We start from the raw sequence: 57317 nt of genomic DNA, 5'->3' as shown, positions 1-57317 counted from the left end.
AAAACGGGCTGGTTTATGCCCTGCTGGTCATGGCGGGCGGCATGGGGCTGACCGGGCAGTGCCTGCATGCACGCTCCTACCCCGGTGCGCTGGGGGGCTTTCTGGTGCTGGGCATGGGGCTGGCCCTGCTGCAGGTGGCCATTAACCCGTATGTCAGCTTTCTCGGCCCCGAAAACCGCAGTGCGCAGCGTATTGCCATTATGGGCATCTGCAACAAGCTGGGAGGCATTGTGGCCCCCGTTGCGCTGGCCACACTGGCCATGCGTCACATGACCGACATATCCGCGACCCTGCCGACCCTGACCGACCCGGTTCAACGCCTGTCTGTACAACAGGATTTTCTGAACAGTGTTTACTGGCCCTATATGGGCATGGCGTTTTTTCTGGCCCTGACAGCCCTGTGGGTTTTGCGGTCATCCCTGCCAGAAATTCGTACAGATATTTGCAAAAACAGGTCTTCAAAAACAAGTTTTATAAAAATACTTCTCTCCTCCCTTAATGCCAGAACCCTGCTGGGTGCTGGAGCAATGTTTTTTTATGTGGGGGTAGAAGTACTCTCCGGTGATGCTGTGGGAACCTACGCACAGGGTTTTGGCATATCCCTTGACCAGACAAAGTTTTTTACGTCCCTTACTCTTTTTTTCATGCTCTGCGGGTATGTGGCGGGGCTTGTCCTGTCCCCCCGCCTGATCACACAGGAACGCTATCTCCCCCTCTCCTGCCTGTATGGGGGGCTGCTCAGCATGGGAGCGTGGGTTACGCACGGCTACATGTCCGTTGCCTGTGTTACCCTTCTGGGTTTTGCAAATTCCATGATATTTCCATCCCTGTTTCCACTGGCGCTGAAAGGCTCTGGCCAACATACGGCGCAGGTTTCGGCTTTTCTGGTCATGGCATATTGCGGAGGCGGGGTTGTGCCGCAGCTTTTTGTTCTTTTAAAACCTGTCATGGGTTTTCAGGCCGCATTCACATGCCTTACCCTTTTATCCTACGCTCTCATCACCCTGTACGCGCGCCACTTCATGAGCAGGGATTTACGCAAAACTCCGCTTATGATGAAGGAAATCTGAAGCATGACCGAACTCAAAGGGCACCTTGTTCTGCCCGAACGCATTGTTCCAGGCCATGTGACCTTTACGGAGCAGATACAGGCCGTAACGCCAGATAACGCCACCATTCCCGACCGTTACATTCTACCCGGCTTTATTGATAGCCATGTGCATGGCGGCAATGGGGCGGATACCATGGATGGCGTACAGGCCATTCACACACTTGCCCGCTTCCATGCCCGCCATGGCACCACCACCATACTACCCACCACCATTACCAGCCCCTGGGCAGACGTGCTTGGCGCACTTGCCGCCATTGCCGAAGTGCGCGGCACCACCATACCAGACGGCCCAAACATACATGGTGCCCATCTGGAAGGCCCGTTTGTCAGCCCGCACAAGCTGGGAGCGCAACCTCCCTACGCCTTGACGCCAACCCCGGAGCGCGTGGCGGAAGTTCTGGCGTTTGACTGCGTACGCGTTGTAACCCTTGCCCCTGAACTCCCCCATGCGCAGGAAGCCATGCAGCTTTTTGCGCAGGCTGGTGTGCGGGTCAGCCTTGGGCACACCCTTGCCGGGTATGAAGAAACCGAGCAGGCCATATGCCGCATCTGCTCCGCAGGGGGCGTAACAGGCGCCACCCACCTGTTTAACGCCATGGCTGGCATAGAAAGCCGCAAGCCCGGCCCGGCCACGGCCCTGATGTGCAGCGATGCCTACGCCGAACTGATTTTTGATACACACCACGTCCACCCCGCCACCTTCCGGCTGGCCCAGCGCGTTATGCCCGAACGCCTGCTGTTTGTAACAGACGCCATGCGAGCCGCCGGGCTACCCGATGGTCCAAGCCTTTTGGGGGGGCAGCAGGTTATGGTGGAGCACGGCGCGGTCCGCCTGCCCGGCGGTAATCTGGCCGGGAGTGTGCTGACACTGGATACCGCGTTGCGCAACGCGGTGCAGGCGGGCCTGCCGTTGCATCAGGCCGCCGTGCTGCTCACACGCAACCCGGCCCGGTATCTGGGCCTGCATGACCGGGGCACCCTGCACGCAGGCAAACGCGCCGATTTTGTTGTTATGGATAACGCACTCACCGTGCAGGAAGTCTGGGTGGCTGGCCAGCGTATTGCCTGAGCAGGCGGCACACCCATCTAGCCCACAACAGGGCCACCACCCCGCGCCGTTTTGTTACGACTCGGGAAGGTGCAAAATCAGGTCCACACCTTTGCGGCTGCCCAGCACGGCGGCTTTTTCCTTAACCGTCAGGCGGCGTTCCGCATCCGGCAGGGTAGGTGCTTCCGCCAGCTTGACCAGACCGACAAGCTGATCGGCGTTAATGGGGTCCCCCGCACGGCGCTCGGCTGGCAGCATGGCAATATGTGCCTGACACAATGCGGGATCAGCCCGCAGGGCGCGCAGGGCATCGTCGGGTAGGGTTGGGGTTTGATCCTGCGCCTCTTCTTGCTCAAGCTTTTGCAGGACGTCGGGGGTCCGTGTTTCTTCGGGTACCAGCAAAAGCCCTGCCCGCCTGAAACCAAGCCCCACATTCCGGCTGCTGGTAAAGGCAACCAGAGGAATGGAAAACACCAGCCCAAGCAGAACCGGCGTCATCCAGAAAAACAGGGAGGGAGAAACAACCCATGCTCCAGCCCCCAGCACCAGCCCGAACAGGGTAAAGCGCGCGTACTGGCGCACCACCTCCATGAAGGGAATACCGCCATCATCTCGCCGCTGGGTGTTCCAGCCGGAATCATGCCCGCTCAGGATCGAGATAACACCCGATGTCTGGATAAGCATGGCAATGGGTGCGATCAGGCCGCCGATCAGCGTTTCCACCAGCACGGACACAGCCGCACGGACCGGACCACCACTGCCGCGCCGTGCCTCGGGGTCCAGCAGCAGGGCAATATAGGCCAGCAGCTTGGGGGCAAGCAGCACAACCATTGTGCCAATAAACACGTATTTGGCCTGCACCGGGTCCACATGTGGCCAATGCGGGTACAGGAGCTTGGTATCCCCAAAATATTCGGGACGCTGAAAATGCGCCTGAAGCGAAATTAAAATCCCGGTCAGCAGGAACACCAGCCACAGGGGCGAGGTCACATACGCGCCAATGCCCACAACCATGTGCATGCGGCTGACCCAGTGCAGCCCCTTGGTGGGCAGCACCTTGACGTGTTGCAGGTTGCCCTGACACCAGCGCCGGTCACGGATGGCGACATCGGTCAGCGAGGGCGGGCTTTCCTCATACGATCCATCCAGTGCGGGGATCATGTGAATGGCCCAGCCACCACGGCGCATCAGAGCCGCTTCCACAAAGTCGTGGCTGAGAATATGCCCGCCAAAAGGCGGCTTGCCGGGCACATGGGGCAACCCCGCCTGACTGGCAAAGGCGCGGGTACGAATAATGGCGTTGTGCCCCCAGTAATTGCCTTCCGAGCCATGCCACCAGGCAATGCCATACGCAATAATGGGGCCATACACACGCCCCGCAAACTGCTGCAACCGGGCAAACAGGGTGGTGCCCCCCACAATAACAGGGAGTGTCTGGATCAGCCCCACACCGGGGTTGCGCTCCATGGCATCCGCCATACGCACCAACGTTTGGCCGGACATGACGGAATCCGCATCCAGCGTAACCATGTGGTCGTATGCGGCCCCAAAGCGGCGCACCCATTCCCCCACATTGCCCGCCTTGCGCTCTACATTGTTGTGCCTGCGGCGGTAAAAAATACGCTCATGCCCGCCAACCTGCTCCCGCAGGGCGAGAAAAGCCGCTTCTTCCTTGACCCATACATCCGGGTTGGTCGTGTCGGAGAGGATAAACAGGTCAAAACTGCCAAGCTGCCCCGTTTCCTCCAGACTGCTGTAAATGGCCCGCAGCCCGGCCATAACACGGTGGGGGGGTTCGTTATAGGTGGGAAGCAGCAGGGCGGTTCTGCGGGTCAGCCGGGGCAGGGGGCCTGTGCGGCTAATGCCAAGCCCAAGGCCGCCATGTGTCACCAGCGAGCAGAACCCGGCCACCGAAGAGGTAAACGCAAGGGCAATCCACATAAACAAGGCAATGAACAGCACCAGCATGATAACGCCGAGGGCGGACACACCCGCCTCGTCCATAACCATATGCGTGCGCCATGCCCCATACGCCGTGAGCGCAAGCGCGGACCCGATAACCGAAAGACGGCGCAGCACAATGCTGGAAGGCGATGTGGCAGGCGTGCGCCCGCGCCCTTCCATACTGGCGGGTTTTTGCAGGTTCTGGACCGGCATATCCAGCCGTGCTTCGGGGGGCAGGGCTTCAAAAGGTCGTTCAGAGGCACCCGTATTCATATCCGGCATAATCAGGGCGTCCACCGGTACAGCCACTGTTCGGAAATGGGGCCTGAATCCGTTTCCAGCACCGCATTCAGGTCAGCGACCTTGGCATCTCCGGGAATAAACTCAAACGTGGTGCGGATTCCGTTGATAGCCGGATTAGGCTCGACAACCACATTCTGGATTGTGCCCGCCGATGTTTTGGGCGTGACATGGAAATGCGTGTCCTTTGGCAGATGCTCAAAGGGAGTGCCCATAAAGTCTATGGCAAAGAAACGGGCATCATTATTATCCACCACCGAACCCACGCGGGTCGCGCCTATGCGGGCCAGCGGTGTGGGGAAGGGCGCATCCCACCCCCAGTACATGCGGTAGGTAAAGTGGTATTCCTGCCCCGCGCGCAAGGGCTCCTTGGGCCGCCAGAAGGAGACGATGTTATCGTTCACTTCGTTGGGTGTGGGGATTTCCACCAGATCAACCCAGCCAGCACCCCAATCCCCGATCGGTTCGATCCATAGGGAAGGACGTTTTTCGTAATGCAGGGCAAGGTCTTCGTAATCATGGAAGGCGCGCCGACGCTGCATCAGCCCGAACCCACGGGGGGAGACATCCGAGAACGTGGAAAACTGGAGGTCCAGCGGGTTGCGCAACGGGCGATAAAGCTGCTGGTCCGCCCCGGTCCACATTTGCAGGGCTTCGCTGTCATGCGCTGCGGGGCGCCAGTCATCAACATGGTTATGGTCGTTGACGTCAAAATAGAACATGCCGGTCAGAGGCGCGATACCGGACTGCTCGATCTTGGCGCGCGGGAACAGGGTTGTCTGCACGTCAAACACAGTGCTGTCGCCCGGGCGGATGGTAAAGCGGAAGGCCCCCGTTACCGTCGGGCTGTCCAGCAGGGCATGCACAACAATGGACTGTACGCCCGGCTGCGGTTTTTCCAGCCAGAACGCGCGGAACAGTGCGAACTCTTCCCCTTTTGGGTCCCCCGTACCATTGGCGAATCCACGGGCGGAAAGCCCATAATCCTGCCCCTTGGCCACAGCCCGGAAGTAGGACGCCCCCAGAAATACGCAGAACTCCTCCATAACACCGGGGGTGTTAATGGCGGTACGCAGGCGGACACCGGCAAAACCCAGATCATCCGTAACCCGTAAAGCGGGGTCGGAATAAGTGAACAGGTCGGGGGAATAGGGCACAGTCCCCGCCTGTCCGTCCCGGACCTCGTAAATTTCTATGCGGGGGCGATAGAGAAAACCACGGGGGAAAAACTCTACATCGAACGCCAGATTATCCCCCGCCCACAAGGCACGGTCGGGCCGGTAGGCAATGCTCCGATACTGGTCAAACGTCAGGTTATCCAACGCCTTGGGCAGGTTTTGCCCCGGCGGATGATATTCCGCATTGGACAGCCTGCGGGCAATCTGGATTACGGTGCTATCATCAAACTTGCCTGTGGCGCCACTCAGCCCCTCCGCCCGCGCCTTACGGGCGACTCCGCCAACAAGCGACGCCAAAGTCACGCCTGCCCCGGCCCGAATGACCCCTCGTCGCTGTACGTTTGATGACACTGTAATCTCCCGCTATGATCAATAAGTCTCTGGCGCGATTGTACCTACGCCGTACATTTTGTCACTCAGATAAGGTTTTTTGGAGGCATTCAGCCACAGGTGCGAGCAGGGCTTCCATCTGGCTGATACCAGATTGGGCGGCCTGCGTCGCGTCGCGTTCGATCTGGCGATAAAGCGCCAGAACGGTTTTGCCTGTTTCGGTCAGGAATGCGCCACCACCCCCGCCAGGCCGGGTCATGACCAGCGGCTCCACAAAAAGCTGGTTCAGGTTATCCACCAAAAGCCACGTACGCCGGTAAGACATGCCCATGGCACGCCCTGCCGCAGAAATGGAGCCGGTTTCGGCCAACTGTTCCAGCAGGCGGACCTTGCCATGCCCCAGAGCGGCGCGTCCATCGGCATCAACCCGTAATGTCAGTCTCAGTCGCCCTGTCATGATCTCTGCTTTTCAGTCATAAGTGGCTCCGTGCAACACCACGCATAAAGAGCGGAACCTTGGTATGAACACTTCGCGCGCAGATACCATCTGGCGTTTGATGACGCCAGATGATCTTGCCCACGTTACAGCACTGGCCGCCAGTGTGCACCCTGACTACCCCGAAGAGACAGATATTTTTGCCGAACGCCTGCGCCTTGCGCCCACAGGCTGCCTGAGCCTGATACTGGATGGGACGTTTGGGGGATACCTGATCAGCCACCCATGGCGGGGATTGCTTTCCCCCCCGCTGAACACCCTGCTCGGCACCCTGCCAACTCCGGCGGACCGCTGGTATGTTCATGATGTGGCCGTAGCCCCGGCCGGGCGCGGCAGGGGCTACGCACAAATGGCCATTGCCCGGGCCGAAGACGCCGCGCGCAAGGCGGGCCTGAGCACACTGACCCTGACATCCACCCGCCATGCCCTTCAGTTCTGGGCGCGGCAGGGGTTTGTGCCAGATGTGACCAGCGCGGAAGAACAGGCCATTCTGGCATCATACGACCCACAGGCCTGCCTGCTCTCCCGCCGTATCGGGTAGTTAGTCTTCGCCCTCGGCATCATGCTCGGGGGCGACCATCATGGCTTCAGCCACAACGCCTGCGTGTTCACGCACCTTGCGCTCAATATCCGCCGCCATTTCCGGGTGATCGCGCAGGAACTGCTTGGCGTTCTCGCGCCCCTGACCAATACGCTGGCTGTCGTAGGAGAACCATGCGCCGGATTTTTCCACCACGCCGGCCTTTACACCAAGGTCGATGAGTTCCCCCACCTTGCTGATGCCTTCACCGTACATGATGTCAAACTCGACCTGACGGAAGGGCGGGGCCATCTTGTTCTTGACGACCTTGACGCGCGTCTGGTTGCCCGTGACCTCGTCCTTGTCCTTGATCGAGCCGATGCGGCGGATATCCAGACGGACAGAGGAATAGAACTTGAGCGCATTCCCGCCCGTTGTGGTTTCGGGGTTGCCGAACATCACACCGATTTTAAGGCGGATCTGGTTCAAAAAGATCATCAGCGTATTGGAACGTGCGACTGTGCCGGTCAGCTTGCGCAGGGCCTGGCTCATCAGGCGGGCATGCAGGCCCACATGGCTGTCCCCCATATCGCCTTCAAGTTCGGCACGGGGCACAAGGGCGGCCACACTGTCCACCACCAGTACGTCAATCGCCCCTGACCGCACCAGAGTATCGGCAATTTCGAGCGCCTGTTCACCCGCATCAGGCTGGCTGATCAGCAGATTATCAATATCCACGCCCAGTTTTTTGGCGTAGCCGGGGTCCAGCGCATGTTCGGCATCAATAAATGCGCAGGTGCCGCCCCGCTTTTGCGCCTCTGCAATGGCGTGCAGGGCCAGTGTGGTTTTACCCGAGCTTTCCGGCCCGTAGATTTCCACCACACGGCCACGGGGCAGACCGCCAATGCCCAGAGCAATATCCAGCCCGAGCGAGCCGGTGGAGATGACATCCGACTGTTCCTTGGGCCGCTGGCCCAGCCGCATGACGGACCCTTTGCCAAAAGCCCGCTCAATCTGCCCAAGAGCGCCTTCCAGCGCCTTTGCCTTATCCATTCTCTACCATTCCCTCAGCTTATGAGCCGAATACCCAGACCGGACCTCTGCGTGGCCCCGAACCTGAAACCTGTTGGTTCGGGTTTAAAACCCCTGCCACAAACATTTTTGCTCCGCAACGCATCACCACGAAGGCCCGGAGCCCGGCACAAACCCCGTTAAGAATTTGGACCTGTTTTGTTCTAATATAGAACAAAAGAAAAACATGGCAAGGGCGACGTACTGTTCCAGCACGCCACCCCCTGATTTTACAACGCCAGACCTAGTGGGCGACAGGGGTGCTCCCCACCGCAAGACCCGCCCCTCTGGGGTCCGTCCAGCCAAAGCACCGGCCAGCCCCACCAGAAAGCCCACCGGGGCAGGACACAAAGTTGGCCCGCCCGTTGCCATTGGTCACCTGCGGGCGCACGCCCGCAACCGCTGCCTGCAAGGCAATGGCCGCTGTATCAGCCGCCACATTCTGCCCCGAGGCCGCAGCCGCCGCGCGGAAATTCGTCCCCTGATGCACAATGCCCGCCGCCAGCAGGGGGAGCGGCCTTTGTGCGGGAGAGGCCCCCAGCATAATACCGGTCGAACCTGCAATACGCCCCGTGCCGAACAGATTGTTCATGCTCAGCGCGCAGGCCACGGTCTGCCCCTGCCGGTCGGTCACGACAAAAGATGTGGAAGCAGGCAGCGCAGGCAGCGCCCCGCCGGAAGAGAGACTGCCAGAATTCAGCAGCGCCTGCGCATCGGCCACCATGGTCGCACTGCCCTTGCCGCTCTGGCGCGCCCGCCATGCGGCTACAACACGCTCCCCGCCACGGCCACCGGCCATATAGGCCGCCGCCATGCCAACCCCGCCATCGGCCGGAGGAGGCAGGAAGCTGATATCAAGCCCACGGGCATGCACCGTAAGCGGGGGTTCCGCCACGGGAACATCCCCGCGCAGATCAGCAGAGGACAGGCCACCACCCGCAGCCTGTGCGCCTTCAATAAATGTCTGGGCCAGAGCGCCTGTGTACAGGTCGCCCACTCCGGCAATACGCATCCGTTCGAGCGCACCCGCCAGACGGCTCTGCACCAGTATGTCATCCGCTGCCAGAACATGCCCGCTGTCATTGCCAAAAATGGCGCGCGCCTTGTCGTCCGCCAAAAGGGAGGACTGGACCGCGGCCAGATCCGCCGCCAGCAGCCCCCCGACTGGCACCCCGTGAGAGGCCAGATTCCGCGCAGGCACAATAAGGTCTGCAAAATCCACGCTGCCATAACGCATCTGCATCAGGAACAGCCCACGTGCGAGCAGGGGCACGGATGCGGGCCGGTCTGCCTGTGCACTGGTCTGGGTGGCGCCATGAGGCACAAAAACAAACGCCTGCCCCGCAGGCTCACCCGGACGCCATGCAAGGCAGGCCCCGCCCCCACCAAGGGAGGCGCGTGATGGCAGGGAGACCGAAAGCGCAAGCCCCAGTGCCGCAGCCGCGTCCGCCGCGTTGCCACCCTTGGCCAGAATGTCCCGCGCGACCAGAGCCGCGCGTGGTTCATCCGCCGCCACAGCCCCCACAAACCCGCTGACAACAGGCTGGTTCACATGGTTATCCGCCCCCCCACAGGCCGCCAGTGTGCTGGTCAGGGCAAGAGCAAGCGCTGCCGCGCGGGCGCGACCGGACAAGCCGGTGCGGGACAGGACAGAACGGTGTTTGTTGAATCGGGCAGCCACGCCTAGCGCTCTCCACTTCTGGGCCCGTCCGGCGGGCAGACGTTTGGTAATTTAGTCTCATAGCTGGATTACCCTGCTTTGGGGCTATCAGCAACACAACTTGCGTGGCACCTTTCCTGTAGAACACTCTGTGTATTCCCGTGCCCCAGGTGGGCATGCACCGTAGCGTCCGGTTTTACGGATAAGGACACCATGCAAAAACTGACCTCATCTTTCTATCGTCTGGCAGCCTCAGGCGCTCTGGCAACCCTGCTTGCACTGGGCGGCCAGACAGCCGCACATGCGGCAGCCGATGGCAGCTTTACCCCCGCCCAGCGGGCCGAGATTGTCTCGATCGTACGCAACGCGCTCAAAACCGACCCCTCAATCCTGACCGACGCCGTAGCAGCCATGCAGAGCAAAGCGTCGGAGCAGAAGACGACTTCCGCGCTGGACGTCGTCCGCCACAACAGGGCGCAGTTTGGCAACAGCACGAGCGACATCGTTCTGGGCAACCCCCACGGCAGGCTGAGCATTGTCGAGTTTTATGACCCGCGCTGCCCCTACTGCCGCAAGGTACTGCCAGACCTGGACGCACTGATTGCCGCTGAACCGGACCTGAAACTGGTAGAAAAGGTCATTCCCGTACTGGGGCCGAACAGTGTGCTGGATTCCCAGGCCATTATGGCAGCAGGTTTGCAGAACGCTTACAAACCGTTCCAGCAGGCCCTTATGGCCGACACCTCCGCTCCGGGCATGGAGCGTATCCGCCATGCCGCAGCACTGGCGGGGCTGGATGCGGACCGGCTGGTCAGGGACATGAAAAGCCCCGCCGTGGCCACGGCTCTGGCGCAGAACGTCGCTCTTGCGCGCTCGATTGATCTGGAGGGCACGCCAACCTTTATTATTGGCGAACAGCAGATTATTCCTGGAGCCGTCTCTGTGGACGACCTGAAGGCTGCGGTTGAAAAGCTGAAGCAGGCGCATTAACCGCCATAGGCACGCCATCCGGGCACACCCGTGCCCCGGATGATGCTTCTACCTTTTTATGATGCGGCCTCTTTATCAAACTTTCATATTAATTTTATAATTTCCTTGCTTTTTGAAGCCTGACCGACATGGCAGACTTTTCGGCTTCCCCCGTAACGCCTCACGGCAGCAGCCTGCGGAGCGACATAAAACTGTCACTTTACCCTTCGCAAAAACTGGCATTACGGTAAAAAACCCTTTTATTTTAACCAAAAATAGACAAATGACCCTGCAGCAAACATTCGACCAGCACAGCATGGGTTCCCTCGCGCAAGACGGGTTCAGACTCTGTCCGACTGAATCTGGAAGTGCCGTCATGGATATTTTCAGAAACTATCCTGACACCCACCATATTTGCATTATCAACGCCAGAAATATTCCCGTTGGCGTTGTGGAAAGGCAAAGATTCCTTTCCCTCATGTCCAGCCCGTTTTCATATGCCCTGTACCATAAACGCCCGGTTACACTGCTCATGGACGATCGTCCGCTCATGGTGGAGGCCAGAACACCTATTCTGGATTTTACAAAAAAGATTCTGAACAACAAAATATCTGATATTAACAAGTCTTTTATAATCACACATAACCAGTGCTATGTTGGCACGGCCACTCCGTTTGATCTTATGCGGGTGTCCTACCTCCACAGCAACCGCATTTCAGATACGCTCCAGACCAGAACCGTAACGCTGCATGAAACACTGCTTAAAATCCAGACAGCAACCCATTCGATCAGTGCGGAATCCCGCAGCCTGAGGGATGAGTCCGAAAACCTTTCGGAGCGCAACAGAACGCAAAACCGGCATTTGCGGGAATCTGACAAACGCATAAAATCGACTATGGAAAAAACCAAAAGTCAGAATATAAAAATGGAAGAATCCAGAAATTATATTCAGCATGCGTCTACAAACATACGGGAATCCTGTGTAAAAATTAACGACACCATAGAAAAATTCGAAAAAATATCGGAAGCGTCAGAAGATATTGGGAAAATTCTCAATATCATGAAAAATATTTCGTCCCAGATCAATATTCTGGGGATTAACGCAACCATAGAAGCCTCCAAGGTAGGCAGCTCCGGTACCGGGTTTGCTGTCGTTGCACAGGAAATACGGAATCTTTCACGCATGACTTCGGAATCCCTGCTCCGCACAAAAACGCTGATCTCCTATTTGCAGGATGCCATAAACACCTGCTCGGACTCCATGCGCGATAACTCCCAGACATTATCGGGAATTATTCACCATGTTGATAAAATAAAGTGCTCTTTTCAGGAGTTTGAAGAAACCGCATTAGCGCAGAAAGAAGAGATTCTCCAACTGCATCAGATCATGCAGGAGCTCAATGTTTCCACCGCCCAGAATAACGAAACCGTCCATAATACCAATGCAATCTGCGACAATCTGTTCTTCAATGTTTCAGAACTGGCGCAAATAACAAACAACATGCACAGCCTGCCAACACATTATAGCCTGCAATAAAAAACCCTCCATTGCCATGGAGGGTTTTTAAACAGCCTATACCAGACCAGAAACAGGCTGGTTCCGTATCAGGCCACGTTCTCGATTTTTTGCGCAACGGGCTGGGGAATAATACCTTCCTCGCGCAAAAGATGCGCAAGGGCGCGCACCATATCGTCCATCATCTCATCCGTATGGAATGGTCCGGGCGTCAGGCGCAGGCGCTCGGTACCTTCGGGCACGGTCGGGTAGTTGATCGGCGTTGCATAATGGCCAAACTCCACCAGAAGGCGGCGGCATATCCGCTTGCAGCGCTCGGCATCCCCAATGGGAATGGGCACAATATGGCTTGGAGTCATGGTAAAGGGCACACCGGCAGCCCGCAGGCGCTGGCGCATGGTGTGCACACGCTCGAACAGGGCTTCACGCCGCCAGTTTTCCGCCCGCACCTTGCGCACGCTGGTCAGCGCTGCCCCCACCACGGAGGGTGGCAGGGATGTGGTGAAAATAAACCCCGATGCCGTTGAGCGCAGAAAATCCACAATCCCGGCCGAAGCGGTAATGTACCCTCCATGCACGCCAAAGCCCTTGGCCAGCGTGCCCTCAATAATGTCCACCTGATCGGCCACACCATCACGCTGTGAGACGCCGCCCCCTTCCTGCCCGTACAGCCCTACGGCATGCACTTCGTCCAGATAGGTCAGGGCATTGTATTTTCTGGCCAGAGCACAGATCGCGCCAATGTCGGACATGTCTCCATCCATGGAGTACACGCTCTCAAACGCAATCAGCTTGGGGGCGTCGGCCGGGGCCGCAGCCAGCTTGGCTTCGAGGTCCTGCAGGTCGTTATGTTCAAAAATAACGGTCTGGGAGCCGCGCGCACCCTTGATGCCCGCAATCATGGAGGCATGGTTCAGCCGGTCGGAAAAACAGATCCAGCCGGGCATCGATGTCAGGATTGTCTGAAGGCTGGCCTGATTGGACACATAGCCCGAAATAAAGAGCAGCCCGGCTTCCTTACCATGCAGGGCGGCCAGTTCGGCTTCCAGCTGGTTATGCAGCGGGCTGGTGCCTGCAATGTTACGCGTGCCCCCCGCTCCTGCGCCATGCTCGCGGATGGCGGCAATGGCGGCATCCTGCACTTCTGGCACAACGCCCATGCCCAGATAGTCGTTTGTGGACCAGACGATAACCTCACGCCCTTCGGGCATGTTGGCCACGTATTCCTCATACAGGGGAAAGCGTTCTGCCTGACGCGCCAGTGGCGTAAAGGTTCGGTAACGCCCCTGCTGCTTGATCCGCCCCAGCGCTTCCTCACAGTGTTCGTAAAATGGATGCCGGGCGTTCTTGATCGCTCCCACGCTTGCTTTCTCCTCGCTTCTCGTCAGAAACGGTCGGGGCATGGGCTTACCCATCGGCCGTCTGGCCTTGTGTCTTCATACTGTTATGTTTCGGCACGGTCGTCTATCGCACATACACCCGTATGGTGGGCTTCGTCACCGACGAATCCGGCATAGCGGACATTTCCACCTGTGCTTCGGGCACGCCTGCGTCAACCAGTTCCTGCATAATGGCATGTCCATCATGCTGGACGAGGTTCTGCAGGGCAGTCTGCTCCGCCTCCTGCCCTGCCTGTGGTGGCACCAGACAGCTTACAACAAAGAGCACTTCCTTTTTACGCGCAAGTGCCCTGTGCGCAATCTGGTCCACCGGAGCCTTCCATTCCACCTGTGGCGTGCCTGCCACCAGTTCGATCAGGGGCGGCACGGGTGGAGGACCGGGAGGGGGAGGGGGAATATACGGTTTGGGCTCAACACTGGCGGAAGGGTCAAACGTTCTCTGGTCCAGCGGCTTGCACCCGACCATGCCCGCCAGCAGGCAGACCGAGAGCGCCGCCCCAACAGCGCGCCCCCCTTTTGCGGCATGAAAAACAGACAGCATGACCGGACCACTCTCCACTTGAAACAAGGTAGCGCGCCAGACGCACATATTTTGCAAGGTATCCGCCTCTTCTTTCGCGCTCCCACGCGCCCGGCGCAAGCCCTTACGCCTGTAACCCGGCTGCAAAAACACCTGTTCGGCCCCGAAACTGCCTCTTGCAGATACCATTTGCTCTCTGGTTAACTGCCCAGCAGCACCGGGCTGGTTGCACGGAGCACTTCTTGCACTGCACTCCCTTGGGCAGAACACAGGGCTGATGGTCGGCACATCTTCCACAAACCACACCGCCTCGCACGCCTCCCACACGCAGGACGCCCTTGTGCTGCGCATGGACAAGGCAGCCCGCGCCCTTCTGGCCGCCACCAGCACGGAAGAAGATACCCGGACCGAACTCCAGACCATGTGTCTGCCCATAACAGCGCTGTGGTGCCGCATCCTCCGTTTTGACCCCTCAATGCCCACATGGCCCGACAGGGACCGATGCGTGGTGCCTTCTTCGGCCATGCTGCCCCTGCTGGCTGCCATGCTGCGCCTGACAGGCTCCGGCGCGCAGGAGATGGGTACAACGCTGGAATACGGCCAGCACCCGGCCGTGGAAATTGCCACAGGCCCGGCAGGACAGGGCATGGCCGCGGCGGCAGGCATGGCTCTGGCCGAACAACATCTGGCCAAACGTTATGGCCGCTCCCTGGTAAACCACCGCACATGGGTACTGGCGCGCGACAGTGATCTGGTTACAGGTGTCGCGCTGGAAGCCGCGCAACTGGCCAGCCGCTTTGGCCTGAACCGGATGGCTGTACTTGTCTGCCCTTCCCCCCTGACCGACCCGGCTGACTTTTCGGACTCACTGGCCCGCTTCGGGGCATCGGGGTGGAGTGTGCGCAAAGTGCGCGCCCATGACCTTGGCGGCATTATGGCGGCACTTCAGGCCACGCTGCGGGCCAGAAAACCCACCCTTGTCGCCTGCATGCCCGAATGCTGCCCCACCCTGCCCGACCTGCCCGCAGAGGAGGAACTGACCGGCCCATGGAGCCCCACCGCCCGGCGTGGCGGCTCCATCCGCCGCTCCTGGCTGCGCAGGCTGGCCCAGCACCGCGCCCGCGCGGATTTTGAGCGTGACCAGTCCGGCAAGGCCCGTCAGACCATGCGCGAAGACTGGGGGCGGCTCTGGCGGCAGACCCTGCGTGAAGCCCCAGACAGTTCCTCCCAGCAGGCGGCTTTTGCCGGGCTGCGCGCACTGGCGATGCTGCGGCAGGATGTGGCCATTCTGGCCGCGACGTCGAGCACCAGAAGCTCGCGCCGCGCCAACCTGCCCATTCCCTTCAGCAATACCGCGCAGCCTTGCGGCATACAGGAACATGGCATGGCGGGTATGCTCAACGGCATGGCCCGCCACGGGGGTATTCTGCCCTGCGGCATAGCCGGGATGATGACCATCGACCGCATGCGCTCGGCCTTGCGCATGACGGCCCTCATGCGCAGCAAGGTGCTTTACCTGCTGACCGATGACGGGCTGGCCCTGAGCGATAACGGCGGCGGCTGGCAACCTGTGGAACAGCTGGCCAGCCTGCGCGCCATGCCGCATCTGGCCGTTTTCCGCCCCGCCTGCGCGGAGGAAACCTTTGCCTGCTGGCAGGCCGCCCTGAACTGGCCGCAGGGCCCGGCCCTGCTGATCCTGTGCCCGCACCCCCCACCGGCACACGCGGGTCGGCGGGCCGGGCATTATGGCGGCCCCTCCCATGGCGGCTACCTTATAAGCTGTGGTGCGGGGGAGCGGGACGTCACACTCATGGCATCGGGCCCCGAGGTTGCCATTGCCACGCAGGCAGGGCAGCATCTGGCCGAGCGGGGGCTGAACGTGGCTGTTGTTTCCATCCCCTGCTGGGAGGTTTTTGCACAGCAGCCAGCCGCCTACCGCACGGCCGTGCTGGGGCAGGAGGGTTTGCGCGTGGGAATAGAAGCCGCAAGCAGCTTTGGCTGGGAACGCTGGCTGGGCGCAGATGGAATTTTCGTTGGCATGGATGATTTTGGCGTATCCGCCCCTGCCAACGCGGTGTATGAACGCTTTGGCATTACAGCTGGAGCGATCTGCGAGAAAGTGCTTGCGCGTTTTCTTGCATCTGGAGCGCAAAAGGACTCGTCCCCTACCGCCCCACCCCCGTCCCGGCTGGAAACCCTGGACATGTCACTAACGATAACAAGATCATAAAAAGTACGGAGACACATCCCATGGCAGTCAAAATCGCCATCAATGGCTTTGGTCGTATCGGTCGCCTTGTGCTGCGCGGCATTATTGAAAGCGGACGCACCGACGTCGTGCCCGTAGCCATTAACGATCTGGGCAGCGTGGAAGATAACGCCCACCTCCTGAGCTATGACAGCGTGCACGGCCGCCTGCCTGCGGACGTTCGGGTGGAAAACGGCAAGCTGGTCATTTCCGCCAATGGCCGCACATGGGACCCGATTACCGTTTCCGCCGAGCGTGACCCCTCCAAGGTGCCGTTTGCAGGTGTGGACGTGGCCATGGAATGTACCGGGCTGTTCACCACCAAGGAAAAAGCAGGCCTGCTGCTGGCTGCTGGCGCACGCAAGGTTATTGTCTCCGCCCCGGCAACGGATGTGGATGCAACCATCGTCTTCGGCGTGAATGAAGATGTGCTGACATCGGATATGACCGTCATCTCCAATGCCTCGTGCACCACCAACTGCCTGGCCCCCATTGCCAAGGTGATGGAAGACGCCTTTGGCATCGAACGCGGCTACATGGTGACCATCCACTCCTACACCGGCGACCAGCGCACGGTGGACACGCTGCACAGTGACCTGCGCCGCGCCCGTGCCGCAGGCATGAACATGATCCCCACCTCCACGGGGGCAGCCCGCGCCGTGGGTCTGGTTCTGCCGCAGCTCAAGGGCAAGCTCGATGGCACGGCCATCCGTGTGCCTACGGCCAATGTCTCTGTTGTCTCGCTCGACTTCGTGCCCAAAAAGGCTCCCGGCAGCGTGGAAGAGGTCAACAACGCCATCAAGGCTGTTGTGGACTCCGGTAAAATGAAGAACGCACTGGCCTATAACGAAGCCCCGCTGGTCAGCTCCGACTTCAACCACGCCATTGCCTCCTCCACCTTTGATGCCACGCAGACCGCTCTGGTCGATGGCGGCAAGCTGGTGCGCGTGTGCTCCTGGTATGACAACGAGTGGGGCTTCTCCAACCGTATGTCCGATACGGCAGCCCTGTTTGGATCGCTCTGATGGCTACCAATCTCCCCTTTGCCACACTGGATACGCTGGACCCCAAGGGCAAGCGCATCCTGCTCCGCGTGGATCTGAACGTCCCCATGAAGGACGGACAGGTTACCGATCAGACCCGCATTGAGCGGGTTGTTCCCACCATTCGGGAACTGGCGGAAAAAGGCGGACGGGTTATTCTGCTCAGCCATTTTGACCGGCCCAAAGGCCAGGTTGTGCCCGCCATGTCGCTCAAACCCATTGCCACGGCGCTGGCCACCGCACTGGGCCGCCCGGTCAGTTTTGCCCATGACTGCATTGGGCCTGAAACAGAAGCCGCAACCCGCGCCATGAATGACGGGGACGTTCTGCTGCTGGAAAACACCCGCTTCCAGCCCGGTGAAGAACGTAATGACGCGGAACTTTCCGCAGCACTCGCCAATCTGGGCGATGTGTATGTGAACGATGCGTTCTCCGCCGCACACCGCGCCCATGCCTCCACGGCAGGGGTTGCCACCCATCTGCCATCCTTTGGTGGCCGACTGATGGAAGCGGAACTGCAGGCCCTGTACGCAGCACTGGAAAACCCCGAACGCCCCGTAGGGGCCATTGTGGGGGGAGCCAAGATTTCCACCAAGCTCCAGCTGCTCGAAAACCTGCTGGACAAGGTGGACATGCTGGCTATTGGCGGCGCCATGGCCAACACGTTTCTGGCGGCTCAGGGCCTGAGCGTTGGCAAATCGCTCAAGGAAGAGGACATGCTGGACACGGCCCGCCTGATTATGGCGCAGGCCAAGGCCAAGAACTGCGACCTGATCCTGCCGGTTGACATGGTCATCTCCGAAGACTTCATGGCAGGCGCTCCCACCAGCACCGTGCCATCCAACGCCATTCCCGATGGCTGGATGGCGCTTGATGTGGGGCCGGAAACGGTCAAGCTGCTCAACAGCAAGCTCGCAGGGCTTAAAACACTGGTCTGGAACGGCCCGCTAGGTGTGTTTGAACTGCCTCCGTTTGATGAGGGCACAAACGCCGTAGCGCAGGAAGCAGGCCGACTGACCAAGGCTGGCCAGCTGAAAACCGTTGCCGGTGGGGGGGATACCGTATCCGCCCTGCGCCATGCGGGTGTGCTGCATGACATGACCTATGTCTCGACCGCTGGTGGCGCTTTTCTGGAATGGCTTGAAGGCAAGATTCTGCCGGGCCTGACCGCGATCAGCACCACGCTGGAAAAAACCCTGCCGATCTAACACGCAGGGTCTGCCAGTTCCTCTCCGGGCCACCCTGCTGACAGGAACCGCAGGGTGCTTCCCTGCCCCGGCAGGGAAGGCCCGCAGGTGGCATAGGCGGGCAGGTCATACCAAGACCATATCAGGCGCTTGTGGCTTACTTTGTAACCCGCAAGCGCCTGACTTCCTTTTAAAACTCCCATACACACCCTAATGCGGCAAAGCGTCGCCAGCATTGCTGTGCGTCTGGCCAAACAGCGGCATGTTTTTAGCCAGAAAAACCGAACCTTCGGCTGTAAAATGATCCGCGTCGAATAAAACCGGCACGTTCTCACTGACCGTTGTCAGGCACACAGTGCCGGGGCAGAGAATGTTGTAAACAGATACATATTCAATGCCTGTTCCCTTCAGGCGGGCAGCAAGCATCTGGTCCCGCTTTTTCCGGTCCTGCAGAATGTGGTTGAAAACCAGATCCATATTGTTTTTTACCATTGCCCGCACAAGCAGCAACGGCAGAAGTTGGTCGTATTCCGGGCTTGGGCCAAGCACAATAACGCGGTCTGTATAATTCCTGAGCATCTGAGCAGTTTTAACAATGTTGTTAAAGTCCTGCTCCAGCCAGTTTGCTGAAAGAATAATGCCATCCAGATGATGCGATGGCACAAAATCTTCAAAAATATAGTGCAGGAGCGCACCACACTGGCCGCCATTTTCGCCCAGAACAGGCTCACAGCTTGGCGCTGTTGCCTGCAGGAAGTGGATGTTGGGGTAACTCTGCTGCAACCCGTACCAGCGGTCTGCCGCGTGGCTATCCCCCAGAACCAGATAGTTCGGCTGACCGGCCTGTACATCCAGACAATGCGCGGCCTTATATGCCTCAATATCTTCGGTCTTCCGGTCAATAAAACATGTGCCAGTCCGCATTGTGGTCGGCTTGTATGCCATATAGGACATGACCTTCTGCTCAGCAGGGCTGTAATGCCATGCTGTTGCATTCAGCCTGCTGCCTGCAAAAGCCAGGAGCACCGTGAACACCATAACACCCCCCATGGCACCTATTGTGCTTTTGGCGGATAAGCGGAATGGCCTTGTGCGGAACGGCTGCTCAATAAACCGCCATGACAGAACAGAGACCCCAAAAGCAGCCCCCAGCAGTAACGGCACTGTCCACAAACCGGGTCTGTCATACATGGAAAAAAAGACCCATATCGGCCAGTGCCACAGGTATAAAGAGTAGGAAACAAGGCCAATAAACCGCAATGGCCTGTAGGAAAGGGCGGCGGCAACAACCGTGCGCTGCTGGCTACCAGAATACAGGACTAAAGCCGCCCCCAGACACGGCCCCAAAGCCCCCGGTCCGGGAAAGAGCGACTTGTTGTTAAGTGCGAACAGACTGGCCAGAATGAAAACAAGGCCAACAGCAGCAGAACTTTCCAGCACAGGCTTTGTCACCCGGCTTTTGGCCAGAACGGCTGGCTGCGTGGCAAGCATGACAACAGACCCCAGCAGGAACTCCCACGCCCTGTATTGCGGCAGGTAGAATGTTGCGGGCTTGTCGTGAAAAATCTCGACCAAACAGGCAGAAAAACTTAACGCAAGAAGAGAGAAAATTATGAATTTTAAAGGTATTTTTAGAACTTTTTTTGAAAAATAGATCAAAAAAGGGATAACTATATAAAACTGTTCCTCCACAGAGAGTGACCACGTATGCAAAAGGGGGTTAACCTGCAACGAGGAATCAAAATAACTGCTCTGGCTATAGAAGAAAATGTTCGATGCAAAGAGTATGGACCACAGGATTCCACGGCTTGTATCATAAACCTCCGGTGGCGTTTGCGTGAGTATGGACACACCAAAGCAGACCACCAGAACCGAAAACAGTGCAGGCAATATTCTGCGAATTCTACGGTTATAGAAATCAAGAATATCAAACTGGTCCTGTTCCACCGCATCGTTGATGTGCCGGGTAATCAAAAAACCGGAAATGACAAAAAAAACATCAACCCCGGCAAACCCGCCGTTAAAGGGATGCTTAAGTCCATAATGGAAGAAAATAACAGGAAGAATTGCAAGCGCGCGCAGGCCGTCAATATCACTTCTGTAACGCATCATACTGCGTTCATATACCCCATCCATACGTAAAGAAGGGGATGTGGCGTCTGTTTTCTGCATCCCACCTCTCCTTACAATGAAAATGAAAACCCGGTTTTATGGGATGCCAGCATGCCCCTGAGTACCATTCCCCTAATCCGAGCCATCCGGCAGGGTAAGCGGGACAGAACGGGGGCGGCCATATGTTTGCATGAGCAGCACACCCGCCATAACCACCGCCCCACCCGCCAGTGTTGTCAGGGCGGGCACTTCATGCGTCATGACATAAGCCAGAATCAACGTTGTTGGAGCCAGCAGAAACAAAAAGCCCGAAGAGCGCGCAACACCGACCGCCCCCACAACATGCGCCCATGCCGCATACCCAAGAACCGCGGGAAAAACACCCAGCAGAATGACCAGAAACCACGGCCAGCCCCCTTGCCCCTGCAAGGCCGTAATACCTGCGGGCAACCATGGGGCCAGCACAACGGCACCAATCAGCAATATCCATGCCGTGGATGCCAGTGCGCCATAGCGCGCCACAAGCGGCCTTTGCAGCAGAAGGTACAGGGCCGAGCAAAACGCGCCCGCCAGCACATCGGTTGCCCCCGAGCCAAAGGTAAAACCGCCCGGCAGACCACTGCCAATCAGCACAATTCCGCTAAAACTTATAACGGAACCCACCCACCCCCATAGCGGAAGGGATTCCCCCAGAAACACCACAGCCACAAAGGCAGACATAAACGGCGCAAAATTAACCAGAAGGCTTGTTGCCCCGGCAGAAACATTCTGCTCGCCCGTGTTGAACAGAATATTATACAGGGCAATACCCACAGCCCCGCACAGCAAAAAACGCGGGACATCACGCAGTTGAGGGCACACTGGCCGCCGCACACACAACCACCCGGCCACAATAACGGCGGCTACAGCGTACCGTAATGCGGCAAGGGGGATGGGAGGCACGTAAACAAGCGCCATCCGCACAAGCGGGTATGCGCTTGCCCAGGACAAAATAGCCGCACACACCGCCAGAAACGGCACCTTGCGCGTTGCGTATCCTCCATGTGTCATGCACGGCTCTTTATTTTAAATGATGCAGGGCTACTACTCCCTGCGCAAAACCTGATCGGTCAGGAACGCGGCAATCCGCCCTGCAACAAAATCCTGTTTAAGGGCGGCTTCATCATACTCGGTGTTCAGCCATTCCATGAACGGGATGCGCCCCTCCGCCTGTGCCTGATAACGCAGGAAAAACGCATCCAGAATCCCCGTGCGAGAACCCCGAAAATGCCCGAACCGCCACGAAAGCTCGCGCAGGGCCTGTGCCGTACTCCCGCCTTCAAACATCACCACCAGAGCGGAAGCCAGCCCGGCCCGGTCTGCGCCGGACTTGCAGTGCATCAGCATGGGGAACTGCAATGTGCTGTACATCTGTGCAAAGCGCAGAATACGGTCCTTGTGCGGAGCGCCCCTGCTCTCAAACGCCATATCCAGATGGGTCAGGCCGATCTGTGCCGCCGCACTGCGGGAAAGGGCATCCGAGCCACACTGCCTGTGCCCGCGCAGGTTGACCAGCGTGCGCAGGCCCAGCCTGCTGACAGCCCGCCGCAAACGGGCAGGGGTAGGGTGGTTACAGCGGTACACCTTGCCCGGAATAACCGCATGAAAATTGGTCCAGACCAGACGGAGGATAGCATGATCAACAAACAGGCTATCCGTCCATGCTCTGGCACGGCCGGTCTGGGAAGAAAGATGGCCGTTAAACACAAAACCCCCTCATGTCTCATGCAGCAGCATGCTGGCTTTCCATGTTCCACCTCCGGCCCCACACGTCAATAATCCCCCACCACCCCTCGCATGCGCCCTGAACAGAAAAACCCCGGCAAGGGGTGACTCCTGCCGGGGCTTCACTCATTCCTGCCAGACTAGGCCGGGCAGGCCGAACCTGTAGGATCAGATCTTGCGTTCGATCTGCAATTCCTTGATCCGGCCAATGGCCTTGGCCGGGTTCAGCCCCTTGGGGCAGGTCTGGGTGCAGTTCATGATCGTACGGCAGGCATAGAGCTTGAACGTATCATCCAGTGAATCAAGGCGCTCACCAGTATGCTCGTCGCGGCTGTCTGCAATCCAGCGATATGCGGCAAGCAGCACGGCCGGGCCGAGATACTTGTCCCCATTCCACCAGTAGGACGGGCAGGACGTGGTGCAGCAGAAGCACAGAATGCATTCCCACATGCCATCCAGCTTGGCGCGCTCCTCAATGCTCTGGCGGCGTTCACCGTCAGGCGGAGGGGCGCTGTCTGCCTGCATCCAGGGCTGGATGGAGCGCAACTGCGCATAAGCCCCATCCAGATTGGACACCAGATCCTTGACGATGGGCATATGGGGCAGCGGGTAAATCCGCACATCGCCCTCAATGCTTTTGATCGGCTTAAGGCATGCCAGTGTGTTTTCGCCATCAATATTCATGGCGCAGGACCCGCAGATCCCTTCGCGGCAGGAGCGCCGGAATGTCAGCGTGGGGTCCACTTCATTCTTGATGTGGATAATGGCGTCAAGCACCATGGGTCCAAAGGTATCCAGATCAAGCTCGTAAGAGTCTATGACCGGGTTTTTACCATCATCAGGGGACCAGCGGTACACCTTGAAGGTTTTGACATTTTTTGCGCCAGCCGGAGCGGGAAAGGTTTTGCCTTTCCCTACGGTGCTGTTACGCGGCAGTCTGAGTTCGACCATGTTCGCCTCCCTTTGCCCTGCGGATCAGTAAACGCGCTTTTTGGGTGGGAAAACCTCGACATCGTCGGTCAGGGTTTTCATATGCACGGGCCGGTAGGTCAGCTTGACGCCGCCCTTGTCATCCAGCCACGAAACGGAATGTTTGAGCCATTCCTTGTCATCACGCTCGGGGAAGTCATCGCGGGCATGCGCGCCACGGCTTTCGTGCCGGGCCAGACCACTTTCCAGCGTAGCTGTTGCATTGGCCAGCAGGTTCTCGAACTCCAGCGCTTCCATCAGGTCACTGTTCCAGATCAGTGAGCTGTCGGAAACGGAGATGTCACCCAGACCACTCCAGATGTCACGGATCTTGTCCACGCCTTCCTGCAGGCTTTCCTGCGTACGGAACACGGCGGCATGGGCCTGCATATCCCGCTGGAGGCGGTCACGCATGGCGGAAACCTTGGTCCCGCCCTTGGCGTAACGCAGCTTGTCCAGACGATCGAGAGCAAACTCGCCAGCCCCTGCGGGGAGCGGACGCACAAAGTCTGCCGGCTTGACCACTTCCGCCGCACGACGGGCCGCCGCACGACCAAACACGATCAGGTCGAGCAGGGAGTTGGTGCCAAGACGGTTTGCACCATGCACGGACACGCACGCGGCTTCACCCACGGCCATCAGGCCCGGCACCACCGCATCTGGGTTATCCGCTGTGGGGCGCACGACTTCGCCGTGAATATTGGTGGGAATACCACCCATATTGTAATGCACGGTCGGCAGAACGGGCACGGGTTCCTTGGTGACGTCCACACCGGCAAAAATACGCGATGTTTCGAGAATACCCGGCAGGCGTTCATGCAGCAGGTCGGAGCCCAGATGCTCCAGATGCATCATGATGTGGTCTTTTTTAGGACCACAGCCACGCCCTTCCTTGATCTCGATCGTCATGGCGCGGGACACCACATCGCGCGAGGCCAGATCCTTGGCGGTAGGAGCATAACGCTCCATAAAGCGCTCACCCTCGGAGTTGGTCAGGTAGCCACCTTCACCACGGCACCCTTCGGTCAGCAGGCAGCCTGCGGGGTAGATACCCGTGGGGTGGAACTGCACAAACTCCATATCCTGCGTGGGCAGGCCCGCACGCATGACCATGCCGTTACCATCACCCGTACAGGTATGGGCCGATGTGCAGGACTGGTAGGCACGGCCATAACCGCCCGTAGCCAGCACCACCATTTTGGCATTGAAGCGATGGATCGTGCCATCATCCTGACACCAGGCCATAACGCCACGGCAGGCACCTTCATCGTCCATAATCAGGTCGATGGCGAAGTATTCGATAAAGAACTCAACATTATGTTTGAGGCACTGCTGGTACAGCGTATGCAGGATGGCATGGCCCGTGCGGTCGGCGGCAGCGCATGCGCGGGGCACTGGCGCCTTGCCGAAGTCGCTCATATGGCCACCAAAGGGGCGCTGGTAGATCTTGCCTTCTTCCGTGCGGGAGAAGGGAACACCAAAATGCTCCAGTTCCTGCACGGCGGGCACGGCCTCGCGCACCATGAACTCGATGGCGTCCTGATCGCCCAGCCAGTCAGACCCCTTTACGGTGTCATACATATGCCAGCGCCAGTTATCCTCGGCCATGTTGCCAAGGGAGGCACCAATACCACCCTGTGCGGCCACCGTGTGGCTGCGGGTGGGGAAAACCTTGGTAATGCACGCTGTGCTCAGGCCCGCGGCCCCCATACCCAGCGTTGCACGCAGGCCCGAACCACCTGCACCCACGACCACAACATCGTATGCGTGATCAACAATCCGGTAAGCTCCCCGAGAAGGAGAGGAATTGGCATTCATCGTGACGGCGCTCCCATATGCGTTCGGCCTGTCAGTCGTTCAGGTTCATGCCACCGCGTATCCGACCTGTTCCGTCGGCGGCACAAGGCTCTTTTATCCGTGGGCAGGTGCCCGGCTTACTTGCCGGAACCGCTCCGCACCACCAGCTTGATCACGGCAAATACGCCAAGCAGCCCCATAAGGGACGTGCCAATCTTGACCAGCAGGCGGGTAGGCAGGTGCGCCTTGCCGTGCACGTAGTCATCCACAATAACCTGCAGACCAACCTGCGCATGGTAGAAGGTGGTAATGATCAGTGCTGCCAGCATGGTGGCGTTAACGGGCTTGCCGCCCCATTTAACCACCTCGGCGTGGTCTGCCCCGCCAAGGCGGAACATCTGCACAACAAACCATGTGGAAAGCGGCAGCAGGCTGGCGGCGGAAACGCGCTCGGCCCACCAGTGGCTTGTGCCGGAATGCCCCGCACCCAGCCCGCGTGCGCGCCCAAGCTGGGAGCGCATGACTTCAATATGTGGAACAGAAGCGTTCATGTCAGGATACCTTCCCGGCTTTGGCGCGTTTGCTTCTGCGGCACCCAGCCACAGCAAGCAGGGCGACGGCCAGCACGGTGCTGACACCGGCTGTAACACCCACCGCCACTGGGCCATCCTTGTTCAGCTCTTCCTTGTCGTACCGGTATCCCGCATCCCAGATGAGATGCCGGATGCCACCGACCGTGTGGTAAACGACCGAAGCCAGCCACCCTACCAGCACAAGCTGGCCCAGCGGGTTGCCCGTTACCTTACGCGCCGTAGCATAGGCTTTTGGCCCCTTTGCCGCAGCACCAAGCCAGCAAACGCCAAGCGCGGCGCCAGCCGTGGCGATCACTCCCGTGATTCGATTTGAAATGGAAAGAACCATGGAAAGCCGGTAACGGTACACCTGCAAGTGCGGCGACATGGGCCGCTGGATCAGTGTGCCGTCACTTCGGCTCCCTACATAGAGGGCCTTACGGATATCCTGCATTGTCAGCCTCGTACCCCGTGTCTATCCCTGAGCGCTGGTTGCATCCAGCGTTTTGCATCGTTTTTGTCCTACGCCCCGTGCCTCGGCCCGGTCAATTCAACGGATCAACACGAGACCGAGAGGGGCAGGATTCTCACTCAGGCGTGTCTGGGCAGCAGATCAAGTGCGATCATGGTTTCAGCGATCTGAACCGCGTTCAAAGCCGCACCTTTCCGCAGATTATCGGACACGCACCAGAACGCCAGACCGTGCGGAACGGTCGGATCGACACGAAGGCGTGACACATAGGTTGCATCTTCCCCCACGCACTCGAGCGGGGTCACGTACCCGCCATCTTCGCGCTGATCGAGCAGGACAACCCCTTCGGACTCCCGCAGGGCCGCACGGGCGCGCTCAAGGTCCACAGGCTCGGCAAACTCGGCAATAACAGCCTCGGAATGACCGACAAACACCGGAACACGCACGCAGGTTGCCAGCACCTCCACGTCCGGATCGAGAATTTTTTTGGTCTCGACTCGCATCTTCCATTCTTCCTTGGTCGCACCGTCATCCATAAAACGGTCGATCTGGGGAATGCAGTTGAAGGCGATCTGCTTCTGGAACTGCTCGATCTTGGGCGGGTCGTTCACAAAGCTGCCACGGGTCTGGGAGAACAGCTCGTCCATGCCATCCTTCCCCGCGCCGGATACGGCCTGATACGTGGAGACCACCACCCGCTTGAGGGTAAACAGGTCATGCAGGGGCTTGAGAGCCACCACCATCTGAATGGTCGAGCAGTTGGGGTTGGCAATAATGTTGCGCTTCATGTCCTTGAGCGCCAGCGGGTTAACCTCGGGCACCACCAGCGGCACATCCGGCTCCATGCGGAAGTGGGATGTGTTGTCGATCACAACGCAGCCAGCCTTGGCAGCAATGGGCGCATACTTGGCGGACACAGCCCCACCGGGGGAGAACAGCCCGACATCCCAGCCCTTGAAATCAAAGGTTTCAAGGTTCTGGACTTTCAGAACGCGATCCCCGAACGAGACTTCACGCCCGGCAGAACGCGGGGAGGCCAGTGCGACAATCTCATCCACCGGGAATTCCCGTTCGGCCAGTGTCTTGAGGATTTCCCGCCCCACCGCACCTGTCGCGCCTACAACAGCAACCCGATAACCCATAATCCACCTTTGATTCAGAGCACGTTAGAAACCAGAAAAACGCACCCCCGCACGAGGGCCGTTCAATCGCGCGAACCCTAGACCATTCCGGCAGCAAATGGAATTGCTCACCCCATAGCTTTCCCGTCCTTCTGTTCTGGCTGGACCAAGGGCTGAGCGGAATACGGCCTGCGCGGGACATTACAAGACACGGCATCTGAGACTTATTTAAAAAATGAAAAAATGAAAAAAATATTTTTATTTCCCGTAGAAAAGGTTTCTTTGACGCATATCAATGCAACCTTTTTCAGATATGTTTGTCATATCAGACAGAAGAAGTTGTGGAGGATGACCGTTTTTCTACCCTGCCATCCCGGTCCCTCCTCACCCCATACAGAATGCATTGGGAAAAGAACGTGACCGTTAAAATTGCCATCCTGAAGGAAACGCAGCCCGACGAACGCCGGGTTGCCATGATTCCCGCGGTAGCACAGCGCATAGCCAAGCTTGGGGCAAATCTTGTTCTGGAGCAGGGAGCGGGCAGTGCTGCAACCTACACGGACGATGCCTACACAAAGGCGGAAGTAACGCAGGAGCCCGATATCGGGAAACTGGTCGCCGATGCGGATATTGTGCTCTCCGTCCAGCCTCCATCGGTCGAGACCGTCAAACAGATGAAGCCCGGCGCCCTGCTGGTGTCCTTCATTTACGCCCAGACGCAGCCTGATCTGGTCAAGGCGCTGCGCGATGGCAAGATCACCACGTTTGCCATGGAGCTTATTCCACGCATCAGCCGTGCACAGGCCATGGACGCCCTGTCCAGTCAGGCAGCTCTTGCAGGGTACTATGCGCCTTTGCTGGGCAGTGTACACATGCAGAAAATCCTGCCCATGATGACCACCGCCGTTGGCTCGCTGCGTGCGGCCCGCGTACTGGTCATGGGGCTGGGGGTTGCGGGCCTGCAGGCTCTGGCCACGGCACGCCGCCTTGGCGCCGTGTGCGAAGGCTACGACGTACGCCCCGAAACCAAGGAAGAAGCGGAATCCGTTGGCGCCAAGTTCGTGGATACGGGCATTGATGCACGCGGCGCAGGCGGTTACGCCCGCGAACTGACAGCAGATGAAAAAGCCAAGGTCCGGGCGACCCTTTCGCAGCATATCGCACAGGCCGACCTGATCATTACCACAGCCGCGGTCCCCGGCCGCAAGGCCCCCCGCCTGATTGACGCCGAACAGCTTGCCGCCATGAAGGAAGGCTCCGTTGTGGTGGACATGGGCGCGCCCAACGGCGGCAACTGTGAAGGCACCAAAGCGGGCGAGACCATCAAGGTTGGTCCCGTGGTCATGGTTGGTCCGACCAACCTGCCCTCCAGCCTGGCGGCACAGGCGAGCGAGCTCTACGCCAAGAACATTTACAACCTGCTCGAGCAGGTTCTGCATGATGGTGTGCTCAAGCCCGATTTTACAGACGAAGTCATAACCGGCACCACCCTGACCCATGATGGCAAGATTACCAATGCCGCCATCCAGACGGTCATCGAAGGCACACCAGCGGAGAAAGCATGATGGATTCCGTAACATCCATGACCTTCATTATCGCCCTCTACATCTTCATGCTGGCCGCGTTTACCGGCTACGTGGTGATTAGCCGGGTGCCCTCCATCCTGCATACGCCCCTTATGTCCGGCTCCAACTTCATTCACGGTATTGTGGTGGTTGGCGCGCTGGACGTACTGTTCAACGCCACCACGCTGACCGGGCAGGTTATCGGGTTTGTTGGCGTTTTTCTGGGAGCCGGGAACGTTATGGGCGGCTACGTCGTGACCGACCGCATGCTGGCCATGTTCCGCCCGAGCCAGAAGCCGACAACAGAGAAAAAAGGCCAGCAGTAACATGTTCATCGAATACATTGTTGGCCTGAGCGGACTGATTGCCGCAGGTCTGTTCATTTACGGGCTGAAGGCCATGTCTTCCCCCGTAACCGCCGTATCGGGCATTGTCACCGCAGGCTACGGCATGGTGTTTGTGGTTGGGGCCACGTTCCTTAACCTGTTCAATGTCAGCCCCGATGCACGCCCGCATCTGCTGGTCAATGTCGCACTGGCCGTTGTGGCCCTGCTGCTGGGCTGCCTGTGGGCGGGCTGGCGCGGCCGCACGGTGCAGATGACCGCCATGCCGGAGATGGTCGCCATCTTTAACGGCATGGGCGGTGGCTCCGCGGCATCCCTTGCTGCGGTCAGCCTCCTGTCCGACCATGCCACATCCGGTCTGCACCTGAGTGTCACCATCGTGGGTGCGCTTATTGGCTGTATCTCCTTTACCGGTTCGATCATCGCATGGGCCAAGCTTGACGGACGGATGAGAAAACCCGTGCGCTTTGGCGGGCAGCGGTTTTTCAACGCGGCTCTGTTCCTGATCTCGCTTGCCCTCGGCGCGCTGGCAGTCATGCAATACGGCACGCCGGAAGGTGTTCTGCCCGGTATTCTGTTCTTTGGTGCGGCTCTTCTGTTCGGGATCTGCATGACCCTGCCCATTGGTGGGGCAGACATGCCGGTGGTGATCTCGCTCTACAACGCCTTTACCGGCTTGGCCGTGGGCCTTGAAGGCTACGTGATGGGCAACCCCGCCCTGATGATTGCAGGCATGGTTGTCGGCTCGGCAGGTACGCTGCTGACCGCCCTGATGGCAAAAGCCATGAACCGCTCGCTCTCCAACGTGCTGTTCAGCAACTTCGGGGATACAACCAGCTCCGCCAAAGGCCCCGAAGGGGAAATGAAGTCCGCCGACCCGTCGGATGCAGCCACCTCCATGCGCTATGCGTCCAGCGTGATCATTGTGCCCGGCTATGGTCTGGCCGTGGCGCAGGCGCAGCAGAAGCTGTACGAATTTGTTAAAATGCTTGTAGCGGATGGTGTGGATGTCAAATTTGCCATTCATCCCGTGGCAGGCCGCATGCCGGGGCACATGAACGTGCTGCTGGCCGAAGCTGGCGTTCCATACGACATGATTTACGATATGGACGATATTAACGACAGCTTTGCCACCACCGATGTTGCCCTGATTATTGGTGCGAATGACGTGGTCAACCCCGAAGCCCTGACCGACAAATCCTCCCCCATTTATGGCATGCCGATCCTGAACGCTTACAAAGCGCATCAGGTCTTTGTCATCAAACGTGGGTCCGGCACAGGGTATTCCGGGGTGCAGAACCCGCTCTTCTTCCAGAAGAACTGCACCATGGTTTTTGGGGATGCACAGGCCGTGCTCTCCAAAATGGTCGAAGCCGTCAAGGCGCTCGGCACCGCCTAACGGCCAACGGGAGGGCACCAGACGGTCTCTCCCGTTTTTTTTGTTTACAACAAAAGGCGTAGATTATGTCAGGCAAGATGAAAGCCGCTGTGGTCCATGAATTTGGCAAGCCGCTCACGCTTGAGGAACTGGACATTCCCTCCATCAACTCCAACCAGATCCTGGTCAAGATGATCGCCTGCGGCGTCTGCCACACGGACCTGCACGCAGCCAATGGGGACTGGCCCAAAAAGCCGACCCTGCCCTTTATTCCCGGACATGAGGGCGTCGGCACGGTTGTGGAAATTGGCAGCAATGTTGACTGGATTAAAAAGGGGGACATCGTTGGTGTGCCCTTCCTGTATTCCGCCTGTGGTCATTGTGAACACTGTTATGCAGGCTGGGAAACCCTTTGTCAGAAACAGGAAGATACCGGTTATTCCGTTAATGGCTGCTTTGCGGAATACGTGGTGGCGGACCCGGGTTATGTCGCCCATATTCCTGCGGGGGTGGACCCCATTAAAGTCGCACCGGTTCTGTGCGCAGGTCTGACCGTTTACAAGGGTCTGAAAATGACTGACACGCGCGCAGGGGACTGGGTTGCGGTGTCCGGCGCGGGCGGGCTGGGGCAAATGGCCATCCAGTACGGTGTGGCCATGGGCCTGAACATGATCGCAGTTGATATTGACGACGCCAAACTTGAAACCGCACGGAAACTTGGCGCCGCACACACCGTTAATGCCAGGACAACCGACCCGGCGGCCTTTATCCAGAAGGAAGTCGGCGGCGCTCATGGGGGGTTGATCACGGCTGTTTCCACCAAGGCGTTCTCTCAGGCCATGGGGTATGTGCGCGCTGGTGGCACACTGGTCCTGAACGGCCTGCCGCCGGGGGACTTCCCCATTTCCATTTTTGATATGGTCATGAACGCCATTACCATCCGCGGTTCCATTGTCGGTACCCGGCTGGACATGATCGAAGCTCTTTCCTTCTTTGCTGAAGGAAAAGTGACCTCGGTTACCAAGACTGACCGGCTTGAAAACATCAATCAGATCTTTGATGATCTCGAGCATGGTCGTGTTGAAGGGCGTGTTGTTCTGGATTTCAGAAACTAACCACCTTCAAATATTGATGAACCAGAAGGATTTTTTCCATGGCTTACGCAACGACAAACCCTTTTACTGAAGAACAGGTCAAGGTTTTTCCCAACCCGACCGATGCTCAGGTCGATGCCGCACTGGACAAGGGCCATGCGGCCTTCAAAAAATGGAAAAACACAACTTTTGCTGAACGTGCACGCGTTTTGCAAAAAGCGGCCGATCTTCTGCGCGCCAATGTGGACGAATACTCCAAGCTGCTGACGCTGGAAATGGGCAAGCTCTATGCCGAAGCAAAGGCAGAAACCGAGCTGTCCGCTGCAATTTTTGAATATTATGCCGTCAATGCCGAACGCCTTCTGGCACCCGAAGTGCTCCCCCTTGCCTCCGTCAAGGAAGGCCGCGCCAAGATCGTGTTCGAAGCGCAGGGCATTCTGCTGGCTATCGAACCGTGGAACTTCCCCTACTATCAGGTCGCCCGCATTATTGCGCCGCAGCTTTCTGCTGGTAACGTGGTTATTCTCAAGCACGCATCCAACGTGCCGCAGTGTGCCGCCGCCATGGAAAAACTGATGCACGATGCCGGTCTGCTTGAAGGTGGGTTCCAGAACCTCTACCCAACGCGTGACCAGCTTGCCAAGATTATTGCCGATATCCGCGTACGTGGTGTGGCCCTGACCGGCTCCGAAGGCGCTGGTGCCAAGGTTGCTTCCGAAGCGGGGCTGGCGCTGAAAAAATGCACCATGGAACTCGGCGGGTCCGATGCCCTGATCGTGCTGAACGATGCGGATATTGAAAAAGCCGCCAAGTGGGCCGTTTATGGCCGCCACTGGAATGGTGGGCAGGTTTGCGTTAACGCCAAGCGCATGATTGTGGAAGACGGCGTTTACGACAAATTTGTTGAGCTGTACCGCAAAGGCATTTCCGAACTGCGTATGGGCGACCCGATGGACCCCGCCACCACGCTGCCACCCCTGTCCTCTCGCGGGGCTGTCGATGGGCTGAAGCAGCAGGTTGCCGATGCCGTGGCACAGGGTGCCAAAGCGGAGGAAATTCCGCTGGAAATGCCTAACAAGGGCTGCTTCTTCCGCCCGGTTATCCTGAGCCATCTGGAAGAAGGCAACCCGGCCCGCCACACGGAATTCTTTGGCCCGGTGACCATGCTGTTCCGTGCGAAAGATGCTGACCACGCCATTGAAATTGCCAATGACTCCCCCTACGGGCTTGGTGGTTCCATCTTTACCAAAAACGAAGAACGTGGTGCGGAACTGGCCCGCCGGATTGATACCGGCATGGTCTACATCAACCACCCGACCATGGTTAAAGCCGACCTGCCGTTTGGTGGCGTCAAGCGCTCGGGCTTTGGCCGCGAACTTCTGGGTCTGGGCCTGAAAGAGTTCGTCAATGCCAAACTGATTGATATTGTGGACATTGACGCACCGTTCTGATGCTTTCTGAACAGCGTTAACCAGAAAGGGCGGAAGGATCACTCCTTCCGCCCTTTTTTATCTGGACACCAGACTAAACGTTTCCAAATACCCCGTACAGATCATGCTTTTTTTGTGTGCTCCGTATTTCCCGCACAAAACAGGCATAAAAAAAGACCGTGTGCCCGGCACACGGTCTTTTCACAATACTGGTCAGGGTTACCCCTCTCCAGACAGAATTATGCAGGCACAACCAGTGCAAACGCCCAGTCCAGCCAGGGCAGCAAAGCCGCAATATCGGCTGTTTCCACCGTAGCACCACCCCATATGCGCAGGCCCACGGGGGCGTCACGGTAGCTGGCAAGGTCAAAGCCAATGCCTTCCTTATCCAGCACAGCCAGCATTGTTTGGACCGTTGCCATCTGCCGGTCCCGCTCCAGAGCCAGAAACCATGGTGCGACAATCCGCAGGCAAATAGCGGTAGAGGAACGCTCCTCCTCCTTTTCCGCCAGAAAAGAGACCCAGTCCGTGGTTTTAACCCATGCGGCAACAGCCGCCAGATTGGCCTGAGACCGGGCCTTGAGCCCTTCCAGCCCTCCGACTGATTCCGCCCATTGCAGGCTGTCCAGCGCATCTTCCACACACAGCATGGAAGGGGTGTTGATGGTATCACCCTTGAAAATGCCTTCGATCAGCGCATCCTTGGCGGTCATGCGGAAAATCTTGGGGAGCGGACGGGGGGCCTTAAAGGTTTGCAGCCGTTCCACAGCACGCGGCGAGAGCGCGATCATGCCATGTGCGGCCTCGCCCCCAAGAGCTTTCTGCCAGGACCATGTTACCACATCCAGCCGGTCCCATGGCAGGTCCATGGCAAAGGCGGCTGAGGTGGCATCGCAGATCACCAGCCCTTCATGCTCGGCGGGAATGGCGTCAGCAGAGGGCAGGCGCACACCCGAGGTGGTGCCATTCCATGCCAGCACCACGTCATGCGCCCAGTTGACTTCGTTCAGGTCTGGCAACTGGCCGTAATCGGCCTTGAGCACGCGGGTCTTGTCCAGCTTGAGCTGGGTTACAATATCCTGCGCCCACAGGGCGGAAAAACTCTCAAACGCCAGCACGTCCACCGGGCGTTCACCCAGCAGGGACCACAGGGCCATTTCCACCGCACCCGTGTCGGATGCAGGCACAATGCCCACCCGCCAGCCTTCGGGCACACCCAGAATTTTGCGGGAACGCACAATAACCTCGTTCAGCCGCGCACGCCCTTCTGGCGAGCGATGGGAGCGGCCAACCAGCGCCTTATCCAGCGCGGCAAGGCTCCACCCCGGGCGCTTGGCGCACGGTCCGGATGAAAAACAGGGATTGAGCGGGCGAATGGCCGGACGGGACGAAGCGGAAGGGGAAAGGGCGTTCATAACCTTGGCCGAGAAGAGGGAGGGACAAGTCTGGTGCGAGAGAGGGGACTCGAACCCCTAAGCCCGTAAGGGCGGTCGATTTTGAGTCGACTACGTCTACCAGTTCCGTCACTCTCGCGAACTGCTTTTTCCCCTACCAGCAAATTGCCGCCCGGAAAAGGGTTTGTTGGCGGCATTTGTCGCACAGAGCGCTTCAGGCCCGCCTAACGGCAGACCCGCTGGGTGCCATCTGCAGCAATGTAGGTGCCGGTCTGGGTATTGTAACACGTATTGCGCACGCAACTTCCCCCTACAGCCAGTGGCTGGGGGTAGTTTTGCACGGCCATGGCCACGGCCTCCCGCGCGGCAACCCCGCACAGGGGCGTATTGGCAGGAGCGGAGGGGTCATTCACCAACTGGCTTTCATTCGCGGGGGGCGGGGTTGGCGCACTCAGCCCCGGTGCAAAACTCTGCGGGGGAATACGGGTGGGCTGGCTGGCGCACCCGGCCAGCAGCCCAAGCACAAGGACAGACCCCAAAGCCGGAATACGAACAGGAATGAACATCGCTCTTCAGTCTTTCAGCACGCGGTGGCTTGTTGCCCACACAGTTGCAGGGAGGCCAGCATACCCGGTTACCCGCCTGAGCCCAACATCAGGCTTACAGGTCCAGCAGGCCCTGCGCCGGTTGGCCACCAATAATGGCACGGCAGGAGCCATCGCCAAAAGTCAGGTCAACCTGCTGCCCGCTCCTTAGCCCTGCGGCTTTTGTCACGGGGTGGCCATCTGCTGTGACCAGCGCATAACCGCGTGCCAGCACGGCCTGGGGGGATACGGCCTCCAGTTGCCCGGCGGCCCCTGCCAGCGCAATCCGCCGCTCACGCAAAAGCGCCATCAGCGGGGCGGGGGACACGCGGCAGTGGCCCAGCCGCACTTCCTGCCGTTGCAGGGTGTGCTGCATGCCCCCCACAAACGCGCCACCCAGTACGGCAAGCCGTGTTCTGCGGCCGGACAGAAGTGTTTCCACCGCAGGCATGTGCCGCTCCACCGCCACAAGGTCCGCCTTGCGGCGGCGGACAAGGGCGGGCAGGGCCACGTCCAGCCTGCGGGCACGGTCATCCAGTTGCATGCGCGCGGTCTGCACCAGACCGGGCAGGTCCGGTAGCGCGGCGGCTGCCCTGTCCAGCCGCAGGCGGGCGGTCTGCATCTGCCGGGCCAGTGCGCCTGTGGCACGGGCGGCATGATGTTCAATTTCGGCCAGCAGTTCGCTCCGCACAGGCACGGCCATTTCTGCCGCCGCTGTGGGGGTGGGCGCTCTGCGGTCGGATGCAAAGTCGATCAGGGTTGTATCCGTCTCATGCCCTACGGCCGAGATCAGAGGGATGGAACAGGCGGCGGCCGCCCGCACCACGCCTTCATCATTAAAGGCCATCAGGTCTTCGAGCGAGCCGCCACCGCGTGCGACTATCAGCACATCGGGCCGAGGCACGGCCCCTGAGCCATCCAGCGCGGAAAAACCGTTAATGGCAGCCACAATCTGGGCGGCAGCACCCTCACCCTGCACGGGCACGGGCCACACCACCACAGGCCGGGGGAAGCGCCGCCGGAGCGTTGTGCAGATGTCATGCAGCACAGCCCCCTGCGGGGATGTAACAAGCCCGATCACGCGTGGCAGAAGGGGAATAGGGCGTTTGCGGGCGGGGTCAAACAGCCCCTCCTCCCCCAGCCTTATCCGCAGGCGCTCAATACGGGCGAGCAATGCGCCCTCGCCCGCATATTCCATGCGTTCCACAATAAGCTGGTAGCTTGAGCGCTCGCCGTAGGCGGAGACCTTGCCGGTTGCAATAATTTCCAGCCCGTTTTCAGGCACCAGCCCAAGGCGGCTGACACTGCCACGCCAGACCACGCCGGAAATCTTGCCCTGCTCATCCTTGAGCGAAAAATAGATGTGCCCGGAGGGGTAGCGTTTGAATTCCGTAATTTCGCCGCGCACACGCACGCGGCTGAACGACCCCTCCAGCGTACGCCGGATTGCGCCGGAAATTTCCGAAACCGTATATTCAGGGACATTGCCGCCAGATGGGGAGGCGGCTCCAAACTCTTCGTGCATCCGCACAACCTATGCTACAGACGCTCGCCCTGAAAGAGCAGACATGAACAGCAGGAGAAAAGAATTGCGCGTACTTCTGGTAGGCTCAGGCGGCCGCGAACATGCCATGGCCGAAACACTGGCCAAATCCCCAGCACTTTCCGCGCTGTTCATTGCCCCCGGCAACCCCGGCACGGCCCGTTGCGGAACCAACGTGCCCATTGGCGCGCATGATGTGGCAGCCCTTGTAACCTTTGCCCGCGAGCAGAAGATTGATCTGGTGGTACCCGGCCCCGAAGCGCCACTGGTCGCAGGGCTGGCCGATGCCTGCGCACAGGCGGGCCTGCCCTGTGCCGGTCCCACGCAGGCCGCCGCCCAGCTTGAAGGCAGCAAGAGCTTTACCAAGGAAGTCTGCGATGCGGCGGGTATTCCCACCGCGGCGTGGGAACGCTTTACGGATGCGCCCTCCGCCATTGCCTATGTGCGCCGCAAAGGAGCGCCCATCGTGGTCAAGGCCGACGGGCTGGCCGCGGGCAAGGGCGTTGTTGTTGCCACAACCGTAGCCGAAGCCGAAACCGCCATTACGGACATGATGACAGGCGGCGCACTGGGCGATGCCGGGCGCAGCGTGGTGATCGAAGATTGCCTTGTGGGGGAGGAGGTCTCGCTCTTTGCCTTCTGTGCGGGGGAAACTGCCTGCCTGATTGGTGCGGCACAGGACCACAAACGCATTGGAGATGGGGATACAGGCCCCAATACCGGGGGCATGGGTGCCGTATCCCCCCCAAAAGGCTTTGGCCGGGCAGAGCAGGAAGCCGCGCTGGACCTGCTGGTGCGCCCCATGCTGCGCGAAATGGTACGCCGGGGCACGCCATTCCGGGGCGTCATTTTTGCCGGGCTGATGCTGACCGAAAACGGGCCATCGCTGATTGAATACAATGTGCGCTTTGGCGACCCCGAGGCCGAAGCCCTGCTCCCACGCCTGACGTCGGACCTGCTGCCTGCCTTGCAGGCACTGGCCGAGGACCGGCTGGACGTGGCCCCCATTACATTTTCCAATCAGGCATCGGTCTGCGTGATCATGGCGGCACGGGGTTACCCTGGCAGCCCGGAAAAAGGGGCCGTGATCCATGGGGTGGACACAGCCAATGCTCTGGAAGGGGTGCGGGTTTTTCAGGCGGGCACCACACAGAACATGGCCGGAGAACTGGTGGTTTCAGGCGGGCGTGTGCTGGCTGTCTGCGCCTTGGCAGACACGGTGCAAGAAGCCCAGAAGCGCGCTTATGCCGGTGTTAAGGCCATTACGTGGGATGGTGCGGTATGGCGGACGGATATTGGCAACCGCGCCCTGTAAGCAACCGGATAAAAACGGGGTCAATCTGGCCCCGTAAACCAGCATACCCCATGCCGCGCGGCACTCCCCGGCGGCATGGGCCTTACCCGCCACACTCCAGAACATGCCCAAGCACAAGGGCATCGGACCCATCGGGGTAATAGGCCCGCCGCAGGCCTTTTTGTTCAAACCCGGCCTGTGCATACAGCTTTTGTGCCGCAGGGTTCCCGACCGAGACTTCCAGAAAAACCATTTCGGCTTTTTGCGCTCTGGCGTGGGCAAGGCTCCATGCCACCAACTGCGCGGCCAACCCCTGCCGCCTGTATGCAGGCAGCACGCACAGGGTCAGAATTTCTGCCTCCCCCGCCACGCAACGCAGCATGACAAACCCTGCGGGCTGCTCCCCCACCAGCACCAACCCTGCGCAAACACCGGCTGAGCCGAGCAGGCTGAGCATGGCGGCTGTGTCCCACTGCTCCTGCGGGGTAAAACACTGCGTATGCAGGCAGGCCAGCACAGCCGCGTGCCCCACCCCCACAGACTGCATCTGCGGCAAACCCATTAGACCGGAGCAGCCCGCAACCCATTGGCTGGCAGTTTGGCCTCCGGTGGGTCCACGTAAACGGGCAGTGCGCCACGCGGTGGCAAGTCCCCACGCATCCGGCGCAGGGCCGTAGCCACAACCTGCTCTACATCCGGGTGGGTAATCGGGCATAGGATCGCGGAGGGGAAAGCCAGATCAGCGCGGGATTCACCCGCAACCAGCCACCGCCCTTGCGGGGCGGACCAGTCTGCTATGGTTACGGCCCGCGCGCCCTGCCCGTCTTCCACAAAAACGCGGCCACGCCGGGCGGCGGTCACCACCAGCCAGCCAGCCATGGGGTCTGGCTGGGCGGCAAGGGCGGCATCCAGTTCCGGGGCCAGAGCTTCTGCCCGCGTAACCCCCACAACCGGGCACCCCACACCTACAGCATACCCTGCCGCCGCCGCACAGGACGCCCGCAGACCGGTAAAAGACCCCGGCCCCACCACAACCGCGACCAGATCCGGCGCACTCCCCTGTGCGCGTGACCAGCCAGCCTGCTGCAAAACCTGTGCTGCCAGCAGGCTAAGCCTTTCCGCCGCCTGCTTGCCGGCCTCCTGCCTGAAGGCAAGCACCTGCAACACGCCATCTGTATTGGTAACGCAGGCCGCCGTACCACAGGCATGGTCGCCTGCGGGGCTCCCGTCGAGCACCAGAATACGCTGCACCACTAGTCTACAATCCGGCAGGCCTGATCGAACTCAAGCCGGGGGGCCCGCTCGGGCTGACCTGCGAAATCTCCATACCCCAGACAGAGCAGGAAGTTGGCGCGCCAGCCCCATTCGGCCAGAAAAGCGTCTTCCACCACGGACTGGTCAAACCCAGAAACGGGCAGAACATCCAACCCAAGGGCGCGGGCGGCCATGATCATATACCCGCCCTGCAAGGTGCCATTGCGAAAAGCGGTTTCCTCAGACAAGCCGACATCGGCGGCAAACCAGGAACGCAGTTCTTCCCCCGGACTCAGCTTGGGGAGCTGTTCAAAAAACAGCGGGTCATGGGCAAGCACAGCAATAACCGGTGCCCCCATAACCCGGTTGACGTTCCCTGCAGACAGGGCAGGGCGCAGTTTTTCGCGCCCACTGGAGCCTGTAATAAAAACAATGCGGGCAGGGCAGCAATTGCCCGAAGTCGGCCCCATGCGCACCAGATCATATATCTGGCGCAGCAAAGCCTCCTCCACAGGGCGGGTCGTCCAGCGCAGGGGGGTTCGCGCCTTTGTAAACAGCAGTTCTAACCCACTTGCGTCCAACATGTTCTGTCCTGCCTCCTGCTGCGCCAGCTTGCTCCGGCGCGTGACTTCCCTCTTTTAAGGCAAGCATCCCGCGCCGAAAAGAGCCACCGTTGCGGGGGCTGCTCAGTCCACCTGCTCGACCGAGACAACCTCTGGCACGTAATGCTTGAGCATGTTTTCCACCCCATGCTTGAGCGTTGCGCGGGAAGAGGGGCAGCCCGAACATGCCCCCTGCATGGTCAGGCGCACAATCCCGTTGCGATACCCACGAAACACAATATCCCCACCATCGCCCGCAACGGCAGGACGTACGCGCGTGTCCAGCAGTTCCTTGATCTGGACAACAATCTCCGCATCTTCTGGGGCAATGTCGTCTTCAAGAACAGCAACGCCTTCGGCAACAACCGGCAGGCCCGCCACAAAATGATCCATCAGGGTGGACAGCACCAGCGGGCGCAGTTCCTCCCAGTCCGCGCTGTCGGACTTGGTGACAGAGACAAAGTCATTCCCCAAAAACACGCGGGCAACACCGGGCAGGGCAAACAGCGCATCGGCCAGAACCGAACGCCCGGCCACGGCGTCGGCATCAATAAAGTCTATGGTGCCCGCATCCCCCACCACGGCCTGACCGGGCAGGAACTTGAGCGTTGCGGGGTTGGGGGTGCCTTCGGTTTCGATAAACATGGCGGAAATGTCCGATCTGTAGGGTAAACCTGTATGATTATCTTTCAGTTGGCACCAGAATGAGGACAGAACAAGTTCTGTATGAAAATTTTAGTGCCACCAGCCACCGGAACAGGGCCAGAAAGAGCTGTTTTGGGCAGTTCCCGCCCGACATCCGCACAAGGCAGCCATGCCGTGCACGACATTCAGCCCTCGCCCTTTACCCTCTTACCCGGCCCGAAGCTGGACAAGACGAGCCCTTAACGCGGGGTCGTGCGCGTAAATATACAGCCCCCTGACCGCGCGCGTCATCAACACATTGATCGCATTGAGCATGATCCGCTCCATGGTCTGCCCGGGCTGGGCAATACCATTGCGCCCGGCAAAAGCTGCGCCATCCTCATACCGGGTCGGGTCAAGTATCAGGGTATCGGTCACACCATCATACCTTACGGATGGACCAAGCAACAGACCAACGTAATTCAGGTCGAACCCCTGCACGGTATAAACGGAGCCGACCTCATCGATCGTATCGGCACGTTCGGCCCATGGCAGGCGGGCTTCGGGTCTGGCGATGTCCCATTTAAGCCGAAAACGCCCTTCGGTTACAAAATGTTCCTGACCATCCAGCCGGTAGGGGTAATCATACGTTGCCACCATACGGGAGAGGCCGAACTCGGTGTTTTTCCGGCACACCAGATCGTACATATCCTGCGCATCCTCAAAAACCCTGAAGTCAAAAGACGGATCATGGGGAACAGGCAGAATGGTCTTTTTGCAAAATGCGTCTATCCATGCACATGTCTGTGCACCAGCGTGCATACGGAACTGGTTTTTAAGCTGGCAGGTCTGAACCTGCTTCTGGGCCAGAACCGTTTCCAGCATACTCTTTGTCCAATGGCTTTTGAACTTGAGAACCTGCTTGTCATCAAAAACCAGTACAACAACCCTTGCGCATTTCAGTATCTCTTCAAGATGATTGTCCTGTGCAAACCGGTTGTATTTATCGGATTTTGTTAAAAGAAGATGCGCCTCGTCCACCAGAACCACATCCGCCATCTGCCCGGTTCTGTGCAGGGTGTTGATAAAGGTTGTCGGGCGCTCATAGTCTTTCTTTTTCACATAAAGTGAATGTTCCGATATATTCCTGTAAAGTTTCATCATTTCAGGATGATTGACCAAAAGATAATTTTTTGTGCCCGTTAACGGGTTTGCATCTGATTTTTGCCGGGACAGTTTTTGTATTTCGTTAAAAATTTTATTGATAACAATGCTTTTTCCCGTTCCTGCATCGCCTCCAATAACAAAAACAGCATTCCCCTGCCCAACGTGATCCTGACAGAAGCTGACAACCTGCTGACACAGCCGCTCCTGCTCCATGGAAAGAGAACGATCAGGAGAGAGTTTTTGCAAAGCCTGATTGTTCTGCCGATCCACCACGTTTACCCCCTAAACCAAAAAAGCCTTTCCCCATTATGAGGAAAGGCTTTTGATCCGTCCAGAAAACCCGATGGTTTTTAGCGCAGGATACCCGTATGCCCAATGGAATACCGGCCCGGCTGCGGCCATACGGTCAGGCCATGCGGCTCCTGCCCAACCGGAATGCTGATCATGCTCCCGTCCTTGGTGTTAATCCGGTAAACCACATCATCAAACCGGCCAGACAGCCACAGGGATTTACCATCCGCGCTGACATTGCCCATATCCGGGCTGCCACCACCGGGGACAGGCCATGTCGCCACAACCTTGTTTGTAGCAAAATCAATGACCGAAACCCCACCGCCCTTACTGTGGGGGTGCCCATGAATCAGGTGGGATCCACGGTTGGCAACGTACATTTTTGTACCATCACGGCTGGGGTACAGCCCATGTGCGCCCAGACCCGTGTGGATAAAGCCTGTTTCGCGGAATGTATCTCCATCCACCAGAAACACGCCGTCGGCCATCATATCGGCAACATAAAAGATTTTGCCGTTAGGGGAGACCAGAACATCCTGCGGCATACCACCACTGGACAGCTTGAGGTACCCCAGAACCTTTTTCTCAACCATATCCACCTTGACCAGATGGCCACCAAATTCGCAGGTGAAAATGGCGTAGCGCCCATCTATGGAAAAAGCGGCATGGTTGACGCCCTTGCACTCGGGCACATCAATGGACTGCTGCAACTGCATGCTATGCGGGTCACGGAAGTCCAGACGTTTACGGGCTTCGGCCACCACAATGGCCGATTTGCCATCTGGCGTAAAATACATGTTGTAGGGATCATCCACCGCAATGGACGGGCCGGGGCGACCCGTACGCGGGTCAATGGGGGTCAGGCTGCCATGCACGGTGCCTTCCGCATTGTTGGTGACCCACAGGGTGCGCAGGTCCCATGACGGCACAACATGCTGGGGGCTTTTCCCCACGGGGAAGCGATCCACCACCTTGTTGGTGGCCGGGTCGATGACAGACACATCGTTCGAACGCAGGTTGGGCACGTAAACCCGTTCCAGATCCCGCGCCACTTCCGGCGCAATGTGACTGCCCCCTGTTTCGCTGTACAGGTTGGCCGGGTTGGAGACTGGGGGCATGCCGGGAATGGTCTGCACCAGAGAAGCCGCCGTGTGGCTCCCGCCCTCGGACGGAGTACCGACATCCTGCGCCCAACCAGGCGCACTGCCAGCACCTAAGCCAACAATGGCAACCGCCGCAACCAGATACTGCTTAAAACCCATAACCCAGACCCTTCTGTGCCTGTTATCACTTTAACTCCTGATACGGCTCCGCATTTATCATGCGGCGTAAATAACGTCTATTCGGGGGCGATTAAAATCTTTCATTTATTATTATAGGCAAGTTATTTTACGTATTTATTTGCTGCGTGCATCATCAATGGCTTTAACGGCCGCATCCACCTGCATGGACAAACCGGGCTGCCCCAGTGTGGACGTGGCTCTCCGCGGGTCTCCTCCATAAATCCCCTGCGCCGCAGACGGGTTGGGCGCGTGCCGCAGGGCCTCCTCCCGGACCATGGATGGATCAACCGCAAGCATGAGCGATGTATCGCCTATATCCGCATGCTGGCCCACATCCAGCCTGTAGCCATTCTGCCGGAGCCATTCGCTATACTGGTGGGGGATCACATTGTAGTAATCCTGCACATACAGCACCCTTGCACCTGTGGCCTGCCACCGCACATTCAGTTGCGTGGCCAGTTTTTCCATATCTTTCTGGTAGCCACCGTGATCACCGATCAGAACAACCAGCTTAAACCCCTGCACCCGAAAACTTTCGGCTATGGAGGCCAGCATTCTGTCAAACACATCGGGCGGTAATGTAATGGTACCGGGGAAACGCATATGCGATGTACGCGGAGCAGTACCCCCCTCCGGCACGTAGGCTACCACAGGAGCCACCAGTGTTCTGCCGGACTGACGGGCTATTCTTTCAGCCTGAAACTGCACACGGCTGTTATGTTTGCCAACGGCTATGTACGGTCCACTCTGCTCCGTACCTCCCACAGGCACAATAATGGTTGTAAAACCACAGGATATATCCTGTGCAATTTCGGTCCATGTCAGTTTTTCAAACAGAACACTTCTGGCAAGGTTCAGGCACTGGGCCTGCGCTGGCAGGGGTAATACCGACAGTGTCCCTAAAAACAGACCGCATAACCATGATTTTTTCATTATGACTGCACCAGAAGAGGGGCAAGAAACTGACCCGTATAGCTTTTTTTGCATGCAGCAATGGTTTCGGGCGTGCCTTCGGCAACAATGGTGCCACCCCCATCGCCCCCTTCCGGCCCTACATCTATAAGCCAGTCCGCAGTCTTGATAACTTCCAGATTATGCTCGATCACGATAACCGTGTTCCCCTGATCGACCAGTGCATGCAAAACTTCCAGAAGTTTTCTAACATCCTCTGTATGCAACCCGGTTGTAGGTTCATCCAGAATATAGACGGTTCTGCCCGTAGCCCTGCGCGCCAGTTCCTTGGAAAGTTTGATGCGCTGTGCTTCCCCCCCCGATAGGGTCGTTGCCTGCTGGCCAAGTGCCACATAGCCCAGACCAACCTTTTGCAAAATGGCCAGCCGGTCGCGGATCCGGTTCTGGGCGGAAAAGAGCGGGTAGGCTTCATCCACACTCATGGCCAGCACATCCGCTATGGTTTTACCCCTGAAGCGGATATCCAGTGTTTCGCGGTTATAGCGCGCACCTTTACAGGCATCGCAGGTAACAAACACATCTGGGAGGAAGTGCATTTCTATTTTAAGCACACCATCGCCCTGACAGGCCTCGCACCGTCCCCCTTTGACATTGAAGGAAAAACGCCCCGCCTTGTACCCTCGGGCCTTGCTTTCTGGCAGTTCGGCAAACCAGTCCCGAATAGGGGTGAACAGGTCGGTATAGGTTGCGGGGTTGGAGCGGGGGGTGCGGCCAATGGGGGACTGGTCAATATCAATAATCTTGTCCAGCAGTTCCATGCCCTTGATTTTTTTATACGGCTCGGGCGAGGTGGCAGCCCCCATAAGCTGGCGTGAGAGCGCCTTGTAAAGCGTATCAATCACCAGAGTTGATTTACCGCTCCCCGAAACACCGGTTACGCATGTAAACGTGCCAAGCGGAAAATGCGCGGTTACGTCTTTAAGGTTATGCCCCGTTGCCCCTTCCACCGTAAGCATCCGTTTTTTGTTCACGGGCCTGCGCTGCTGTGGCACCTCAATCCGCTTGCGACCAGACAGGTAAGCGCCCGTCAGGCTATCAGGGTTTTTGGCAACCTGCTCCGGTGTGCCCTGTGCCACGACCTGACCGCCATTGACCCCGGCTGCGGGCCCCATATCCACCAGCCAGTCAGCACTTCTTATGGCGTCCTCATCATGTTCGACAACAATGAGTGTATTCCCAAGGTTTTTCAACCGGTCGAGAGTCCCCAGCAGGCGTGCGTTATCGCGCTGATGCAGCCCGATGGACGGCTCATCCAGCACATAAAGCACCCCCGTAAGCCCCGATCCAATCTGGCTTGCCAGACGGATACGCTGGCTCTCCCCCCCAGAAAGGGTGGCTGACCCGCGCGAGAGGGTCAGGTAATCCAGCCCCACATCATCTAGGAATTTCAGACGTTCCAGAATCTCACGCAGGATACGCCGGGCAATTTCTGCCCGCTGGGGGGTAAGGGTTGGCAGAACCGTGTCAAACCAGCCCAGCGCATGCCCAATGGACAGGTCGCAGGCCTGCGCAATGGTTTTGTCCGCTACGCGAACAGACAGGGCTTCGGGCCGCAGGCGCGCACCATGGCAGACATGGCAGGCTTTTTCTGACTGATAACGGGAAAGTTCTTCCTTAACCCACGCACTCTCCGTATTGGTCAGTCTTTTTTGCAGGCTTGTCAGAACCCCTTCAAACGGCCGTTCGACAACATAGCTTTTTTTACCATCCTGATAGGTAAAGCTTATATCGTCTTCCACACCATACAGAATACCGTTCTGGGCCTGCTCCGGCAGGTCGCGCCAGGGGGTATCCATGCTGACGCCAAAATGCTGTGCCAGACTTTGCAGCGTCTGCTCCAGAAGAGGGGATTTTGCATCTTTCCACGGTGCAATAGCGCCTTTTTTAAGGGAGAGTGCAATATCAGGCACAACCAGAACCGGGTTGAAGTATGTTTCCACCCCCAGACCATCACAGGCCGGGCAGGCACCCTGCGGCGCATTGAAGGAGAACAGGCGTGGTTCTATCTCTTCCAGAGTAAACCCGCTGACAGGGCAGGAAAAATGCGATGAAAAAATCAGTTTTTCCGGTTCGCGCTCTTCGTCCTTAAGTACTTCCTCGGCATAGACAATGCCATCACTCAGGGTCAGCGCGGTTTCAAGACTGTCCGCCAGACGGGTTTGCACGCCGGGTTTCACCACCACGCGGTCCACAACCACTTCCACCGTGTGGCGGAGTTTGCGGTTCAGGCTGGGGGCTTCTGCAATTTCGTACAGCGTGCCATCTACCCGCACACGGGTAAAACCCTTGCGCTGGAGTTCGGCCAGTTCCTTGCGGTATTCACCCTTGCGGTCCCGAATAACGGGGGACAGCAGCATAAGCCGCGTGCCCTCGGGCATGGCCAGAATACGGTCCACCATCTGGGTTACGGTCTGCGCCTCAATAGGCAGGCCCGTGGCGGGGGAATACGGCACACCTGCCCGCGCCCAGAGCAGACGCATATAGTCGTATATTTCCGTGACCGTACCCACGGTAGAACGCGGGTTTTTGGAGGTTGTTTTCTGTTCGATGGAAATCGCGGGGGACAGGCCCTCTATGGAGTCCACATCGGGTTTGCCCATAAGCTCCAGAAACTGGCGCGCATAGGCGGACAGGCTCTCCACGTACCGGCGCTGACCCTCCGCGTAAATGGTATCGAACGCCAAAGAGGATTTGCCCGACCCCGAAAGCCCGGTCACGACGGTCAGCCGGTCACGGGGGATATCGATATCAACATTCTTCAGGTTATGGACACGCGCCCCACGCACCCGAATGCTGTGCTGACCTCGAAGACCTGATTTTGTCATGAAGAGCTCTTTACCGTCGTTCCTGTTTTGTCCTCTATTATGGCGCTTTAATCCGTCCCTATGCAATCCATGAAACACACCAGAGGGAGCCGCCATGCAAAATGCCCTGACCGGCCATTCTGACCATTGCGCTTGCGAACATGATTGACCATTTACAGGCACAAGTGATGTACTGTGGCCAAAAGCACGACAGGTACCATTTTGCCTGCGTGACAGAAATTTGAGGAACAGAACCAGATGGAGCATCTGATCGGTCAGCCAGCCCCGGGCTCGGATAACAGTTTTGGCGGCTCGGATGCTGCTGCTGTCATTATCGATGGTACGCAGGCCAGCTTTATGCACGACGTTATGGACGCCAGCCGGAACGTGCCCGTTCTGGTGGATTTCTGGGCGGAATGGTGTGGCCCGTGCAAACAGTTGACCCCCATTCTGGAAAAAGTCGTCACCGCTGCCAAAGGCAAGGTACGCCTGGTTAAAATTGATATTGAAGCCAACCGCGCCCTTGCAGGCCAGCTGGCGCAGGCTGGTCTGCCGCTCCAGTCCATTCCACTTGTGGCCGCTTTCTGGAAAGGGCAGATTCTGGACCTGTTCCAGGGAGCACTGCCCGAAAGTGAAGTGAAAAAATTTGTGGAAACCCTGCTCAAAGCCAGCGGGGGCGGCACTCTACCCGCAACAGAGCAACTGCACGAAGCCGATGTGGCCATGGAAACAGGCCAGCCCGCCGAAGCCGCAGCCATGTATTCCACCGTTATTGGCGAGGAACCCGAAAACGCCAAAGCCTGGGGCGGGCTGATCCGCGCCATGCTGGCTCTTGATGATGAAGAGGCCGCAGCAGCAGCGCTGGCCGATGTGCCCGCAAAAATTACGGATGCCCCGGAAGTTGCCGGAGCCCGTGCGGCCCTTGAGCTGAAAAAGGAAGGCCGTCAGGCAGCCGAAGCCATGGAAGGCATTCGGGCACGGCTGGACGCCAACCCCGAAGACTACGAAGCCCGCTGTGAACTGGCCACGGCCCTGAACGCCGCAGGCAAGCGGGAGGATGCCGCAAACGAACTGCTCCACATCATCAGAGCCGACCGGGGCTGGAAGGATGGCGCGGCGCGCCAGCAGCTCCTGCGCTTTTTTGAAGCATGGGGGAACGATGACCCCGCCACGGTTCTGTCCCGCCGCCGCCTGTCCTCCCTCCTGTTCTCCTGATCCGCACCTTGCCCCGCACAACACCCCTGTTTGTAGATGATGATGTTCCCCGCCGCATTCCACGGCTGGGGGACATGACACTGGCGGATATTCCGCCAGAAGTGGGGCTTTTCCCGCTCAGTGGCGTGCTGCTTCTGCCCCGGGGCAAGCTGCCGCTCAATGTGTTTGAGCCCCGCTACATTGCACTGGTGGAAGATGCCCTAGCGTCACACAGGCTGATCGGCCTGATCCAGCCCCGCTGGCAGGAAGATGAAGACGAAGGGAACGAAGCACCGCCCCTTTATACCACTGGCTGCCTTGGTCGCCTGACATCCATGACCGAACGGGCCGATGGCACCTACGCCATGACCCTGACCGGCCTGCTCCGCTTCCGCCTGCTGCGTGAGACGGGGCTACGCCGTGGGTACCGGGTTGCGCGTATTGACGTATCCTCCTTTGCGGGGGACCTGAACGAAATTCCGTCCGAACCGTTTGACCGGACCCAGCTTTTGAACTCGCTGAAGAATTATTTTCAAAAAAAAGGGCTGAATGCCCGCTGGTCCCTGATAGAACAGATGGACGACAGCCTGCTTCTGGTGACTTTACCCATGATCTGTCCTTTCCCTCCGGCGGAAAAACAGGCATTGCTGGATGCAGAAAATCTGACAGACCGTGTGCGGGTCCTGCAAACACTGCTAGACCTGTCCGGTCCGGAACAGGAAGGCCCTCCTTCCTGACAATATGATGTGGGAACCGTTTTATGTCCGATACAGCACCGCTTGATCCGCGCCTTCTGTCCATTCTGGTCTGCCCCGTGACCAAAGGCCCACTGGTTTTTAACGCGCAGACCAATGAACTGATCAGCGAAAAAGCCGGACTGGCCTTTCCCATCCTTGATGGCATTCCCGTTATGCTGCCAGATGAAGCCCGCCGTATTGAAGGCTGACTGACGTTTTTTTCCCTCTGCCTCGGATTTGCCCATGCTTCTGGGAAAAAAAAACAGCGCTTGTTTTAGGGGGTTGCTCCTGCTCGCTCCATTGCTGGCAGGCTGCCACCATCTGATCGAGGGGGATGATATTGATCTCCCCCCCGAACGCCCCGGTCGTTTTTTACCCGAGGCCGCACCGGCAGAAGCACGGGCCGCACAGAGAGATGTCGAACGGCAGGAAAAGCTGGAGGCCGCCCAGCGGGCCGCAGGCATAAAAAAACCGGATACGCCCCCCAAACCCGAAGACCACTACGAAGTTCTGCCCCCCATGTATGATGGAGGTGGTTCTGCTGGCCCAATGCTTACGGAAGATGGCCATACCATTACGCCTCAGGCGCAGGCTGTTTACGGCAGGCCGGACAACGCGCAGGTGCAGAAATCCAAATAACGCAGGGCGTTAATGCTCTGCATCATACAGGTGGGATGTTCTGCGCCGCAGAATATCCCCTATGGCCATACCCATCACGCCGGTCATCATGCCTATGGCGGTTGGTATGGCGCCCCCTCCGGGCAGCAGACCAACGAGCACACTGCTCAGCGAGCCAAAGCTGTACTGCATGGTCCCCAGCAGGGCAGAAGCACTCCCCGCATGATGACCATGGCGGGAAAAGGACATGACCGTACCATTGGGGCCAATAAACCCCAAAGCTCCGGTTAATCCCACAATAAAGACACAGGTCAGCCATGGGTGACCAACCCCGACCACACCAGCCAAGGCCAGAGCCACAAAGGCACACCCCAACACAAAGGCCCACAGAATAGCCCCATCCAACAGGGCAGGTATGGATACACGATGTATCAAACGCCCGTTGATCTGGGTGCCCAGAATAAAAGCCGCCGCATTGGCGCCAAAGAAAAGCCCGAACGCCCCGGGTGAAAAGTGCAGCCTCTGTTCAAACAGAACAGGAGCACTCCCCAGATAGGCGAACATGACAAAAGTGGAAAATGTTGTGATCAGAGCATTGGAAAAAAAGACAGGCTCACGCAAAATCCCCTGATAACGCCATAAAATTTCCACTGGACGGAAACGGATACGCCTCTCGACCGCCAGCGTATCGGGCAACATAAGCAGCACACCCATAATGGCCGCAACCGCGTAGAGTGTTCCAATCCAGAACATCCAACGCCAGTCACCAATTTTTAAAACAAGGCTCCCCAGCCCCGGAGCAAGAACAGGCATGACACCAAAAACCAGTGTCAGTTGCGCCATAATATGTGCGCCTTTTTTGCCTGTTGCCACATCCCGCACAATTGCACGCGGAATAACCGCGCAGGCAGACCCACCAAACGCACCAATAAAACGCAACACGCAGAACAGGTGATAATTACCGACCAGCGCACACCCGGCGGAGGCCAGTGCATACACACCCAGCCCCACAACCAGCGGCCCCTTGCGCCCGAACCGATCAGACAGAGGACCCTGAGAGAACTGGCCAAGCGCCAGCCCCAAAAACCACGCCCCCAGCGTAAACTGCGCAGACCCGGCCCCACCACCCAGATCGTGCTCAACCGATGGAAAAGCGGGCAGATACATATCTGTCGCTAATGGCCCAATGGCCGTGACCAGCCCCAGAAGGAAAATAAGCCTTAATGGAAAAGAGGATATCGGAGCCGTGGGAGAAGATGTCATCTCGTGAATTACCGGAGAAAGATTGGGTCTTTTTTTCTCCCGCCACTCCGCTTTTGTCCACCACCTAAAACCGGGCACCTCCTGCTCGGGTAGCGTATCTTATTAAAAAAGGCTGCCGGTTCGTCCGGCAGCCCCTGATATCTGGCTACTCTGGCTTGCCACTCTGGGCAGGCTTGGGTGGTAGCGGCACTTTACTGCTACAAGCAGGCGGGTGCTCAGGCTGCCCGGCAATCTGCTGGAGTTGCTGGCTGGTCAGAATGTCATGAATCTGGGCTTCAACCTGAAGCATATGCAGGGCACGCTGCGTATGCAACGCACTGATCTGCTGTTCCAGCCCCTGCAATTTAGCCTGATCAACCGGACCCGGTGTTGTCAGCACGGTACGGATCTGCTCCTGCAGGGCTCGCGCCTGTTCCATACCTGCCTTGGGGTCTTCCGGGCGATTGGCATCAAACACAGCCTTGATCTTTTTTTTCTGCTCGGCGGTCAGTTTGATCCCGTCCAGCCTGAGAATGCGCCCACCCGGCCCGTGGTGCATACCACCACATTCCGGCGGCGGAGGAGGTGCCCCAACAGGAGGAGCCGCACTGTCCGCCCGAGCCGAAGCCCCGGTAAACGCAGCAAGGCCCATAACCAGTGTTGTTGCCAGCAATGCTTTTTTCATCATTCAGCCTTTATCAATACCGAACTGCAAGGCACCACACACCCTGCCTGTCAGGAACAGTGCCACCCGGATATGTCTGAAAAAAGGCATTCCACCGCCACAGGCAGCCAGTCTGAACGGACAGATGCACCGTGACATCGGCCAGTACTCTGTCGTAATGATCATCAGCCCTTCGCTCCATAATCCGGGGCCATTCACCATACTATTGGCCCGTTTGCCCGCTCAGGTGGCCGGTCACCACAGCAGAGACCTGAAGGAAACTTTCAACCCTCTTGTCATCAGTTCAACCCCGAGCCATATAACCGGGGCTCCTCCCTTTCGGCAGTTCCTAAAAAGGGTAAGTCAGTCGCATCGGATAGGGCATATGTCATTGATAGCGTTACAGAGTTTTCTGCGAGAGACGGTGCACGGTTTCTGAGAAATCGGACACAAATGATTTCGACAGGATTAAAAAAGGATGCTGGATATCAGAACGGCCGTCATATGGCGGCCATCAGGTCCGTACAGACCCATGATATTTTTTGCTTGAAAGTCCCTTATCTGTTGCGAAGGATTTGCAAAATGGCAGACTGGCCAGGAAATGCAAAGTGAAAACAAATTTTTGTTTTCACTTACGAAAGGGTCCGATTATGAAGTAGTGTTAATAAATCAATCAATAAAAATAATTTTACACTTAATGGGATTCCCACGAGATGAATGAGATTGCTGTAAAACTGATTGATGAAATTGACACGATCATTGAAAGAGAATGGCCTAAGACACTGTTTTCAGGGAAAAACCGTGTGAATTTGCAGCGGGCTAAAGAAACTATATCGGAAGTTATCAAAAACGAGATTGAGAAACTTATCTCTCATTCAAAACATAACGATAGAGAGATAGAGGTAAAAGTTGAACAGCACGTCGATCCTGGCGTTCCAAAATATATTGACGAAGGTCTTATCGCATTATCGGCCGCTGATTTGACTTATCGCATACCAACACCAGTTCCTGCTGAATTTCAGGACTTATGTGACGATTTTAACGTGATGATGGAGACCCTTCAGGGCACATTGCGTGTTATCAATAACAATAGCCAGCATCTTTATGTAAGTGGTCATGAAATCAGCAAATCAACCATGGATCTGGCAAAAAGAACGGAAAGTCAGGCATCAAACCTTGAGGAAACCGCTTCGGCTCTTTCTGAAATTACGGATGCGGTAAAAAACACCGCAAAAGATGCGGAGACTGTAAGAGATATTGTTAAAAATGCAGAGAATATCCTTTCTGAATCAGGAAGATTTATGGAAGAAACTGTTTCTGTTATGTGTGGAATTAAAGATTCGTCGAGTAAAATTGAAAATATCATAGGAACCATCAACGATATTGCCAGCCAGACAAATATACTGGCTGTTAACGCCAGTATTGAGGCAGCCAGAGCAGGCGTAGTCGGAACAGGTTTTGCCGTTGTGGCGAGTGAAGTCAGGGCATTGGCTGCACGTACCGCAGTCGCTTCAAAAGAAATCCGGCGTTTGATTGGTGATGCCGGTCACGAAATTGAAAATGGTGTGCAGTCTGTAGGGAATAGTCAGGAAGCATTAAAGAATGTTGTTGGTAATATAAATCAGATTAATACCCTGACCGAAAGACTGGCCGTAGCGGCGCAACAGCAGGCAAGCGGACTCCAGCAAATCAATACGGCAGTCAGCGCCCTGGATCAGATTACGCAGGAAAATGCAGCCATGGTGGAGCAGTCGGCATCCACGATCAGTAAAATGGCGGAAGAAACTGATACACTACAATGCTTTATCAACCAGTTTGAAGGTATAGACGGTCAACCACTGGTTCTGCATGGTCAAATTGACTTAAGTTCAGCGTTAATTGCACATGCCGAATGGAAAGCCAAACTCCGTACAGCAATCATGCGGCGACAGAAGCTGGATGCTCAGACAATAGCAAAAGATAATTGCTGCATGTTGGGAAAATGGTTGTACGGGCCAGCAAGGCAGGATTACAAGAATATGCCCGAATTTGAATTCTGTCGGCAAAAACATGCGGAATTTCATAGAGCCGCTGGTGAGGTCGCCGAGGTTATTAATGATGGGTATTATGACGAAGCCACGGCAATGCTCAAGGCACATACTCCATATGCTGAAGCCTCCCGGTCTACAGGTGCTGCAATTATGAAGCTGAAAGAAATATTAACCTAAAAATTTTGTTTTCCATTGTCCCAAACATTACATGCCAATAGCAACAGGAGAGATATTATGCCTCTCCTGCTTCTAAGATGATCTTTCATGTTTATCTTCTCACGCGTTTGAATACGAGAAGGGTGGGGCAACTAGAAGAATGCACCTCACCACCGGGGAACATGAAGAGCGTTCAATATCCGCTCATGCCACACTACCAGACCACAGGTTACCGCCAGTAAATGGCGTCTGGCTACCATATATCATTGTACACCCAGCCATACTCAGAAAAGACATTGGCCACGTTATGGCAAATCTGGCCGAAGCCTGCGGCATGGCAGCAAAAGAAGTGACCGTGCACGGTCTGCGCTTCACCTTCCGCGACTGGGCAGCCGAGGAAACCGATTATCCGCAGGGGTAACTGAAATGGCTCTGGCTCTGGCTCTGGCTCATGCCATCAGTGACAAGGTGGAAACCGCTTATAGGCGAGGTGACCTGTTTGATAATCGGCGGGGGATGATGGCTGAATGGTGCGCAGTTCAGAAATCCACCTGAGATAACGCATCCTGCACCAGCCGGTTAAGGCTCACTCCGCGAGCAGTGGCAATTCCAGCGGCGCGCGCATGGACATTCTCAGGCAGGCGCACCACGAACCGGCCCGAGGAATGCTTGCCCGGACCAATCCCCTTCTCTGCGCACATTTCAAGGAACATCCCCAAGGATGCCTTGCCTTCCTTCTGGAGGCCTCCGACACTATCAGCGTAGAAGTCTGCCCCACCGTTGAGGCCCAGAAACTCGCCCCGGAACATACCGATTTCCGGGTCAAACGGAATAACAGCCCGATGGCCGCCAATTTCCACCACATTATTCATGGTGTCACCCCATTTGCTTCGAGCCATTTTCGTATGGATGCAACGGCCCCTTTGCCTGTATCCGGCTTGGGATGAGGTCGATGGAATATGCGCACCTCACCGAACAGGAACACATCAACACGGGAACCTTCACGCTCTGAAACCTCACCACCGAGGGACACGAGGGAAGTGCCGGACGGTCAGTGGACAATTTTTGTAGGAGCAACGCACGACGATAACCTAGCGAACTTCAAGCTCGGGTAATCACAGCGCTCAATAAGCGTTATCACAAGGGGGGGAGTAAGAAGGGTACGGCTTCCAAGCTCTAACAAAACCAATTATTTTTCAGAGGCTTAGGAAGAAGAACTGGTGGAGCCAAGCGGAATCGAACCGCCGACCTCTTGAATGCCATTCAAGCGCTCTCCCAACTGAGCTATGGCCCCACTGTTCTGTCACACACTGCCCTGTCCTGTTCTACAACAAGTCCTGCGGTGTGTGTTGAGCCTCTTACAACCTCCTTAAAATGCTGACAAGCCCTAATTTTTAATCTGGGAGCACTTTCATCTCACGCAGTGCCGCAACAAGAGGGAGGAGCGGCAAACCCTGAATGGCAAAAGCATCACCCTCTATTGCAGCAAACAACTGTATGCCCGGACCTTCCAGCCGGTAAGAGCCGACACAACCAAGGCAGGCCTCTCCCTCCAGCGCCAGATACTGTTCCATAAATGCGTGTGAAAATACACGCATGCTCAGCTTTGGGCAGGCAACATGCCGCCAGAGAATATGCCCATTCCGGCACAGCACGACCGCAGTATGTAAGGTATGCGTCTTCCCCCTCAGCTCAAGCAACTGCTGGCGGGCCCCTGCCACTCCCTTCGGCTTGTCATACCATGTGCCATTACAACTCAGCATCTGATCCGCCCCGATCACAAACCGATCGGTTTTTTGAATCGAGAGTGCTTTTGCTTCAGCAAGGCGAAGGGCAACCGTATCGGCAGACCAGTTCTGCTGTAAGCCTTCGTGCTTGAGATGCGCCTCATCCACCTCGGACACTTCAACATCAAAGGCCAGTCCGGCATTTTCCAGAATACGCCGCCTGGCAGCAGAACCACTGGCCAGAAGCAGTTTGTCCGCACTGTTCTGTATTAGAGTCGGCGTTAGTACTAAATCAGTCACGGAAGCGAGTCTCTTTCAGGTACTGGTGAAAAATGGGGCTGTGAGTACTTCCCTTAGTACCGGGGTACATGTGGATTGTACGGAGTTCAGAACATGGCCGTACCGAGTACCGGGCACAACCTGCAACTCTCATGAACCGGTGAGTTGTACACAGGGGTGGTTGGATGTTTTCTGGATAACTCCAAAAAGCCTTTATTTTGCAAGGGTCTTCAATCTGTACACAGTGTGGGAAAGATGGGGTACATTTTTGGAATGCCGGGTACCCCGTTATCAACAGTACCCTCATATCTCATCAAATCTTTTTCTTTCTTTTTTTATAGGAAGAGGGGCGTGGACAGCGCGGACAAAGACGTGCAGGACTTCTGCTCATGACAACGCAAACACATATTCCCGCCGCCAAACGTCTGCTCAGAACTCTCAACGGGGAGGCTCTGTGGCCCCCTCCGATGTGGCTGATGCGGCAGGCTGGCCGGTTCCTGCCTGAATTCCGCGCCATGCGGGCACAGGCGGATTTTCTGACCCGTTGCATGACCCCCGACATTGCAACGGAACTGACCTTACAGCCTATCCGCCGCTTTGGCATGGATGGGGCCATCCTGTTCTCGGATATTCTGATCCTGCCATGGGCTATGGGTCAGTCCCTTGAATTTGTGGAAGGTACAGGCCCGGTTCTTGGTGCTATCCGCTCCGAACAGGACCTTAACGCACTGGACCCCGCCCGCATTGCCGAGGCAACCGCCCCTGTGCTGGAAACCCTGTCCCGCCTGCGCAAGGCCGTGGATGGGCCAGAAAGTATCGGGGTTGCCAAACCTAGTGCAACCACGTTGCTCGGCTTTACGGGCGCTCCGTTTACCGTAGCCTGTTATATGGTTGAAGGTCGTGGCTCACGCGAGTTTTCTGTAACGCGGAACATGGCTTTTTCCGAACCTGCACTTTTTGACCGGCTTATGGCCCTGCTGACCGAGACAACAGCAACCTATCTTTGTGCCCAGATTGAAGCCGGGGCAGAAGCCGTCATGCTGTTTGATTCATGGGCCGGGCTTTTGCCTCCTTCGGAATTTCGTCGCCATGTTATCCGGCCCAGCCGACAGATCGTACAGACCATCAAGGCCCGTTACCCACACGTCAAAATTGTTGGGTTCCCCCGTCTTGCTGGTGTGATGGCCGCAGAATACGCGCGTGAGACGGGTGTGGATGTTCTCGCACTCGATACCGGGGCCGATATGGTGACTGTGCGCAATATGGTGCCAGAAACTTTGGGCCTACAGGGTAATCTGGACCCGGTTGCCGTACTGGCCGGGGGAGAAGCCATGCGGCGTGAAGCCCTGCAGGTGCGTGAAGCCGGGCGGGGGCGTGCCCATGTGTTTAACCTCGGCCATGGCGTTCTGCCGCAAACGCCTGTGGAGCATGTGGCTGATCTTGTTCAAACCGTGCGGGAAACGCCCTGATGAGTCTGGCTCTCTCTCAGGTTTTTCGCGGGCCACTCAAACTTGTCATTTTTGACTGTGATGGTGTGCTGGTTGATAGCGAGGAAACCTGTTGCCGCCTGTGTGCACAGGCGGCGCGAGAGGCCGGGTGGGATGTGCCTGATGCGCTGGCGGTGCATACATTTTCGGGCATGTCTCTGGCGACCATCCAGCCCATGATCGAGCGCAATGCTGGTAAAAAGCTTGGCACT

52 protein-coding genes, 2 tRNA genes and 2 pseudogenes (2 of these 56 running past the window's edge) are annotated in these 57317 nt (G+C 57.8%); 22 read left to right on the top strand and 34 right to left on the bottom strand.

Annotated features, from left to right (window positions below; translation table 11 throughout):
* A protein-coding gene (gene gluP / locus HNR55_RS11100) for a glucose/galactose MFS transporter (RefSeq protein WP_166115410.1) crosses the window boundary here: on the top strand, nucleotides 1-1070 show its 3' portion. The gene continues 265 nt to the left of window position 1, outside the view; only the last 1070 of its 1335 coding nucleotides appear in the window; the start codon falls outside the window, past its left edge; it ends in the stop codon at nucleotides 1068-1070.
* 3 nt (nucleotides 1071-1073) lie between these two features.
* Complete coding sequence (locus tag HNR55_RS11095; RefSeq protein WP_166115407.1) at nucleotides 1074-2180, top strand: N-acetylglucosamine-6-phosphate deacetylase; 1107 nt, start codon at nucleotides 1074-1076, stop codon at nucleotides 2178-2180.
* A 54-nt stretch (nucleotides 2181-2234) separates the two neighbouring features.
* Here HNR55_RS11095 and mdoH read toward each other — a convergent pair whose 3' ends face one another.
* The 3 genes from mdoH to HNR55_RS11080 all read right to left on the bottom strand — a co-directional run bounded on the left by mdoH (nucleotide 2235) and on the right by HNR55_RS11080 (nucleotide 6368).
* Nucleotides 2235-4385 (bottom strand): glucans biosynthesis glucosyltransferase MdoH, encoded by a 2151-nt coding sequence (mdoH, locus tag HNR55_RS11090; protein ID WP_166115441.1) that lies wholly within the window; start codon nucleotides 4383-4385, stop codon nucleotides 2235-2237.
* A gap of 2 nt (nucleotides 4386-4387) precedes the next feature.
* Complete coding sequence (locus HNR55_RS11085; protein WP_166115404.1) at nucleotides 4388-5932, bottom strand: glucan biosynthesis protein; 1545 nt, start codon at nucleotides 5930-5932, stop codon at nucleotides 4388-4390.
* 61 nt (nucleotides 5933-5993) lie between these two features.
* On the bottom strand, nucleotides 5994-6368 hold the full coding sequence (locus tag HNR55_RS11080) for a winged helix-turn-helix domain-containing protein (protein WP_166115401.1): 375 nt from the start codon (nucleotides 6366-6368) through the stop codon (nucleotides 5994-5996).
* 64 nt (nucleotides 6369-6432) lie between these two features.
* Here HNR55_RS11080 and HNR55_RS11075 point away from each other — a divergent pair, with 64 nt between their 5' ends.
* Nucleotides 6433-6948, top strand: coding sequence for a GNAT family N-acetyltransferase (locus tag HNR55_RS11075; RefSeq protein WP_166115398.1), 516 nt, complete (start codon nucleotides 6433-6435; stop codon nucleotides 6946-6948).
* On the opposite strand, the gene recA is transcribed toward HNR55_RS11075, so the two are convergent.
* Nucleotides 6949-7980 carry a recombinase RecA gene (gene recA / locus HNR55_RS11070; protein WP_166115395.1) on the bottom strand — a complete coding sequence of 344 codons (1032 nt, stop codon included), beginning with the start codon at nucleotides 7978-7980 and terminating at the stop codon, nucleotides 6949-6951.
* Nucleotides 7981-8242: 262 nt separating this feature from the next.
* The gene (locus tag HNR55_RS11065) at nucleotides 8243-9679 is read right to left on the bottom strand and encodes a gamma-glutamyltransferase (protein ID WP_166115393.1); all 1437 of its coding nucleotides are present in this window, start codon (nucleotides 9677-9679) and stop codon (nucleotides 8243-8245) included.
* Between the two features lie 192 nt (nucleotides 9680-9871).
* Between HNR55_RS11065 and HNR55_RS11060 the strand changes: the two genes are divergently transcribed.
* Entirely contained in the window at nucleotides 9872-10648 is a 777-nt protein-coding gene (locus HNR55_RS11060; protein WP_166115390.1) for a DsbA family protein, read from the top strand.
* Between the two features lie 355 nt (nucleotides 10649-11003).
* Complete coding sequence (locus HNR55_RS11055; protein WP_166115387.1) at nucleotides 11004-12164, top strand: methyl-accepting chemotaxis protein; 1161 nt, start codon at nucleotides 11004-11006, stop codon at nucleotides 12162-12164.
* Nucleotides 12165-12232: 68 nt separating this feature from the next.
* Here HNR55_RS11055 and hemA read toward each other — a convergent pair whose 3' ends face one another.
* Nucleotides 12233-13546 (bottom strand): 5-aminolevulinate synthase, encoded by a 1314-nt coding sequence (gene hemA, locus HNR55_RS11050; protein WP_166115384.1) that lies wholly within the window; start codon nucleotides 13544-13546, stop codon nucleotides 12233-12235.
* A 61-nt stretch (nucleotides 13547-13607) separates the two neighbouring features.
* Nucleotides 13608-14252 (bottom strand): hypothetical protein, encoded by a 645-nt coding sequence (locus HNR55_RS11045; protein ID WP_242005562.1) that lies wholly within the window; start codon nucleotides 14250-14252, stop codon nucleotides 13608-13610.
* Nucleotides 14253-14289: 37 nt separating this feature from the next.
* Here HNR55_RS11045 and HNR55_RS11040 point away from each other — a divergent pair, with 37 nt between their 5' ends.
* The 3 genes from HNR55_RS11040 to HNR55_RS11030 are packed head-to-tail and all read left to right on the top strand — an operon-like array spanning nucleotide 14290 to nucleotide 18562.
* Nucleotides 14290-16293 carry a transketolase-like TK C-terminal-containing protein gene (locus tag HNR55_RS11040; protein ID WP_242005561.1) on the top strand — a complete coding sequence of 668 codons (2004 nt, stop codon included), beginning with the start codon at nucleotides 14290-14292 and terminating at the stop codon, nucleotides 16291-16293.
* 20 nt (nucleotides 16294-16313) lie between these two features.
* A complete protein-coding gene (gap, locus tag HNR55_RS11035) occupies nucleotides 16314-17336 on the top strand; it encodes a type I glyceraldehyde-3-phosphate dehydrogenase (protein WP_166115381.1) in 1023 nt (340 codons plus the stop codon).
* Nucleotides 17336-18562, top strand: a complete 1227-nt coding sequence (locus HNR55_RS11030; RefSeq protein ID WP_166115378.1) for a phosphoglycerate kinase — start codon at nucleotides 17336-17338, stop codon at nucleotides 18560-18562. The genes gap and HNR55_RS11030 overlap by 1 nt, the downstream gene beginning before the upstream one ends.
* On the opposite strand, the gene HNR55_RS11025 is transcribed toward HNR55_RS11030, so the two are convergent.
* The 9 genes from HNR55_RS11025 to HNR55_RS10985 all read right to left on the bottom strand — a co-directional run bounded on the left by HNR55_RS11025 (nucleotide 18559) and on the right by HNR55_RS10985 (nucleotide 27369).
* Nucleotides 18559-18744, bottom strand: a complete 186-nt coding sequence (locus HNR55_RS11025; RefSeq protein ID WP_166115375.1) for a hypothetical protein — start codon at nucleotides 18742-18744, stop codon at nucleotides 18559-18561. The genes HNR55_RS11030 and HNR55_RS11025 overlap by 4 nt on opposite strands.
* A gap of 7 nt (nucleotides 18745-18751) precedes the next feature.
* Nucleotides 18752-20650, bottom strand: coding sequence for an acyltransferase family protein (locus HNR55_RS11020; protein WP_242005565.1), 1899 nt, complete (start codon nucleotides 20648-20650; stop codon nucleotides 18752-18754).
* A gap of 135 nt (nucleotides 20651-20785) precedes the next feature.
* Nucleotides 20786-21703 carry a DMT family transporter gene (locus HNR55_RS11015; RefSeq protein WP_166115371.1) on the bottom strand — a complete coding sequence of 306 codons (918 nt, stop codon included), beginning with the start codon at nucleotides 21701-21703 and terminating at the stop codon, nucleotides 20786-20788.
* A 33-nt stretch (nucleotides 21704-21736) separates the two neighbouring features.
* On the bottom strand, nucleotides 21737-22399 hold the full coding sequence (locus tag HNR55_RS11010; RefSeq protein WP_166115369.1) for a tyrosine-protein phosphatase: 663 nt from the start codon (nucleotides 22397-22399) through the stop codon (nucleotides 21737-21739).
* 186 nt (nucleotides 22400-22585) lie between these two features.
* Nucleotides 22586-23368, bottom strand: a complete 783-nt coding sequence (locus HNR55_RS11005; RefSeq protein ID WP_166115366.1) for a succinate dehydrogenase iron-sulfur subunit — start codon at nucleotides 23366-23368, stop codon at nucleotides 22586-22588.
* A gap of 24 nt (nucleotides 23369-23392) precedes the next feature.
* Nucleotides 23393-25204, bottom strand: coding sequence for a succinate dehydrogenase flavoprotein subunit (sdhA, locus tag HNR55_RS11000; RefSeq protein ID WP_166115363.1), 1812 nt, complete (start codon nucleotides 25202-25204; stop codon nucleotides 23393-23395).
* Nucleotides 25205-25320: 116 nt separating this feature from the next.
* Entirely contained in the window at nucleotides 25321-25734 is a 414-nt protein-coding gene (gene sdhD, locus HNR55_RS10995; RefSeq protein WP_166115360.1) for a succinate dehydrogenase, hydrophobic membrane anchor protein, read from the bottom strand.
* Between the two features lies 1 nt (nucleotide 25735).
* Nucleotides 25736-26209 carry a succinate dehydrogenase, cytochrome b556 subunit gene (gene sdhC, locus HNR55_RS10990; RefSeq protein ID WP_166115358.1) on the bottom strand — a complete coding sequence of 158 codons (474 nt, stop codon included), beginning with the start codon at nucleotides 26207-26209 and terminating at the stop codon, nucleotides 25736-25738.
* A gap of 137 nt (nucleotides 26210-26346) precedes the next feature.
* Nucleotides 26347-27369, bottom strand: a complete 1023-nt coding sequence (locus HNR55_RS10985) for an aspartate-semialdehyde dehydrogenase (RefSeq protein ID WP_166115355.1) — start codon at nucleotides 27367-27369, stop codon at nucleotides 26347-26349.
* Nucleotides 27370-27764: 395 nt separating this feature from the next.
* Between HNR55_RS10985 and HNR55_RS10980 the strand changes: the two genes are divergently transcribed.
* The 5 genes from HNR55_RS10980 to HNR55_RS10960 all read left to right on the top strand — a co-directional run bounded on the left by HNR55_RS10980 (nucleotide 27765) and on the right by HNR55_RS10960 (nucleotide 33180).
* Nucleotides 27765-28913 (top strand): NAD(P) transhydrogenase subunit alpha, encoded by a 1149-nt coding sequence (locus HNR55_RS10980; RefSeq protein ID WP_166115342.1) that lies wholly within the window; start codon nucleotides 27765-27767, stop codon nucleotides 28911-28913.
* Nucleotides 28913-29239 carry an NAD(P) transhydrogenase subunit alpha gene (locus tag HNR55_RS10975; protein WP_166115435.1) on the top strand — a complete coding sequence of 109 codons (327 nt, stop codon included), beginning with the start codon at nucleotides 28913-28915 and terminating at the stop codon, nucleotides 29237-29239. The genes HNR55_RS10980 and HNR55_RS10975 overlap by 1 nt, the downstream gene beginning before the upstream one ends.
* A 1-nt stretch (nucleotide 29240) precedes the next feature.
* Complete coding sequence (locus HNR55_RS10970; RefSeq protein WP_166115340.1) at nucleotides 29241-30656, top strand: NAD(P)(+) transhydrogenase (Re/Si-specific) subunit beta; 1416 nt, start codon at nucleotides 29241-29243, stop codon at nucleotides 30654-30656.
* A 65-nt stretch (nucleotides 30657-30721) separates the two neighbouring features.
* Complete coding sequence (gene adhP, locus HNR55_RS10965; protein ID WP_166115337.1) at nucleotides 30722-31750, top strand: alcohol dehydrogenase AdhP; 1029 nt, start codon at nucleotides 30722-30724, stop codon at nucleotides 31748-31750.
* A gap of 38 nt (nucleotides 31751-31788) precedes the next feature.
* Nucleotides 31789-33180, top strand: coding sequence for an NAD-dependent succinate-semialdehyde dehydrogenase (locus HNR55_RS10960; protein WP_166115333.1), 1392 nt, complete (start codon nucleotides 31789-31791; stop codon nucleotides 33178-33180).
* A 218-nt stretch (nucleotides 33181-33398) separates the two neighbouring features.
* Here HNR55_RS10960 and HNR55_RS10955 read toward each other — a convergent pair whose 3' ends face one another.
* The 4 genes from HNR55_RS10955 to xseA form a co-directional block, all read right to left on the bottom strand.
* Nucleotides 33399-34574, bottom strand: a complete 1176-nt coding sequence (locus HNR55_RS10955; protein WP_166115330.1) for a phosphoserine transaminase — start codon at nucleotides 34572-34574, stop codon at nucleotides 33399-33401.
* 31 nt (nucleotides 34575-34605) lie between these two features.
* Nucleotides 34606-34692: transfer RNA gene (locus HNR55_RS10950), tRNA-Leu, on the bottom strand.
* 85 nt (nucleotides 34693-34777) lie between these two features.
* Nucleotides 34778-35119: a hypothetical protein gene (locus HNR55_RS10945; RefSeq protein WP_166115327.1), complete on the bottom strand. Its 342-nt coding sequence runs from the start codon at nucleotides 35117-35119 to the stop codon at nucleotides 34778-34780.
* 94 nt (nucleotides 35120-35213) lie between these two features.
* A complete protein-coding gene (gene xseA / locus HNR55_RS10940; RefSeq protein ID WP_166115317.1) occupies nucleotides 35214-36662 on the bottom strand; it encodes an exodeoxyribonuclease VII large subunit in 1449 nt (482 codons plus the stop codon).
* 43 nt (nucleotides 36663-36705) lie between these two features.
* On the opposite strand from xseA, the gene purD reads away from it, so the two are divergent.
* On the top strand, nucleotides 36706-37995 hold the full coding sequence (gene purD / locus HNR55_RS10935; RefSeq protein ID WP_184382678.1) for a phosphoribosylamine--glycine ligase: 1290 nt from the start codon (nucleotides 36706-36708) through the stop codon (nucleotides 37993-37995).
* Between the two features lie 82 nt (nucleotides 37996-38077).
* Here purD and HNR55_RS10930 read toward each other — a convergent pair whose 3' ends face one another.
* The 8 genes from HNR55_RS10930 to uvrA all read right to left on the bottom strand — a co-directional run bounded on the left by HNR55_RS10930 (nucleotide 38078) and on the right by uvrA (nucleotide 46992).
* Nucleotides 38078-38521, bottom strand: coding sequence for a GNAT family N-acetyltransferase (locus tag HNR55_RS10930; RefSeq protein ID WP_095349527.1), 444 nt, complete (start codon nucleotides 38519-38521; stop codon nucleotides 38078-38080).
* A 14-nt stretch (nucleotides 38522-38535) separates the two neighbouring features.
* The gene (gene tsaB, locus HNR55_RS10925; RefSeq protein ID WP_166115315.1) at nucleotides 38536-39228 is read right to left on the bottom strand and encodes a tRNA (adenosine(37)-N6)-threonylcarbamoyltransferase complex dimerization subunit type 1 TsaB; all 693 of its coding nucleotides are present in this window, start codon (nucleotides 39226-39228) and stop codon (nucleotides 38536-38538) included.
* Entirely contained in the window at nucleotides 39228-39812 is a 585-nt protein-coding gene (locus HNR55_RS10920; protein ID WP_166115313.1) for a malonic semialdehyde reductase, read from the bottom strand. Before HNR55_RS10920 ends, tsaB begins: the two co-directional genes overlap by 1 nt.
* A gap of 102 nt (nucleotides 39813-39914) precedes the next feature.
* The gene (locus tag HNR55_RS10915) at nucleotides 39915-40475 is read right to left on the bottom strand and encodes a NifU family protein (RefSeq protein WP_166115311.1); all 561 of its coding nucleotides are present in this window, start codon (nucleotides 40473-40475) and stop codon (nucleotides 39915-39917) included.
* A gap of 207 nt (nucleotides 40476-40682) precedes the next feature.
* A complete protein-coding gene (locus tag HNR55_RS10910) occupies nucleotides 40683-41834 on the bottom strand; it encodes a DUF2075 domain-containing protein (protein ID WP_166115431.1) in 1152 nt (383 codons plus the stop codon).
* 137 nt (nucleotides 41835-41971) lie between these two features.
* Nucleotides 41972-43174 carry a YncE family protein gene (locus HNR55_RS10905; protein WP_166115302.1) on the bottom strand — a complete coding sequence of 401 codons (1203 nt, stop codon included), beginning with the start codon at nucleotides 43172-43174 and terminating at the stop codon, nucleotides 41972-41974.
* A 135-nt stretch (nucleotides 43175-43309) separates the two neighbouring features.
* Nucleotides 43310-44128 carry a creatininase family protein gene (locus tag HNR55_RS10900; RefSeq protein WP_242005560.1) on the bottom strand — a complete coding sequence of 273 codons (819 nt, stop codon included), beginning with the start codon at nucleotides 44126-44128 and terminating at the stop codon, nucleotides 43310-43312.
* Entirely contained in the window at nucleotides 44128-46992 is a 2865-nt protein-coding gene (gene uvrA / locus HNR55_RS10895; RefSeq protein WP_166115298.1) for an excinuclease ABC subunit UvrA, read from the bottom strand. Before uvrA ends, HNR55_RS10900 begins: the two co-directional genes overlap by 1 nt.
* A gap of 237 nt (nucleotides 46993-47229) precedes the next feature.
* Between uvrA and HNR55_RS10890 the strand changes: the two genes are divergently transcribed.
* The 4 genes from HNR55_RS10890 (at nucleotide 47230) to HNR55_RS10875 (ending at nucleotide 49541) form a co-directional block, all read left to right on the top strand.
* Nucleotides 47230-48186: a tetratricopeptide repeat protein gene (locus tag HNR55_RS10890; protein WP_166115295.1), complete on the top strand. Its 957-nt coding sequence runs from the start codon at nucleotides 47230-47232 to the stop codon at nucleotides 48184-48186.
* Between the two features lie 74 nt (nucleotides 48187-48260).
* Complete coding sequence (locus HNR55_RS10885; RefSeq protein ID WP_166115429.1) at nucleotides 48261-48902, top strand: LON peptidase substrate-binding domain-containing protein; 642 nt, start codon at nucleotides 48261-48263, stop codon at nucleotides 48900-48902.
* Nucleotides 48903-48925: 23 nt separating this feature from the next.
* Nucleotides 48926-49111 carry a Trm112 family protein gene (locus HNR55_RS10880; RefSeq protein WP_059024588.1) on the top strand — a complete coding sequence of 62 codons (186 nt, stop codon included), beginning with the start codon at nucleotides 48926-48928 and terminating at the stop codon, nucleotides 49109-49111.
* A gap of 73 nt (nucleotides 49112-49184) precedes the next feature.
* Nucleotides 49185-49541, top strand: coding sequence for a hypothetical protein (locus HNR55_RS10875; protein ID WP_242005559.1), 357 nt, complete (start codon nucleotides 49185-49187; stop codon nucleotides 49539-49541).
* Nucleotides 49542-49550: 9 nt separating this feature from the next.
* Here HNR55_RS10875 and HNR55_RS10870 read toward each other — a convergent pair whose 3' ends face one another.
* Both HNR55_RS10870 and HNR55_RS10865 read right to left on the bottom strand, forming a co-directional pair.
* The gene (locus HNR55_RS10870; RefSeq protein ID WP_166115291.1) at nucleotides 49551-50783 is read right to left on the bottom strand and encodes a multidrug effflux MFS transporter; all 1233 of its coding nucleotides are present in this window, start codon (nucleotides 50781-50783) and stop codon (nucleotides 49551-49553) included.
* 145 nt (nucleotides 50784-50928) lie between these two features.
* Entirely contained in the window at nucleotides 50929-51450 is a 522-nt protein-coding gene (locus HNR55_RS10865; RefSeq protein ID WP_242005558.1) for a Spy/CpxP family protein refolding chaperone, read from the bottom strand.
* Between the two features lie 689 nt (nucleotides 51451-52139).
* Here HNR55_RS10865 and HNR55_RS10860 point away from each other — a divergent pair.
* On the top strand, nucleotides 52140-53633 hold the full coding sequence (locus HNR55_RS10860; protein WP_166115289.1) for a methyl-accepting chemotaxis protein: 1494 nt from the start codon (nucleotides 52140-52142) through the stop codon (nucleotides 53631-53633).
* Between the two features lie 316 nt (nucleotides 53634-53949).
* Nucleotides 53950-54167, top strand: a pseudogene (locus tag HNR55_RS10855) (integrase); the annotation flags it as partial.
* Here HNR55_RS10855 and HNR55_RS10850 read toward each other — a convergent pair.
* The 4 genes and pseudogenes from HNR55_RS10850 to HNR55_RS10835 form a co-directional block, all read right to left on the bottom strand.
* Complete coding sequence (locus tag HNR55_RS10850; RefSeq protein WP_166115287.1) at nucleotides 54152-54484, bottom strand: type II toxin-antitoxin system HicB family antitoxin; 333 nt, start codon at nucleotides 54482-54484, stop codon at nucleotides 54152-54154. The pseudogene HNR55_RS10855 and the gene HNR55_RS10850 sit on opposite strands and share 16 nt — an antisense overlap.
* Nucleotides 54481-54645, bottom strand: a pseudogene (locus HNR55_RS10845) (type II toxin-antitoxin system HicA family toxin); the annotation flags it as partial. The pseudogene HNR55_RS10845 and the gene HNR55_RS10850, both read right to left, overlap by 4 nt.
* 185 nt (nucleotides 54646-54830) lie before the next feature.
* Nucleotides 54831-54906: transfer RNA gene (locus tag HNR55_RS10840), tRNA-Ala, on the bottom strand.
* A 100-nt stretch (nucleotides 54907-55006) separates the two neighbouring features.
* Nucleotides 55007-55639, bottom strand: a complete 633-nt coding sequence (locus HNR55_RS10835) for a Maf family protein (RefSeq protein WP_166115282.1) — start codon at nucleotides 55637-55639, stop codon at nucleotides 55007-55009.
* 368 nt (nucleotides 55640-56007) lie between these two features.
* Here HNR55_RS10835 and hemE point away from each other — a divergent pair, with 368 nt between their 5' ends.
* Both hemE and HNR55_RS10825 read left to right on the top strand, forming a co-directional pair.
* Nucleotides 56008-57087: a uroporphyrinogen decarboxylase gene (hemE, locus tag HNR55_RS10830; RefSeq protein ID WP_166115279.1), complete on the top strand. Its 1080-nt coding sequence runs from the start codon at nucleotides 56008-56010 to the stop codon at nucleotides 57085-57087.
* Nucleotides 57087-57317, top strand: partial view of an HAD family hydrolase gene (locus HNR55_RS10825; protein WP_166115265.1) — the 5' portion only. It continues 462 nt past the right edge of the window; only the first 231 of its 693 coding nucleotides appear in the window; it begins with the start codon at nucleotides 57087-57089; the stop codon falls past the right edge of the window. The genes hemE and HNR55_RS10825 overlap by 1 nt, the downstream gene beginning before the upstream one ends.

The organism is Acetobacter lovaniensis, assembly GCF_014207635.1.
Classification (GTDB): domain Bacteria; phylum Pseudomonadota; class Alphaproteobacteria; order Acetobacterales; family Acetobacteraceae; genus Acetobacter; species Acetobacter lovaniensis.
This window is presented reverse-complemented; position numbering and strand designations above follow the sequence as displayed.

Bases quoted from the DNA above. Each gene is read 5' to 3' on its own strand.
- hemA (WP_166115384.1), bottom strand. From the start codon at position 13,546: ATGCCCCGACCGTTTCTGACGAGAAGCGAGGAGAAAGCAAGCGTGGGA.
- HNR55_RS10955 (WP_166115330.1), bottom strand. From the start codon at position 34,574: ATGAACGCCCTTTCCCCTTCCGCTTCGTCCCGTCCGGCCATTCGCCCG.
- HNR55_RS10930 (WP_095349527.1), bottom strand. From the start codon at position 38,521: ATGCAGTCTGTGGGGGTGGGGCACGCGGCTGTGCTGGCCTGCCTGCAT.
- sdhD (WP_166115360.1), bottom strand. From the start codon at position 25,734: ATGAACGCTTCTGTTCCACATATTGAAGTCATGCGCTCCCAGCTTGGG.
- HNR55_RS11095 (WP_166115407.1), top strand. From the start codon at position 1,074: ATGACCGAACTCAAAGGGCACCTTGTTCTGCCCGAACGCATTGTTCCA.
- sdhC (WP_166115358.1), bottom strand. From the start codon at position 26,209: ATGCAGGATATCCGTAAGGCCCTCTATGTAGGGAGCCGAAGTGACGGC.
- HNR55_RS11025 (WP_166115375.1), bottom strand. From the start codon at position 18,744: ATGGGAGTTTTAAAAGGAAGTCAGGCGCTTGCGGGTTACAAAGTAAGC.
- HNR55_RS10890 (WP_166115295.1), top strand. From the start codon at position 47,230: ATGGAGCATCTGATCGGTCAGCCAGCCCCGGGCTCGGATAACAGTTTT.
- HNR55_RS11080 (WP_166115401.1), bottom strand. From the start codon at position 6,368: ATGACAGGGCGACTGAGACTGACATTACGGGTTGATGCCGATGGACGC.
- HNR55_RS10910 (WP_166115431.1), bottom strand. From the start codon at position 41,834: ATGGAGCAGGAGCGGCTGTGTCAGCAGGTTGTCAGCTTCTGTCAGGAT.
- HNR55_RS11005 (WP_166115366.1), bottom strand. From the start codon at position 23,368: ATGGTCGAACTCAGACTGCCGCGTAACAGCACCGTAGGGAAAGGCAAA.
- xseA (WP_166115317.1), bottom strand. From the start codon at position 36,662: ATGCACGAAGAGTTTGGAGCCGCCTCCCCATCTGGCGGCAATGTCCCT.
- HNR55_RS11030 (WP_166115378.1), top strand. From the start codon at position 17,336: ATGGCTACCAATCTCCCCTTTGCCACACTGGATACGCTGGACCCCAAG.
- HNR55_RS10920 (WP_166115313.1), bottom strand. From the start codon at position 39,812: ATGTTGGACGCAAGTGGGTTAGAACTGCTGTTTACAAAGGCGCGAACC.
- hemE (WP_166115279.1), top strand. From the start codon at position 56,008: ATGACAACGCAAACACATATTCCCGCCGCCAAACGTCTGCTCAGAACT.
- HNR55_RS10975 (WP_166115435.1), top strand. From the start codon at position 28,913: ATGGATTCCGTAACATCCATGACCTTCATTATCGCCCTCTACATCTTC.
- HNR55_RS10850 (WP_166115287.1), bottom strand. From the start codon at position 54,484: ATGAATAATGTGGTGGAAATTGGCGGCCATCGGGCTGTTATTCCGTTT.
- HNR55_RS10880 (WP_059024588.1), top strand. From the start codon at position 48,926: ATGTCCGATACAGCACCGCTTGATCCGCGCCTTCTGTCCATTCTGGTC.
- gap (WP_166115381.1), top strand. From the start codon at position 16,314: ATGGCAGTCAAAATCGCCATCAATGGCTTTGGTCGTATCGGTCGCCTT.
- HNR55_RS10900 (WP_242005560.1), bottom strand. From the start codon at position 44,128: ATGAAAAAATCATGGTTATGCGGTCTGTTTTTAGGGACACTGTCGGTA.
- purD (WP_184382678.1), top strand. From the start codon at position 36,706: ATGAACAGCAGGAGAAAAGAATTGCGCGTACTTCTGGTAGGCTCAGGC.
- HNR55_RS11015 (WP_166115371.1), bottom strand. From the start codon at position 21,703: ATGACACATGGAGGATACGCAACGCGCAAGGTGCCGTTTCTGGCGGTG.
- HNR55_RS10905 (WP_166115302.1), bottom strand. From the start codon at position 43,174: ATGGGTTTTAAGCAGTATCTGGTTGCGGCGGTTGCCATTGTTGGCTTA.
- uvrA (WP_166115298.1), bottom strand. From the start codon at position 46,992: ATGACAAAATCAGGTCTTCGAGGTCAGCACAGCATTCGGGTGCGTGGG.
- HNR55_RS11055 (WP_166115387.1), top strand. From the start codon at position 11,004: ATGGATATTTTCAGAAACTATCCTGACACCCACCATATTTGCATTATC.
- mdoH (WP_166115441.1), bottom strand. From the start codon at position 4,385: ATGCCGGATATGAATACGGGTGCCTCTGAACGACCTTTTGAAGCCCTG.
- HNR55_RS11045 (WP_242005562.1), bottom strand. From the start codon at position 14,252: ATGGTATCTGCAAGAGGCAGTTTCGGGGCCGAACAGGTGTTTTTGCAG.
- HNR55_RS10860 (WP_166115289.1), top strand. From the start codon at position 52,140: ATGAATGAGATTGCTGTAAAACTGATTGATGAAATTGACACGATCATT.
- HNR55_RS10970 (WP_166115340.1), top strand. From the start codon at position 29,241: ATGTTCATCGAATACATTGTTGGCCTGAGCGGACTGATTGCCGCAGGT.
- HNR55_RS10870 (WP_166115291.1), bottom strand. From the start codon at position 50,783: ATGACATCTTCTCCCACGGCTCCGATATCCTCTTTTCCATTAAGGCTT.
- HNR55_RS10885 (WP_166115429.1), top strand. From the start codon at position 48,261: ATGACACTGGCGGATATTCCGCCAGAAGTGGGGCTTTTCCCGCTCAGT.
- sdhA (WP_166115363.1), bottom strand. From the start codon at position 25,204: ATGAATGCCAATTCCTCTCCTTCTCGGGGAGCTTACCGGATTGTTGAT.
- HNR55_RS10960 (WP_166115333.1), top strand. From the start codon at position 31,789: ATGGCTTACGCAACGACAAACCCTTTTACTGAAGAACAGGTCAAGGTT.
- HNR55_RS10985 (WP_166115355.1), bottom strand. From the start codon at position 27,369: ATGGGTTATCGGGTTGCTGTTGTAGGCGCGACAGGTGCGGTGGGGCGG.
- HNR55_RS10865 (WP_242005558.1), bottom strand. From the start codon at position 51,450: ATGATGAAAAAAGCATTGCTGGCAACAACACTGGTTATGGGCCTTGCT.
- recA (WP_166115395.1), bottom strand. From the start codon at position 7,980: ATGGATAAGGCAAAGGCGCTGGAAGGCGCTCTTGGGCAGATTGAGCGG.
- HNR55_RS11075 (WP_166115398.1), top strand. From the start codon at position 6,433: ATGAACACTTCGCGCGCAGATACCATCTGGCGTTTGATGACGCCAGAT.
- HNR55_RS11020 (WP_242005565.1), bottom strand. From the start codon at position 20,650: ATGCGTTACAGAAGTGATATTGACGGCCTGCGCGCGCTTGCAATTCTT.
- adhP (WP_166115337.1), top strand. From the start codon at position 30,722: ATGTCAGGCAAGATGAAAGCCGCTGTGGTCCATGAATTTGGCAAGCCG.
- HNR55_RS10915 (WP_166115311.1), bottom strand. From the start codon at position 40,475: ATGTTTATCGAAACCGAAGGCACCCCCAACCCCGCAACGCTCAAGTTC.
- HNR55_RS10945 (WP_166115327.1), bottom strand. From the start codon at position 35,119: ATGTTCATTCCTGTTCGTATTCCGGCTTTGGGGTCTGTCCTTGTGCTT.
- HNR55_RS11060 (WP_166115390.1), top strand. From the start codon at position 9,872: ATGCAAAAACTGACCTCATCTTTCTATCGTCTGGCAGCCTCAGGCGCT.